This is a genomic window from Symplocastrum torsivum (assembly GCF_059505465.1).
In genome coordinates this window covers 1-57,671 of sequence record NZ_JCACKQ010000030.1, presented here as the reverse complement: position 1 = coordinate 57,671, position 57,671 = coordinate 1, and the positions used below count along the sequence as shown (strand labels likewise).

The window sequence follows — 57,671 nt, the reverse complement described above, 5'->3', positions numbered from 1 at the left end:
TTAACTCTAACCAAGCGGGTTAAAGCTAATACGGGAAAAAAATTCTGGCACACCCTGAATGCCAAGGTTAAGGCGGAAGATAGCTCCCGCTCCCGTTCCTTCAGTAGCACGGTCATCACCACCTGCTGTAGTAATGAACATCTCAGTGTAATCGGCTCCACCAAACGTAACACTAGTCACCTTCAAGGCAGGAAAGGGTATACGCAAAACTTCGGTGCCATCAGGAGCATAGCGGAAGAGATGCCCACCATCCCAACGCGCTGACCAAAGGTAGCCTTCTGCATCAATTGTTAAACCGTCGGGTACGCCCTCGCCTTCAGGGGTGGTGATGTGAACCTGCTGATTGCGGAGGGTGCCAGTATTTTGGTCGTAGTCGAACCGAGAAATTTCGCGTTGCTCTGAGTTGGTATGGTAGAACTGTTTTCTGTCCGGACTAAAGCCCATGCCGTTAGCAACGTTGATTCCTTCAAGGACTAGACTGAGGGTACCATCTGTGTCTAGGCGATATAGGCGACCCAAGCGGTCAGGAGTGGGCATTGTGCCACAGAAAACGCGCCCAACAGGGTCAGCAATGACATCATTGAAGCGGCTTTCCCGTTCCTCAGCAAGTTCAGGAATTAGGGGAGTGATTTTCCCCTCACACCAATGCTCAATTGCACCACGTTCCTTGAACAGAAGAAGTGACCCATCTTCTTGAATAGTGAAGCCGCCGATAGATTCACCAGAATAGATTTGTTCATAAGCTTTGGTTGCGGGGTCATAGCGAAACAGGCGACCTGTAAGAAGGTCTGTCCAGTAAAGCTTCTGTTCCAAGGGGTGCCAAAGCGGACCTTCAGCATTGTGGCACGAGCAATCGGCAATGATTTCGGGTGAATCCATGTAGTTAAGTAGTTGTTAGTTGTTAGTTGTTGGTTGTTCGACACCCTTGCGGCGATTTAGTCTTCTTCTTCCTTGCGTTCGTATTCTTTTAAAAGTTTTGCGACTCGTTCTTGGATGGCGATGTGTCGCGCCACACCTTCATAGGCATAGCGGTTGTAGCCGTTACGCTCAATCAGACTTTCCATGTTGTTAATTCGCTCTTGTGTGTTTGGGTGCGTTGAGAGCCATGCAAATACTGGTTCTTCGCGCTCTTCCTTATCCAGTGTCACCATCAGGTTACGCATTCCATCTGCCGCATAGCCACTGGAAACTAGGATTCTCGTACCCAGTGCGTCTGCCTGACGTTCCATATCCCGGTTGTAGTCGAGAACGATGAGATTAGCAGCAGTGCCGCCATAGGGGAAGTATGAGGTGACATTAGCTATCAAGTTGCCCTCAGTAACCAATTGAAAACCATGAGACAAAACGGCATGAGCTAACTCGTGAGCTAGTAAACCCGCGAGTTCTGCTTCAGAGCGCGTTTTTAGAATCGCACCAGCATTGATAAATACCTTACCTCCTGGCAAAGCAAAGGCGTTGAGCTTATCATCCATGACAACATAAAACTCATATTCAAAATCATCACGTCCGGCAACTGTCGCTAATTTATTTCCTACCTCCCGAACGTAAGCCAGCACCTCTTCGTCTTCTAGCATCGGCAGTTGTTTTTGCGCTCGGTTCGCTACCGACTCACCAACGGCTGATTCTCCCCGTAACATCAATACTGTAGTGTCGATCGCAGAAATCGGGCCAAAGAGATTACCTGTAAGGATGAAGCCAAGTGTTCCAGTGATAGCATTGGCGATCGCATTTCCCCTTAACTTACGACGTAGATGCGACCTGTAACGCTCTAGATTCTCCTCTGCTAAAGTGGTAAACTCCCCAGCCTGGGGATTATCCGGGTGAAGCAAAGCAAATTGTCGCGCTGTCAGCGATGCTTCCAACCACTTGTCCGCCTCACCCAACTCTCTAATCGTCGCCCTGAGTAATTCCGGCTCGTTCGGATAAAGTGTTGTAGCTCGCTCTAAAACCTGTAACGCTTCTTCCTCCCTGCCATACTCTTCAAGAGCCTGAGCGTAGCGCAAATGACCAGGGATAAATTCAGGATACTGCTCAACTAATAACCGAAGTGGGGCAAGAATTTTCGTTTCAAGCTTCTGTTCTAAACCTGCCTCAGACTGACGCCAGTACACCGAACCTGCTGGTGTTAGTTGGGCGGTATCATAAATCGGTGCAGCTTGTTCCTGTACTTCAGCTTCTGCTGTAAATGGGTCTTTGGCTTCACGATATAGCTGTTGAGCGGCTTCAATCTGTCCACTCAAATAAAGTTGATCAGCTTCGATAAGCTTCTGCTGTCGTGCGAGTTCTTCTGGGGTGAGTTCTGGTTCTTCTGCCTCAGTAGAGTCATCAGAACTAGGTGAATCAGTTGTTTCGGTGTTTTCTGTAGTCTCTGATTCAGCGGTTGAGTTCTCGGAATCCGGAGTTGTTGTGTCCGCATTTTCCGTAGTACCTGTTTGAACCTCTGTTTCAGCCGTGGAGTTTTGATTGGGAGAATCTGTTGTTTCTACATTTTCTACCGCATCCCCTTCCTCAGTTGTTGGTGCAGGTGCAGCGTCCGGAATAACAATGGTTTCTACAGTCGGTGATGAGCGATCGCTTACCGTTCTGGGTGGAGGGAGTTCTTGTGTTGTTTCCGGAATCGCAACGGTTTCCGGGTACTGTGTTGGTGTATTAGCGATGACAGAAACGGAGTCCGAAGATTTCAGGGATTCCGCTAAGACAACCGATGTCGAGGTTGGCAGCAAGATTCCCAAAGAGATTAGCAGCGAATTCCAGAGGAATTTCATGAGGAGATTTCTGGGGATTGCTTAATGAGGTTTGATTCAGGGATTTGGAACACCACAGCGAGATTGTACGGCTGTGCAGGGTGTAGCTCAGGCAAGTCTTTCAATAATTATGCAGCGCTCAATCGCTCTCGTGTTTATCTGCCTGAAGAAAGCCTTTTTAAGGCTTAATCTGCCATCACCGCGTCCACTAGCAAATCCGCTCCCAAGCGCACAGCATCCGTGCAGGGTAAGCCTGTCTCGGTTTTTACCTGCTCGATCGCGTGTTGGGCAGCGTCTGCATCTAAATGACCTGTATTGAGTGCGATCGCAACCACTTGTACAGGCGCAAACGCCCCAGCCGCACTAGCCACCATTTCATACAGTCGAATCACCTCCGGTAACGGTGGAATCGGTACATGGTCATGCTGACGGATGTGAGTTTGTCCAGCCCGATGTACCAATACCAATTGGGTTGGCTGAGTACCTCGAATCAACGGCAGGGTTGCTGTTGAACCCGGATGCAGCAGTGAACCTTGCCCTTCAACAATTAGTAAGTCGTAATCGTTACCAGAGCGCATCACCATTTGCTCGACTGCACCAGCCGCAAAGTCCACCCGTATTGCATCTAAGGGTATTCCTTCCCCGGAAATCATCACACCTGCTTGTCCTGTTGCTAGAAACTTCGAGCGTATCCCTTTACTCTGTGCCGCTCGATTCAACTCTAGACTCGCTGACATCTTGCCGACACTCATGTCAGTTCCAACGGTTAAAACACGTTTACAGCGAAGCGATCGCGCTTTTCCACTTCCTACCCCCAATCCCTCTGGTTCCTGACGAATATCCCAAATTACCTGACCCTCTTTCAGTAATCCCTGTAACTCCAAGTCAGATGCCATCGGTGTGTGCAACCCATTAATTACCGACAACCCACCAGCTACGCCTTGCTTTACCTCCTGCCACCAAGCATCTGGTAGGGTACCGCCAGAAGGAGCAATTCCAATCGCCAAGGCATCGGGTTGATAAGCGAGTGCTGAGGCTACTGAATCAACAATTGGAGCGTCACAGCGAATGCCAGTAAGTTCAGACAAGGATTCTCCAGCACACTCCTTGTCAATCACTGCCACAATTGTTGCTTGTGCATAGCGTAAAAGCGTTAGTCCCGTTTTTCCATTAGGACCACGAATGCCTTCATGGAGCAAAATCGCAAGGCGATAATTAGGGGTTAGATGCATGATGCTGCACTCCTAGTCCTGGTAACTCATTTGGCATCAAACACCCATCCTGTACTGTTGCCCCTGTAAAAGGGTCATCCACTAAGTTTAGGTGGCTGTCTAAATCGAGATAATCTGCTAGCGGCGAAAGCTGTGCTGCGGCTGTATTAGCAAGGGTACTGTCAGAATAGCAGCCGAACATTACCTGTAAACCACACGCTCTTGCTGTATGTACCATACGCATCGCCTCGGTTAGACCTCCCGATTTCATGAGTTTGATATTAATGCCATGTACGCGATCGGCTAGAGAAGGAATATCACGACTAGTGAAGCAGCTTTCATCAACAAAAATCGGTAAAGGCGATCGCTTATACAACTTTGGTAATTGTGCTTCTTGCCCTGCTGCCAGTGGCTGTTCCACATGCCTTACTCCCTGACTGGCAAGCCAATCACACATTTTTACCGCCTCATCTAGACTCCAACCCCCATTTGCATCAACACTTAACTCCGCTTGGGGCGCTTCTTCTCGAATCGCTAGCAGCATCTCCTGATCAGCCGCAATTCCCTCTGGACTGCCCAGCTTGATTTTCAGCACCCCTCCACCCGTAAAGGGCAACCAATCTCGTACTCGCTGTCTTGCCCCTTCCGGTGAATTAATCCCAACCGTTGCGGAAGTTGGCACAATCTGACGACGATTTAACCCCCACAAACGCCACAACGGCATTCCTACCCGTTTCCCTAACCAATCGTACAAGGCTAAATCAATTGCAGCCCAAGCTGCTGATGGTAACTCTGCCTCCGCCAACACCCGCTCAATCTTCTGCCGTTCCCAAGGGCTAAATTTCTCCAACATAGGGGCAATCACCTGTAGCGCCTCAAAGAGACGTTCCGTGGTTTGTCGATCTTCTCGAATGATTGAAAACGGGGATGCTTCTCCCCAACCTTCAATGCCTTCCTGTTCTACCTGCACCCACACGTTAGTTGTCTGGGAGGTTGTCCCGCGACTGATGGTTAGGGGAAATCGCTTATGTACAGTGAAGAGTTTTACGCCAATACGCATAATTTTTCTGAGTCTTGCTCTCGTTCCTTTACAAAACTTAAGTATTTTGTTACATTAATTTACATAGTTAACAATGCAAATACACCCTAGGAGAATCTTATGCGTAGCAATGGAGTTATTGTGGACGAGCAAGGCAAATTGAATAACTTTGCTGTTGAGCCAAAAATGTATGTCCAAGCCGATCCTCGTACTGGCTTTACTCCCTACGCTGAAGCCCTCAATGGACGTTTGGCAATGATTGGGTTTATTTCACTGTTAGCGTTGGAAGCGTTTAGTGGTCAGGGATTGATTGGCTTCTTGTCCAGCCTCTAGTGAAAGAAGGCTCTTATGCAGGAGGCTTTTATGAATATTGCTTGTAAGGCAAGCTTTTTAACATTTTTCAACTGGATAGTTATTTCCGCCACACTGCACTAGATGTAGCGAAAAAAATACAATACATCTTCACCAAGTTAATCGGGTGGAGCTTGAGTCAGGTTATTATTTCCCTGACTCTATTTTTATGGCAATATCTAATCGGTTAGAGGAAATGGGCATAGCCAATAACTAGTGACAACTAAAAACCAAAAACTTACAACTAACAACTAATGCAGAGATGGAAAACTATCAACTCCAAGCTTGTCTTTGACAACCCTTGGTGTCAAGTCAGGCAAGATGAGGTTGAGTTACCAAATGGCATCGTTCTTGATGATTATTTTGTCAATATTAGACCTGATATTGCGCTTGTACTAGCAGTAACGCCAAAGCGAGAAATTGTCTTTGTCCGTCAGTATCGCCACGGTGTCAGTGAAATTCTTCTAGAACTTCCTGGTGGTTCATTTAACCCACAATTAGAAGATGGCTTAACAGCGGCTCGAAGAGAATTAGAAGAAGAGACGGGTTATGTTGCTGAGCGAACAAATCTAATAGCGACTTTATACGATAATCCTGTAAAAGATACAAATAAAATTTATTTAGTTCTTGCAGAGAATGCCCAGCCTTCGGGTACACAACAACTGGATATCACAGAAGATGTTGAAATCGTATTAATACCTGTGACAGAGGTTTTAGAAAAAATTTCAACAGGAGAAATTTGTGTCTGTGGAACAATTGCTGCTTTATTTTTAGGTTTAAACCTTCTGTCTTTTGAATAAATCTTCTTTATTTACAGAGGGTAGTAAAGAGCTTGTGTTAGCACCAAAAATATAGCAACAACGCTCAAGTGGCTAAGCCACTTGAGCGCTGCTGGAGATTCTATTTCGATGGTATTGCCGATAAGTAAGCTGTCGAACATTTAACCTGCAAGCTGCTATTTAGCCTATTGATTGTAGGATGGGTATCCTACCATCCAGATTATACAAGTTAAATGTGCAGCAGCTTATTGAAAGTGGTATAGATAACCGCGCTTACAGGAAGTACATCAGCTAATATAGCGTTTTCCATGTAACTGAGGTACACCAAGCTTTTTTATATCAAGCCTTTTGATATTGAAGTTGTACCTCACCAGATCGAGAAACGCTATACCGATGTTCATCGTTCTACGTCCATCTCTCCACTAGGAAACAAGCTTTGTAAGAAAGAAACCGCGAAGTGAACGCACTACAGAAAACTAAGTACTGAGTACACGCTTATATAGGGTAGTGACAGGGGTATCGCGTCCGCTATCTCGGAAAAGCAAAAGAAATTCTTTTATCTCCATCGATTAGCGATGGTTTACAAACTCCATGTCATTGCTTATCTGCAATGACCTACTTGAGAACCAACAATACTCTTTCATCATCTATGCCCTCGTGCGGCTTAGATCAATTTCCTGGTAGTTAGGAAACTAGCAGTAAGCGGCGATATCTTCACCACATTCATCAGCTAGATAGCACAAAGCACGGAAGCGCAAGGCAACCACTTCCTCATAAAGCGGATTTAGCTTGCACATCGGCGGAATGTGAAAAAGGGTATGACCTAAGAGTTTAACGTCACGCTCAAACGGACACTGCGCCGGGATCAGTTTGCAAAGGCGGTGTGCCAATTTGGGATTGCGGACTTCAACGTTGTCAAGCCACTGCCGTAGTGGCTGAAGCAGATCTAAGGTTTTCTTCGGTTGGAGGGGATTGGCAGAAATTGGCTTCTGTGAGGACACCCTTTGGGGATGAATCCAAGCCCAGGTTGTGTGAACTAGATTGGGTGTTGTATACTCCGATACATTCATGATTACTTTCCTGTGTCCGGAAGAAGCGAACCGCATCGCTTGTAATTAACCTACAACTGCTTAGCTATCCACACCGGATAAATCCCGGTGAATTTTTTGGCGGGCTGCCAGGAGCAATTGGCACTTCCCAGTTGCCTAGAAGAGCGAAGCTTTGTTGTTATTACAGGTATGTCGGTTCTGTATGGTCTGACCCGTTAGTAAATTGATTGGGTCACTTCACTGCTGCAATCAGCAGCTGATCTTAAAACAGGATTTATCAGGTACATTTAGTCAACAGCAGGAGTAAATGGGTGAAAATGCCTATTGATGGCAACGACTATGAATGTCAGGTTTATGAAAATTTTTAAAGTTGACCTGCTTGTTGATATGTTCTCTGAAACCACAAGAATAGTGCCTGAGTAATCTCACTGAACTTTGAGTAAAGTTTGGCGTAGTGGTTCAGTAACAACACTTAACAGCATAACTGATAACGTTTGTAAACGGCATAAGTAAAAAGACTGGCTTTGACGCTGGAATGTTTCCCAATGTTAAGCCAGTCTTTTCCGAGTTAATAAGTTGTCAGCAAGGGGCATTGCCGAGACCCTACACGGTGTTGTAGTGGGTCAGTCCTATGTGGTTAGTGATTAACAGCCCTTACTCAGATTTTGATTACTGAATCAGTGTTTAGGAGGCTACCTTAGCTGTTGAGCGTCGGCGTCTACCCGTTACCTTAATGGGTGGCTCCTCCGGACTTTGCAGTAAGAAGACTAACAAGGGGCAACTCTGAAGTTCACGTCGAGCTAAACGCTGGAGGTCACGCTCAATTTGTGTTTGCAAGCCTACCCAATCAATTTCAGCTTGTTCTCCCTCAAAGGACTTAGCAAATTCTGTCCAGCGATCGCTTAATGTCCGCTCGATCGTCTTTATCACCAACTGTTGTAACAAGGACTTCTCAACTGCCGAGACAACCCCCCGTAGGTGAATTTCTGGCTTGGCAAGTAGTTTGCCCTCCCAATCCACAGCAGCGGCAACAGTCACGACACCGTCTTCTGCTAACTGCTGTCGTTCTTTGAGCACGCTGTCATGAACAACACCGCTTCTATCGACCAACTCAACTCCAGATGGAACTTTGCCAGTAACACCAATACTATCCGGCGTTACCGACACGACATCACCGTTGTTGATAATCACCGTGTTTTCCGCAGGGATACCCATGTTCTGCGCCATCTTGGCGTGCTGAACCAGCATCCGATGTTCCCCGTGAACTGGAACGAAGAATTTCGGTCGAGTCAGGGCAATCATTAGCTTCTGATCTTCTTGAGAAGCGTGACCGGAAACGTGAATTCCCTTGTCGCGACCATAGACGACATTGGCTCCTTGTATCATCAGCTTGTCGATGGTATTCACCACAGCAATGGTGTTACCAGGAATTGGGTTAGCTGAGAATACCACCGTGTCGCCCTCACGGACTTTAATTTGTCTGTGTTCTTGGTTAGCAATGCGCGTCATTGCCGCCATTGGTTCACCCTGAGAGCCTGTTGTGAGAATCAGTACCTTTTCTGGAGGTAGATTGCTAACAGCGTGTAACGGCTCAAACAAGTTGTCTGGGCACTTAATGTAACCAAGATTACGAGCATGGGCAATGACATTGAGCATCGAGCGACCAACCACCGAGACAACTCGGTTGTGTTTTTGCGCCAGTTCCAGAATCATATTCACCCGGTGAACCGATGAAGCAAATGTCGTCACCAGTAATCGTCCGGGTGCTTGAGCGAAGACGCGGTCAAGATTCGGATAAACAGAGCGTTCTGAGGGTGTATGTCCTGGAACCTCAGCGTTAGTGGAATCACTCAATAGACAGAGAACACCTTTTTCACCGTGTTCTGCCAGTCTTTGAAAATCAAAGAATTCACCATCTACTGGCGTGTGGTCAACTTTGAAGTCACCCGTATGAATCACGATACCAACTGGCGTGTGAAGAGCAATAGTAAAGCTATCAGAGATGGAGTGAGTATTGCGAATAAATTCGGCAACGAACGAAGTGCCAATTCGCACCATTTCACGAGGTTCGACGGTCTTCAATACCGTGCGATCAGCCACACCTGCTTCTTCGAGCTTGCCTTGTAGCAATGCCATAGCTAGACGTGGACCATACGTGACAGGAATGTCGAACTGCTTTAGGTGGTAGGCAATCCCACCGATATGGTCTTCGTGTCCGTGGGTGACAATCATGCCCTTGATTTTGTCACGATTATCCCGCAGATAGGTCATATCGGGAAGGACAATGTTGACGCCATGCATTTCATCGTTGGGGAAGGCAAGTCCTGCATCTATAAGGACAATTTCGTTATTGAACTCAAAAATACAGGTGTTCTTACCGATTTCATGCAGCCCGCCGAGGGGAATAATTTTTAGGGCGGGTGTGGATTCTTTATTAGTCATTTGCCTCCTTTGAGGTTGTGTTTTCATGTGAGTAAAAGTTCCCGCTTTTGTGCGGTGGGTAAGTGTTGGGTAAGTTTAAAGAAAGCGCGGCAGCGTTGGCAAAAGCATCAGCCTTCTCAGAATCATCAAAACCTTTTAAACCGATAATCATTCCGGCATTACGCAAAAAAGGAGATGATGGCTGAAACGTGTGCTTTATTGTTTTTTCTATCTCCTAGCTGTTAGCAACAATTAGAGAGTGCGAAACGGCTGGAAGAGGAATGATGTAGTAACTATCAAGAGTTATCCATAAGAAAGATTTGTTTGTTTTTTGGTGAAAAGTTTGTAGTAATATCTGGCTTATTTAAAGTAGAGAAAGCTCAATCAAAACATCCTCTAAGCTTTTTGCAAGGTCATCTGGCAGTTCCGATAACGGTAGGCGAGGTGAGCCTACTTCCCAACCTTGTCGTTTCAGCGCTGCTTTGAGAGGGATGGGATTAGCTGTGCAAAAGAGAACTTGAAATAGGGGAAAAAGTTTTAAGTGGATGTCTGTTGCTACCTTGATTTGACCAGATTGAAAGGCTTGGATCATCTGTTGAAGCTGGTTGCCGACTAGATGACTCGCAACACTGACGACACCAGTACCTCCAACAGCCAGCATCGCTAAGGTAAAGTAGTCGTCACCTGAGTAGATAGCGAACTCCGTTGGTGTCAAGCGCCGTAGTTGGCTTGCCTGGTCAAAGTTACCCGTAGATTCTTTAAGGGCAACAATGTTCGGAATATCGGCTAAGCGGGCAACGGTCTCCGGTTGGAGATTTTGACCAGTACGACCGGGAACATTGTAGAGTATCAAGGGAAAATCAGGACAGGATTTTGCGATCGCCTGAAAATGCTGATAAAGCCCTGACTGGGGTGGCTTGTTGTAATAAGGAACGACTTGTAATGAACCATCTAATCCTAGTTTAGCGGCTTTTTGCGTCGCTGTGATCGCTTCTTCGGTAGAATTCGACCCTGTGCCTGCAATTACCTTGGCTTTACCTGCCACCGCTTTTTGCACCACCTGAAATAACTGATACTCCTCATCCCAGCTTAGAGTCGGAGATTCACCCGTAGTGCCACAGACCACAAGAGTATCCGTGCCGTTATCAGCTAAATGAACCGCTAGCTGCTCTGCAACCTCATAATTCACGCTGCCATTTTCTGTAAATGGCGTGATCATTGCCGTCAGCACACGTCCAAAATTGCTCACCCTCTTTTCATTCCTCCTTGGCTTTTTTGGTATTGCTGCCGTTCTTTAGAGCCTATCCGAAAAGTCATGATGGTGACACTCAACCATTTATGTTCATCTATATGCTTCTTGGGTTTCAAGTTTACTTAAATTACTTTTCACTTAATAAGCAACCGTTGCCGTTGCCGCCATCGGTTTTAGCCAGTTTCGGGCAACTAGCAACTCGGCAATTTGCACCGCATTCAATGCAGCACCTTTACGAATCTGGTCTCCACAAAGCCAAAGTTCTAGACCGCAGGGATGAGAAAGGTCTTGACGAATCCGACCTACCAGTACTTCATCACGACCTGTTGCATCAATTGGCATTGGAAAATAATTTGCCTTCCAGTCTTCCACCAGTCGAACTCCAGGAGCATTAGCTAATATTTCTCGTGCCTCTGCTACTGGCATGGGCTGCCCAAATTCTAGGTTAATCGCTTCTGAGTGAGCACGTAGTACAGGAACCCGTACACAAGTTGTGCTGATTCTTAGCTGAGGCGCATTAAAAATTTTGCGCGTCTCATTGACCATCTTCATTTCTTCCTCACAGTACCCCTGATCATTCAGGGGTGAATTGTGGGGGAAGAGGTTAAAGGCTAAAGGATAAGGAAAGCACTCTGTAGGCGGGGTTTCACCCTTTAAAATCGCCTCCGCTTGCGCTTTGACTTCCTCCATCGCCCTCATGCCAGCACCACTAGCCGATTGGTAGGTTGCCGCAACAATTCGTTGCACTGGCTGTACCTGATGTAGGGGCCAAACCGCCATTGCCATCAAAATTGTCGTGCAATTGGGATTGGCGATAATTCCTTGATGGGTTGCTGCTGCCTCAGGATTCACCTCAGGAATGACCAGAGGCACTTTTGGGTCAAGACGAAAGGCACTGGAGTTGTCGATGACAACTGCACCCTTTTCGGCAGCTTTGGGAGCAAATGCTTTTGAGGTTGCTCCTCCAGCTGAGGCTAAGACTAAATCAACATTATCAAACGAATGGTCTGATACCGCTTCCACTGGCAGATTTTCGCCTTGGAAGGAGATTGTACGCCCAGCAGAGCGGGGTGATGCCAAAAGCTTCAAATCGGCAAGGGGGAAGTTGCGGCTATGCAGTAATTCCAATAACTCTGTACCTACTGCACCCGTTGCTCCTAAGATGGCAACACGAATTTGAAAAGACAAATTAATTTCCTCCACCAAATCAAATCAAGAGATACTTCCAACACTGGCTTGAAGAGCCGATAAAAGTTGTTAATTTTTTTTAAGCTTATTAGTTACTCTTCCGTGAGTTTGGACGTTTTGTTTGCCTGAGTACAGCGATATCCTAAAAAGACCTGAAATTCTGAGTTCTCGAAGGGTAGGGTATACGCTCTACGATCGCAAACGCTCGCCACGCGCTCCTAATGTACTATCATCAGATACGGAAACCACAAGGACAGCCAAGAGGGTTGTCTCCAAGGCGACCACAAGGGAAAAACTGCTAGATGCTTATACTTACTGGTTGCAAAACCTAGGATATCACGAGAGGCCTACATTCATCCCTCGAAATGCCCCTCTTAAATCAGGCATCTGTTGAATTATCCGTCCCGAATCATTGAAACGAAGAATCTATTTAAGTTGTCTGACACCAAAGCATCAATGAAAGTTACTCAGGAAAGACTGCCGAAGAGCCAGCTCGGTCTGGAAATTGAAATTCCCGCCGAAACGACCAAAAAAGCCTACGAAAAGGTCGTGCAAAACCTCGCCCGCTCTGCCAACATTCCTGGGTTTCGTAAAGGGAAGGTACCGCGCCAGATTTTGCTTCAGCGGATGGGTCCACAACGAATCAAGGAAGCGGCTCTCGAAGATTTAGTTCAAGATGGTCTCAAGCAAGCGATCGAGCAAGAATCGATTAAAGCGCTGGGGAACTACAAGCTAATCTCCACCTATGAAGAATTGACTAGCCAATTTCAACCGGGAGAACCGCTGACGTTCTCGGCATCGGTTGATGTTCCGCCGGAAGTTCATTTAGGTGATTACAACGGTTTAAGTGTTCAAGCCGAGGAATCCCAGCCTGACCCAGAGTCTGTTGATAAGTTCTTAGAACAGCGCCGTACTGAGCAAGCGACCCTTATCCCTGTAGAATCTCGTCCGGCACAGATGGGAGATGTAGCCGTCGTCGATTATGCCGGTCGATTAACGGGTGAAGGCGAAGAATCAACGGAAATCCAAGGAGGACAGGCAACTGATTTTCAAATTGAACTAGGGGAAGGACAGTTTATTGAGGACATCGTTAAGGGGATTGTCGGGATGAATCCCGGAGAAACAAAAGAAGTCCCTGTGTCATTTCCTGACGATTATCCGCGAGAAGATTTGGCAGGCAACTCAGGGGTTTTCAGCGTCACCCTTAAGGAACTCAAAGAAAAAGAATTGCCAGAGTTAGATGACGACTTTGCTCAAGAAGTTAGTGAAGTGGAAACAATGGCAGAGTTACGGGAATCCCTAGAAAAGCAATTTCGGGAAAAAGCCGAGGAAGAAACAGCTGCAAGTAAAGAGCAAGCGCTAGTAGAAGCACTGCTGGAGAAGGTTGAAATTGACCTTCCCGAAACAATGATTGAGCGGGAAATCGAGACGGTTTTGACACAAACAGCGATGCAGATGGAAGGCTACGGGATGGATATCCGTAAGCTATTCACGGCTGAAATGATGCCACAGCTTAAAGAGCGATCGCGTCCTGATGCAATTCTGCGACTTCGGCAGTCTTTGGCACTTCAGGAAGTTGCCAAGCGCGAATCTCTCACCGCCGAACCGGAGGAGATTGAAGCCAAAGTTAAAGAATTGCTGGAGCAGTTTGCTGGACAAAGTGTTGATCCAACGCGGGTGCGTGAAGTAGTCGAGTCGGATTTACTCAAAGAGAAAGCGATTAAATGGCTCGAAGAACACGCGACTATTGAACTGGTACCCAAAGGTTCCTTAACAACTGAAGCGGTCGAAGCATTAGAAGAAGTTAAAGAAACAGAAGCAGAAGCAACTTCCCAAGAGGAGGTTGATGCCTCTACTCAAACCATTGACGTAGAAGCAGAGTCAACCCCAGAGGAATAAGGAGTCTTGAACTAGTCTTAACACTCAGTTCAGTTTTTGTTGTTGATCGATGTAGGGGGTGAGTCGTGACTTAAAGAAGACTCACCCCACAACTTTTTCGGTAACCCGGAAAGTTAGTCCTTATGCAGTTGAGGCATAATGGTCACTAGAAGAATGGTTGGTGCCTTGAGCTAAGCTATCTTTTGGGAAGTTATCCTGTGAGTAGGCTTGTACAGCACCACTGTCAACTATGATGCCTTAACGTTTCTTTTATGCTGCAATCCCAGTCCTCTGACTACCAATTCACCAGCTTGAGTTCCCCGGAGATTTACTCCGTCATTCCCAGCAACATCGTCCCGATGGTCGTAGAGCAGTCTGGTCTGGGTGAACGGGCTTTCGATATCTACTCACGGCTTTTAAGAGAGCGTATTGTATTTTTAGGAACACCAGTAGACGATACTGTTGCTGACTCAATTGTTGCCCAACTCCTGTTTTTAGACGCTGAAGACCCAGAAAAGGATGTCCAACTGTACATCAATTCTCCAGGTGGTTCTGTGACAGCAGGTATGGCGATTTATGACACCATGCAGCAGATTCGCCCGGATATTGTTACTATATGCTTTGGTTTAGCCGCTAGCATGGGAGCGTTTCTCCTTGCAGGCGGAGCTGCTGGTAAGCGTATGGCACTACCCAGTTCTCGGATTATGATTCACCAGCCTCTTGGTGGTGCCCAAGGGCAGGCTGTTGATATTGAAATCCAAGCCAAAGAAATTCTCTACCACAAACGGACGCTGAACAATTTACTCGCTCATCACACAGGTCAACCCATCGAAAAAATCGAAGCGGATACTGAGCGCGACTTTTTCATGTCAGCGGCGGAAGCACAAAACTACGGTCTGATTGATCAGGTCATCACCAGGCAGAACCTTCCTTCATCGGAAGCTGCTGTTACTCCTATCAAGTAAGAGGCTTCTTATGTCTAAATACGACTCCCATCTAAAATGTTCGTTTTGCGGCAAGTCTCAAGAGCAGGTACGCAAGTTGATTGCCGGACCGGGAGTCTACATCTGTGATGAGTGCGTTGACCTGTGTAACGAAATTTTAGATGAGGAGTTGCTTGATTCGAGTACTCCAACACCTCAGCCAGTTCCCCCTAAAGAACCGCCTCAAAAGCGCCGGACTCGTGCTTCTGGTCTCTCGTTAACTCAGATTCCCAAGCCGAGGGAACTGAAAAAGTATCTCGATGAGCATGTGATTGGTCAGGACGAAGCTAAAAAAGTTCTCTCGGTTGCCGTTTACAATCACTACAAGCGTCTGAGTTTTGTCCAGTCGAAGAACCATAACCATGGCAAAGCAGCTACGGAGGATGGTATTGAGCTGCAAAAGTCGAACATTCTCCTGATGGGCCCTACGGGTTGTGGGAAAACGCTGCTGGCTCAAACGTTAGCGAGTGTCTTGGATGTGCCCTTTGCTGTGGCAGACGCGACAACGCTGACAGAAGCAGGATATGTCGGGGAAGATGTTGAAAATATCTTACTGCGACTGTTGCAAGTGGCAGATCTTGATGTAGAGGAAGCCCAACGAGGGATTATCTACATTGACGAAATTGACAAGATTGCCCGTAAGAGTGAAAACCCCTCAATTACAAGGGATGTTTCTGGTGAGGGCGTTCAGCAAGCCTTGCTGAAGATGTTAGAGGGGACGATCGCAAATGTACCCCCACAAGGTGGGCGTAAACATCCTTATCAAGACTGCATTCAGATTGACACAAGCAACATCCTGTTTATTTGCGGTGGCGCATTCGTTGGTCTGGATAAGGTAGTAGAGCAGCGCATTGGAAAGCGCTCTATGGGCTTTGTTCAGCCAGGGGAAGGTCAAACGAAGGAAAAGCGGGCAGCGGATGTTCTGCGGCATTTAGAACCGGATGATTTGGTCAAGTTTGGCATGATTCCGGAGTTTATCGGGCGTGTGCCGATGGTTGCGGTGGTTGACCCCCTCGACGAAGAAGCGTTGATGGAGATTTTGACGGAACCCCGTAACGCACTGGTGAAGCAGTATCAGAAACTGCTGAAGATGGACAGTGTGCAGTTGGATTTCAAGCCAGATGCAATTCGTGCGATCGCGCAAGAAGCCTATCGCCGTAAAACTGGAGCAAGAGCATTACGCGGCATAGTTGAAGAATTAATGCTGGATGTAATGTATGAGCTACCTTCTCGTAAGGATGTAACCCGTTGCACTGTTACACGGGAGATGGTAGAGAAGCGCTCAACGGCTGAATTATTGGTACATCCCTCTTCCCTACCCAAACCAGAATCAGCGTAGTTGTTGTTAGTTCTTAGTTGTTGATAGATGTGATTGCTTGAGAGTACTTAGTTTTTGAGCAATAATCACAAATACAAATAACAAATAACGAATAACAAACAACAAACAATGCCTCTAATCAACGTTCGCGGTGTCGAACATCACTACGAATGGATATGCCAATCAACAACCTCTGAACAAAAGCCAGTGATGGTTTTTGTTCATGGCTGGGGGGGTTCGTCTCGCTATTGGGAAAGTACGGCTAATGCCCTATCTGATACATTTGATTGCTTACTTTATGATTTGCGAGGATTTGGGCGATCGCGTTTACCTGAAACATCGATAGAGTTACTCTACGAAATGGAGGAGTACGCCGAAGATTTGGCGGTGTTGTTAGATGCTCTAGAACTCAAGCGAGTTTATCTCAACGCTCACTCAATGGGTGCTTCTGCGGCGGCGTTGTTCCTCAATCGCTATCCAGAACGAGTAGAACGGGCAATTTTAACCTGTAGCGGCGTTTTTGAATACGAAGAGAAATCCTTTACTGCTTTCCATAAAATTGGCGGTTATGTTGTTAAGTTTCGTCCTCGCTGGTTCTTGCACGTACCCTTTGCTGGTTCATTGTTCATGGCGCGATTTTTGCACCGTCCGTTACCTTCAGCAATCAGTCGTGCATTTTTGGAAGATTACCTTGTCGCAGATTACACAGCCGCTTTGGGAACAATGTTGACATCGGTAAGCAAATATGCTGCTGAAGTGATGCCTCAAGAGTTTGCGAGGCTTAGTGTATCGACACTTCTTATTTCTGGCGAATATGACAAGATTATCCCAGCAGAGTTGGGGCGTCGGGCAGCACAGTTGAGTGAAAAAATCGAGTATTTTGAGATTTCCGGTACGGCTCACTTCCCGATGTTAGAGAAACCAGAGATTTACCTGGAAAAGGTACGAGAGTTTTTGGGTATAGGCTCTCCAGCTACAGCTTAAGCGATCAGTAGGTCGGTATTAATATTTACTGTTGAGGCAAGGTAGACGGCAGACGGCAGACGGCAGAAGGGAAGAGGATTTTAGTCTCTTAACTTTGTTGACATACCTTCGTTTATTTGTGTCTACCTACTTCGCAATTTTCTGTCTTCCAGTGCAATAGCAGAACGCTATTTGAAAATAATAAAACCCCTAGCCTATAAAGACTGGGGGTAGTATCAGGGTGCATCTACTAAATCTTTATTCCCAAGGGTAGACGCTACTTTCCGGATAAATTTTTAACTTCCTACTGATACTGGTGCTACATAACGCTTACAGAACTCCAACACTACTGACAAATCGCTAGTTTGCTGCGGATAGTCAATAGCTGGACGAGCAATAATGATTAACGGGATACCCAATTGAGCCGCAACAATTCGCTTAATCTCTTCTCCCCCAGCTCTACCAGAAGCTTTTGTTACAACAAGGGATATGTTCCACTGCTGCCATAAGGCTTTTTCTAACTCAGCCGTTATGGGAGGACGCAAAGCAATGATTCGATTTGGGCTAAATCCTGATGCGATCGCAGTTTCGAGAGACGTTACGGCTGGTAAAATCCGGGCAAATAACGTTGCTTTGTCTTGCCAGTTTTGAAATAAAGGTAAAGCTTTATAGCCAACGGTAAGTAACACCCGTTGCTGGTAAAGGTAATCACCTGCTACAAGCGCCTCAAAGCTATTTAACGAAATCACTGGGAAGGACTCGGTTGGCTTGTCAACAGCTAAGCGCTCAAAGCGTAGATAGGGGATTTGGCGTTTAGTGGCTACCCTCATCGCCATCTTAGAAATTTCCACCGCATAAGGATGGGAAGCATCGAGGATAGCAGCAATTCGCTGTTCCTGCAAAAATTGTTCTAGCTGATCGGCATCTAAGCGCCCTACCCAAACTTGCAACACAGGAGTTTTGGGATAAAGAGTTTGAGCGGCTTGTGTTGTCACAGTTATTGTACAAGGTTGGCTCAGGGATGCGATCGCAGCCGCCAACTCAGCACTCTCAGTCGTACCACCAATCAGCCAGAGACGTTCACTAATCAACAATTATCCAGTAGTACTTAACCCTTCAAAGCTCTATTAAAGTTTTTGCGATAGGACTGATTAGTAACAATCAAAGCCGGCCACAGCAGAGACAAGCGAATCCGGTTAGGCAAACTCCGGCTGAAGTTAGTCCGCTCAAAACCCTTCCAAAACTTCCATGCACCGTAGCCATAAATCCCCAACAAAGCCAAAACAATTATTGCTTTCATCTAAATCAACTCCATGACAACTGACTAAGTTAACGCCGTCCAAGCTTTTCTTTGAGTCAATTTCCGCACGTATCAATAAAACTACCTTGCTGTAGGCGCTTCGGGTTCCTCAAAAGTGAAATCAAACATTCGCCTAGCGTGGGGGAGTCTACGGAATTGATTCCAAAGACAGGTCAAAGTAGCATTGATCCAGTTTCTAGTCTATCCATTCCATTGCCCAGTTGTGGAGGGAAAGACCTTCTAAACTCCTGAACGTCTTGGTTCTCCCCTCCTTTCTAATTCATTGATAAAACTTGCCTGTGACAAAGAAAAGCGCGATCTTCAGAGTAAGTCGCGTCTTGTGGAGGATATCGTAAGTTTTACCATCATAAGAGACTATTAAAGAAAAGCGGAATGTAAATCATTACGATATAACACCGTAGAGCGCCCAAAATAGGAGGACTTATGCGAGCAGTGCTGATGGCTGGCGGTTCGGGAACACGTCTCAGGCCGCTGACCTGTGATCTTCCCAAACCGATGGTTCCGATTCTCAATCGACCCATCGCTGAACACATTATCAACCTACTCAAGCGACATCAGATTACAGAGGTGGTAGCGACACTGCACTATCTCCCAGATGTCATGCGAGACTACTTCCAAGACGGTAGTGACTTTGGTGTACAAATGACTTACGCCGTCGAGGAAGACCAGCCTCTAGGTACTGCTGGGTGCGTAAAAAACATTGCTGAATTACTAGATGACACATTTTTAGTAATTAGTGGCGACAGTATCACCGACTTTGATCTGACCGCTGCCATTGAATTTCATAAAAGCAATAAATCAAAAGCAACATTAGTGTTGACCCGTGTTCCCAATCCTGTTGAGTTTGGCGTCGTCATCACGGATGAACAAATGCGGATTCGACGGTTCTTAGAAAAACCGTCTACGAGCGAAATTTTTTCAGATACGGTTAATACTGGAATTTACATTCTGGAACCTTCTGTCCTGGACTATCTTCCGGTCAATATGGAAAGTGACTTCTCGAAAGATTTGTTTCCCTTGTTGCTGGAAAAAGATGAGCCAATGTACGGCTATATTGCTGAAGGGTATTGGTGTGATGTTGGTCATCTGGATGCTTACCGTGAAGCGCAGTACGATGCATTACAGCAAAAGGTAAAGCTAGATTATGCTTACAAGGAGCATAAGCCGGGATTATGGATTGGTCAGAATACATTCGTTGACCCGACGGCTAGGATTCAAACTCCAGTGCTAATTGGCAGCAACTGTCGGATTGGCGCACGGGTCACGATTGAGGCAGGAACAGTCATTGGTGATAACGTCACTATCGCCACTGACGCTGACTTGAAGCGTCCAATTCTTTGGAATGGTGCCATCATTGGCGAGGAAGCTCATCTCCGTGCTTGCGTGATTTGCCGGGGTACTCGTGTAGACCGTCGCGCTCATGTGTTGGAGGGTGCTGTTGTTGGTCCTCTATCAACTGTTGGGGAAGAAGCACAAGTTAGCCCTTATGTGCGGGTTTGGCCGAGTAAGAGGATTGAATCTGGGGCAACGCTAAATATTAACTTAATTTGGGGCAATACAGCACAACGCAATCTCTTCGGTCAACGGGGTGTTCAAGGATTAGCGAACATTGATATTACCCCAGAATTTGCTGTGAAGTTGGGAGCTGCCTATGGTTCTACCTTAAAATCCGGTTCCCAAGTAGCAATATCCCGTGACCAACGGAGTATATCCCGGATGGTTTCACGGGCTTTAATTGCGGGTTTGATGTCTGTGGGTGTCAATGTCCAGAACTTGGAGGCGACAGCCATTCCGATTACTCGCATGATTATCCCAACGCTTTCTGTAGCTGGTGGAATTCATGTGCGAGTGCATCCCGATCGCCCTGATTACATTCTCATCGAAATCTTTGATGCCAAGGGAATCAATATCTCTAAAGGGCAAGAGAAGAAGATTGAAGGGGCGTATTTTAAGGAAGACTTGCGGCGATCGCAAATTCATGAAATTGGCAATGTTACTTACCCTAGCCAAGTCATGGACCTCTACAGCACAGGCTTTGAGAAGAGTTTAAATATAGAGGCAATTCGTCACAGTAGCTCCAAGGTTGTAATTGACTATGGTTACTCGGTTTCCGGTGCTATTCTCCCGATACTACTGGCAAAGTTTGGTTGTGATGCCGTTGTCCTCAATGCCAGTCTGAACCAAATGTCACTCTCGGCAGTTGAACGAGAAGGATTGCTGACTCAGTTAGGTCATGTAGTCGAGGCACTGAGAGCAAATTTTGGTGTCCAAGTATCAGCGAATGGAGAACAGCTGATTTTAGTGGATGAATCGGGAATGCCAGTACGAGGTGAGATGTTAACGGCGCTGATGGTGAGCGTAATGTTGACGGCTCATCCCAGAGGGACTGTAGTCGTACCTGTACACGCATCAAGTGCAGTGGAGCAAATTGCGCGGCGTCATGATGGTCGAGTGATTCGGACGAAAGCGAATCCTACAGCCCTGATGGAGGCAGCTCAGGCTAATCCTAATGTGGTATTGGGAGGAAGTGGGGACATGGGCTTTATTTTCCCACAACTCCATCCCGGCTTTGATGCGATGTTCTGTATCGCCAAGTTGATTGAGATGCTGACGGTGCAAGAGCGATCGCTAGCTCAAATTCGCACAGAACTGCCTCGCGTTTCCCACAAAACTTATACGGTTCGCTGCCCTTGGACGGTGAAGGGGGCATTAATGCGTTATCTCGTAGAAACCCATTCCAATGAGAATCTAGAACTGATTGATGGAGTGAAGATTGTCAACCATCTCAATGATAGTTGGGTGTTGATTTTGCCGGATGCTGGAGAGCCTCTGGTACATATCTTTGCCAATAGTGATGATAGGGAGTGGGCAGATAATACCTTGAGGAAGTATCGCAGCTACGTTCAAGAGTTTGTTGAACAAGAGGAGGGGACAGAGGCCCCCAAAGCGGAAGCTCTATTATAGAATCCGCTGTGCCTTCCGGAGCCTAAGTTACTGGCATTCAGTTGAAGATTTGTCGCACAACTGAGACGGCTCTCCTGATCGCTAGACCGACGGCTTTGGTACACTTGTTCTATCATGGATGAGGAGGACGCTGAACATTGGGCGGACTCCTTTATCCTTTTTTGCCTATTATTGGGATAAATTGCTAAGCTGTCGGCTAATAGCAACGATTGCACAGTAACAATTGCTACTGAAGTAGGCACAAGAACAGGCTGATTACTAAAAGCGCCAGGAGACTTGAACTATGAACACCTGTATCATAATGGCACAGATCATTCAAGATCCAGAACTTCGTTATACTTCTGATAATCAAACTCCCATTGCCCAGATGCTAGTTCAGTTTCCAGGACAAAGAGCAGAAGATCCTCCAGCAACTTTAAAAGTAGTAGGTTGGGGTAACTTTGCCAGTGAAATTAAAGAAAATTATTCAGTAGGCGATCGCATAATCATTGAAGGTCGCCTTAACATGAATACAATTGACCGACCAGAGGGGTTTAAGGAAAAACGTGCTGAACTCACTGCGTCTCGGATTCACAAACTAGGCGCTGACACTAGCTTTGAGCCACATGTCGCAGTACCAGCAACATCGTCTTATGAGGCTCCAGCCCCCACCTCTCCTCCAAAATCTAACAATGTTGTCGTACCAATGAGGTCACCTCGGCAATCAGCACCGATGTCCGATAGGAGTGATTTTGAAGCCGATTATGATTCTGAGCCAATGTTTGAACCCGCTACAGTAAAGACGGCTCCTGTTGGTAATGCAGATAGCCAAAAAGATTTGGATGATATTCCCTTCTAGCTATAGCTATCAGCAGTCAGCTTTCAGCGGTCAGCTTTGGGTCAAATCGGCTCTAGTTAAGGAACGCTCTTCTCCCCTTAATTTCCTAACATTCGTGGCTACTGCTATAACTGCACAGGCAACATTGCCTTAGGAAAAGAACCGAATCTTACTACCTTGCCAATCCTGCTGAGACTATTCAGTGGGAAATTTGTCTTGGGTACAACGGCAATAGAAGGGCGTGACACTTTTGCGATCGCACCTGGCTAAACTTTACATCTAGATAAGCCAGGATTGCCCCTTAATATGATTGCAAAAACTTATAAATTCAATTATTTTTATTTATAATCGTTCCTCCTACAAAAAATAGGTCGTGTTTCAACTTCTTTATCCACTGGTTCATAGCCTCCAGCCATTTCTAGTGCCTCTGTGCTTCTGCCTAACCTGGGGGTTAATCATTCTCTTCTTCTTGACAGTCTTGTCAGCCGTTCAAGAAGGTGTAGTGACTGCCAAACGCTTGCATCAAATCCCTTGCACGAATTGCCAGTTCTTCACTAACGACCATCGCCTTAAATGTACGGTGCATCCCTCCGATGCCAATACTGAGGCAGCAATTTACTGTTCAGACTATTGTTCCAGAAATAGAAATAATCAGGCGAGTGCCACTTAGGCTGTAGCCTAGCTTATGTGGTTATCAGGGCTAACAGGTTATGCTGGTTCAAAAGCTAAATGCTTGTGTAGAGTTCATTGCGGGGGATGGTACGCAACTCAGAGAGTTGTTGCACCCAGATAAGCAACCACTAGAGTTGCGTTATAGCTTGGCACACGCAACCGTCCCTGTGGGGCAAACTTCGGCACCGCACTCATTAACAACGTCTGAGGTTTACTACATCCTCACTGGCACAGGTGAGATGTATATTGATGATGAAATTCAGAAAGTGGAACCGGGAGATGCGGTGTACATCCCCCCAAATGCCAAGCAGTTTATCCGTAATTCTGGAGTAGAACCCTTAGTATTCATCTGCATTGTTGATCCAGCTTGGCGAGAGGAAGACGAGACAGTTTACCAGATGTAACTGCTGCTAAATTAGAAAGCTTAAAACAACAACAGCACTCAATCTAGACCTACCGCTTGATTTCCTCTTTTGAGCAATTTAACGCGGAGTTGCAATGAACTAACCCGTTCAATTGTATTGCTCCCAGTTTTCTAGCTGAGGAAATATCAGTTTTCCAGTTGAGCGCTGATGTTGTTGTTTAATGAGACAGATGTTAGATAAAACAGCGGTTTTTTACCTCTTTTCTTGAATGTGAACTTCGCTGTGGTTTCTGTCAGAGAAGCTTTGTAGCTTCAATTACTAATGTACCTACTCTCTCTTCTAGATACAAGCAAATGAAATGTAAGTTTACTTTTTGAGGATAACTACTATTAACATTGCAAAATAAAGTTAAGTGAGAATCGGGTGTTAGGGAATTGTTCCTAATCTAGTTTGATGGTAGATTTTTAAATAACAATACTACAAAAAAACTGAAGGCTTCTTCAACAGTAGGGATAGCGGTTACCACGATTGTGTCGCTTTCTTGAGCCGTGCCTTCATGTTTTTCCGATCGCGCTGCCGATCTGATAACCTAAAAGCGTATTAAATATTCTTGAATGAGAGTCAGCTAGTGAAGCGGCGTGAGTGGATAGAGTTACGAGAGCTTTTTGGCAAAGAGGCAGTAGACGAAGTGCTTGCCAATCAGCAACACTATGAGGAATGGGCATTTAATCACTCTAAAGAAGTCTCCAAAGCCGCTCGACTTCTATCTGAACTGAGTAACGACACTCAGGCGGCGGTGCTGTTTGTAAAGCAACTAGATGCTGCACTGAAAGGCGCTTTGATAGTTACAATGCTTCGGTATTACACAACTCGCTAAATTACTTGGTTTTCAGGGAAACGAGTTTCGGTAACGGCTGGACATTACGCTAAATCTTTCCCGTAACCATATACAGCAAGAAAAAGGGGAGTAAGAGCCACCTCTTTACCCCCCTTAGCCGCAAGACTTAGAAAACTAGAATTTCAATAATCCCTGTTACGACAGACGCAACTAGAGCGATCGCTTTTATACTCCTGCATCTCTGAACTAGAACTCAGAGCCGTGTCTTTTTATCAATAAGACAGCACTGACTGATTACATCAAGCCGATTTGTTGCAGAATGTTTTGCCCTGTAATCCACTCAGTCGCTAAACCAATCACGAAGCCTAGCATCGCCAAACGACCATTCCAGGTTTCAGCAAAAGGAGTAAAACCAAACTTAGGCTTTTGTTCTTGCATTACTGTAAATTTAGGAATCCTTCTCTGTAATAAAATTTAACCTCATTTTAAATAAAAAGCAACATTTATTTAGATTCACTTCGAGATAAATCTGGTAGTAGAAATGCGATCGCTTCCAGAACCATCGTGCTGCTGAGTAGCACCATTGAACAAGAAGAACACAGAAGTTCAGGAGTTCAGGAGAGCATTGCGCCTCCTTGCAAAAAGGCAAAGTCTCTCGCGCCACTTCCAATCTCAACAACTACCCTGGAAATAAGTCGCAATATACCAATTTTTGCCATGAAACCCTTGCGTTTCCTGACACTCCTGCTTCTCCTGAGTGCCCCTACTGCCTGTAGCTTACCTAATCGCTCAATCGTAGAACCAACCTCATCACAGGCACAACAATCTCCCTCTGAGGAATCCCCTCAAACGGCACAGCAACCCGCTGAAACACCTACCCAGCCCAAACAGCAAACTGCTGTCCCAACAAAAAACCGTGTTCGTACTCAGCCACTAACGCCTCAACCGATTCAAATTACTCTCGACAATTTACCGGAACCCTTCGCTACCAATAGCGCCTCCAAGTCACCCAACGTCATCGACATACCGCAAAACCCAACCCTGAAGGTACCAGCAGGTTTCCAAGTCAACGTCTATGCTGACGGTTTGGATGCTCCACGCTGGCTTGCCTTGACACCCAGTGGTGATGTACTGGTAACCGAAACAAGGGCAAACCGCATTCGTATCCTGCGCGACACCAACGGTGATGGCGTTGCCGATGTCAACAAAACCTTTGCTACCGCGCAAAATGGTGTAGACATTCCCTTTGGTATGACCTTTGCGGGTAACACCTTCTTTCTCGCTAATACGGGTGAAGTGCGGCGCTACCGCTATACTCCAGGTCAACAGCAACTCAATGGCGGAGGGCAAAAAATTGCTGACCTCACCCCTGGTGGATATAACCAGCACTGGACACGTAACGTAGTCGCCGCACCCGATGGCAGAAAGCTCTACGTCACGGTTGGTTCACGCTCAAATGTTGATGAAGAACCACTGCCTCGTGCCTCTGTACAGGTTATGAACCTGGATGGTTCCAACCAACAAACTTTCGCCTACGGTTTACGCAATCCAGTCGGACTGAACTTTCACCCCACTACAGGCGAACTTTATGCCACGGTTAATGAACGAGATGGTTTGGGTGATGACTTGGTACCCGATTACTTCACCCGCGTACAACAGGGGGGATTTTACGGCTGGCCCTATGCCTACCTGACACCAAATCGTATCGACCCACGTCAAGCAACCAACGGGCAAAGCAAACGTCCTGACTTGGTAGCCCAAACCACAACTCCCGATGTCCTGTTCCAAGCTCACTCAGCAGCCTTGGGATTACAGTTTTATGATGGACAAACCTTTCCTGAAAGATATCGTAATGGTGCCTTTGTAGCCTTTCGTGGCTCGTGGAACCGCGACCAAGGCACTGGTTACAAAGTCGTCTTTGTTCCCTTTGATGCCTCTGGACAGCCTCAAGGCTATTACGAAGACTTCCTGACTGGGTTTCTCCTCGATCCTTCTAGACCAACAACTTGGGGACGCCCAGTTGGGTTACTAGTACTACCTGATGGCAGCCTGTTATTGACTGAAGAAGCGAATAACCGCATTTACCGCATTCAGTATCGTGGATGATTAGTTGTTGGTGGTTGGTTGTTAGTTGTTAGACACCATGAGACAAAAGCTCACAAACGTTGGGATGAAAATTTTTCTTACGCCTTCTGCCTTCTGCCCTCTGCCTTCTGCCTTCTTTTCAACGTTCACCTTAGTCAAGGGGATAAGGGGGGGGTTAGCCTATGGTGTCTTAGGTTTTGTGTCTACCTGCTTAATTAGCCAAGGGTTTGCCACCACTGCTAATGCTGCCAATCCCAAACATCTTGAACAACTACTGAATACTAAGGCTTGTCCTAAGTGTGATTTGAGGGACGCCCAGCTTAGTGATGTTAATCTCCTGGAAGCAGACCTAAGTGGTGCGAACCTAGATGGGGCAAATCTTCGAGGAGCAAACCTCGCCGGTGCTAATCTCAGCGGTGCTAAGTTAATCGGTGTCCAGCTAACGGAAGCTAACCTTCAAGGTGCCAATTTGAGGCAGGCAAAGTTAGGGCTAAAAGAAGAGGACTCTGAGGAAATTGTTGCTGATTTGCAAGAAGCCAACCTTCAGGGGGCTAACTTATCGGCGGCTGACCTTACAGGTGCGCTGTTGACTAATGCTAACCTTGCCCAAGCCCAACTCGATTATGCAACTCTGGCAGCGGCGGACTTGAGCGAGGTTGACTTGACTGGTTCTAACCTGGCAGGTGCGAATCTCTCTGAGGCAAATTTACAAAATGCACAACTGAAGATTGCTAAACTCAGCGGGGCAAATCTGAGTTACACCTTGCTCAATGGGGCAAATCTGGATACAGCAAATGCTGATAGTGTGAACTTGAGCGGTGCTGATTTAGAGGGAGCTTCTTTAAATGAAGCTGACTTGAATGCGGCAATCCTCACTGAGGCATCACTGGTGAATGTGAGTTTAATTGCTGCTAATCTCCAGAGAGCGAATTTGAGTAGTGCTAAGCTTACCGGGGCGACGTTGAAGGGTGCGGGTCTGAACCGTGCTAATCTGAGTGCGGCAAATCTAGAGCGTGCTGATTTGACAAATGCCAAACTTGCGATCGCAAACCTCACAAATGCCCAACTCACAGCAGCTAAACTTCAGTTTGCTTACCTACACAGTGCTAATCTTACTAATGCCAACTTGACTGGTGTTGACTTACGGTCAGCTCAACTGCGTTCTGCTGACTTAACGAAGGCTATCTTGGTAGGAGCAACCCTAGAACGCGCAGGTCTTATCAGTGCCCAGTTGACGGGGGCAAACCTAACTTACTCCAACTTAACCCTGTGCGACTTAAGGGGGGCAAACTTGACGGATGCTAATCTGAGTTTTGCCAATCTAAATCAAGCGGACTTAGAGCTTGCTTCAGTGGTTAATGCCAATCTCAGTGGTGCTAATCTGAGTGAGGCAAAACTCAAAGGTGTCATTGGGCTTAACCGATAGTAGTCGCCTAGTCACTCAGTGTATGTATAAGCTGCAAGCCGTCCTATCTTGTTTGCTTCAACTTGAAAGAGTCGAAGATGCCGGATAGCGTAAGCTACAGCTAGAAGAATGGAGTGGAGTTAGGCAGTAGATAGCAACGGGGCAAAAATCTGTGAGACTATAGCCAGATATCCTCCACTGATTGTCAAGAGCGTCATCTGACACTTGAGATAATCTGCTCTATCGTGCCGTGCCAAGGTCACTTCCCTTTGCTCACAAAAAGCATCTCCATTTATGCAACTGCAAAATTCTCTGCGTCGAACTAAGATTGTTGCCACGATTGGCCCTGCCACCAGTCGCCCAGACGTTCTGAAAGCGCTGATCAAAGCAGGTGCCACTACTTTACGACTCAATTTCTCTCACGGCACTCATGAAGACCACCAGCGCAGTATTCGTCTGATACGCCAAACTGCATTTGAACTCAATCAGCCAGTTGGGATTTTACAAGACTTACAAGGACCGAAAATTCGCTTAGGCAAGTTTGAGGAAGGCCCAATTGTCCTCAATAAAGGCGATCGCTATACCTTAACAAGCGAATTCATGCTTGGTAACCAAGAAATGAGTTGCGTTACCTACGAACCACTAGCGGATGAAGTGCCAGCCGGAGCAACAATTCTTCTGGATGACGGCAAAGTCGAAATGTATGTCGAAGAAGTAGACAAAGTTAAACGTGCTTTGCACTGTCGCGTCGTCGTCGCTGGCACCCTTTCCAATAACAAAGGCGTGAACTTCCCCGGTGTCTACTTATCCATTAAGGCGATGACCGATAAAGACCGGCAGGATTTAATGTTCGGTCTGGATCAAGGAGTTGACTGGGTGGCGTTAAGCTTTGTCCGTAACCCTCAAGATGTCTTAGAAATCAAAGAACTGATTGCTAGTGCCGGGAAACAGGTCCCCGTGATTGCCAAGATCGAAAAGCACGAAGCGATCGAGCAAATGGAGGCGATTCTCTCTCTGTGTGACGGCGTGATGGTTGCCAGAGGCGACTTGGGGGTTGAACTGCCAGCCGAGGATGTCCCTATCCTGCAAAAGCGACTGATTGCCACAGCCAACCGCTTGGGAATTCCGGTCATCACCGCTACCCAGATGCTGGACAGCATGGTTCACTCACCTCGACCGACTCGTGCTGAGATATCCGATGTTGCGAATGCGATTCTCGATGGTACCGATGCCGTGATGCTATCGAATGAAACCGCTGTCGGGAAATACCCTGTTGAAGCCGTAGAGACAATGGCGCGAATTGCTGTAAGGATTGAGCGGGAACAAATCAGTCGCAAAACCGAGGACACCCGACGCTCGATTCCCAATGCGATTTCCCAGGCTGTTGGTCAAATTGCCGAGCAATTACAAGCCTCCGCGATTATGACACTAACAAAAACAGGTGCTACTGCCCGTAATGTCTCCAAGTTCCGACCCTTCACACCCATTCTGGCAATAACACCCCACGTTGATGTTGCACGACAGTTACAACTTGTATGGGGAGTCAAACCCTTATTAGTGCTAGATTTACCCTCCACAGGTCAAACCTTCCAAGCGGCAATTAACGTCGCTCAAGAAAAGCAACTTCTGGCAGAGGGGAATTTAGTGGTAATGACAGCAGGTACACTCCAAGGCGTTCCGGGGTCAACCGACTTGATTAAAGTTGAGGTTGTAACCGCTGTTCTTGGTCAAGGAATTGGTATTGGTCAAGGTTCGGTTAGTGGCCTTGCTCGTGTGGCTCATCGCGCTATGGACGTGGGAAACTTCAACCCAGGAGAAATTCTCGTCGCCTCGTCAACTAATGCTGATTATGTCGAAGCAATTCGTAAGGCATCTGGAATTATTACAGAAGACGAAAGTCTAACGAGTCATGCTGCCGTGATTGGCTTACGTCTCGGAGTGCCAGTAATTGTTGGTGTCAAGAATGCTACCCAAATCATTCGGGATGGCGCCATTTTGACACTAGATACCCATCGCGGCTTAGTTTATTCTGGTGCAATTGGCGCAAGTCCAGCAAATGGAGTGCTGATGGTTTAGCCTGTGCGGTTGAACGATTCTTTGCGCTAAATACTCCTAACTCCCCATCCCTAGATATTCTTCTATCGGGAAGGGAGTAAGTGTATTGAACCAGAACGTTCTCTCCTCCTATGGCAAAAGGCAAAAGGTTGACGGGTCTTGTTTCTGTATGAAAGCGAGAGTCAAGAGTCGCTATAGCGACTGCTATATTTTCCCTCAAGTGTGACTATGCCCATAAGCCCCCATTTCTGGCTGAAAGGGTACGACTTCCTCTTTTACCTGCATTCCTAAGTGTTCCAGCATTGTCTGCAACACATGGTCAGGAGACAACCGTACATAATTAGGAGCAACCTCTATGGGTACATGGCGATTACCCAGATGGTAAGCGGCTCGCATTAGAGCCACTGGGATCTGAGATGTCACTGTTAGCACAGGTTCCGGTTTAGCAAGAATCCGAACAACCACGTCGCCATCCTCAGATTGCAGTAAATCCCCATTATGCAAAACAGTTCCTCTGGGTAGGCGCAAATACACTTCCTTACCATCAGCTGTATCAAAACGATGGCGTGTCCGGGTACGTTCCTCAGCAGTGAGCGAGAGGGTAAAGCTAAATGCTACCTCCTCCGTTGTAGGCAACCGTTGTGTAAGAGTCAGCATTGCGACAAAAAGAACTTAGTGTTTAAGCACCCAACGATCATTGGAGGCGAACCAATTCATTTTGAATTCGTTTGAGTAACTCCGAATCTGATTGAGCAGTCACAGTAATTGCATTAAATTGCGTCATTGTCAATCCTTGAGTTTCACCAATGTCTTTGGCTCGTTCGCAGTAGTTCACGGCAATGTCTCGAACATTACCTGGTAGAGCATAAATGGTGTCAGCTTGGGTGCAGCTAAAGTTAGGAACCTGCTCCTCGTTGATGATTTGCTGGATTTCGCTGTATGCTGCTTGACGGCTTTGCTCGATCGCTAAAACGGCTTTAGCGTAGTTTTCTACTTCTTCAACGCTAACTGTTGTCACAGTGGCGATGGGGGAGGGAGTCTCTGAGGCGGAATTAGAAGAACAGCTCGATATAATCGCTGTGGCTCCAAGCAGCCAAGCCATAGACAAGATAACCCTGATTAACGACTCCCTGCGGGATAGCTGTGTGGCTGAGGTACCGTAGCTAGTGGGAAGGAATGAACGTAGACTCACTACGGCAACACTCGCACGCCTCAGTATTTGGCTGGAGCAAGTTTGGCACATTAGAGCAAAAGGGTTCTTCATAAATGCAGGTGGCACAGGAAATGTGAAATCCTTAAAAACGTGCCTCTATCTTTCGATATTGCCTTGCAAAACGTCAATAGTTGACAGGTAAAGTTCCTCTTTTTCTTTATGGCAAGAATGAAAAAAACCACTTGTCTTGCCTTTTGCTCCGGCATTAAAGACTCATGTCAATCCGACAAATCCCGCAAAAATTTTATTGTTGGAGGCGTCGTAATTCACTTTGAATCCGTGCGTGTAAACCTTGGTTTCTTTGCATGAGAGTTGTAATTTCATTGAATCGACCAGTCTTTCCTCTGGGGAAGAAATTTGCCACAATGGCTGAAGACTGGTTACAGTAGTTCAGGGCGATCGTTCGCGCTCCAGCCGGGAGCGCTGTGATGCTTGCCGGACGACCGCAAACAATGTCGGGAATGTTCCCAGAGCCAATGATCAGCTTGATTTCGCTGTAGGCTTGTTGACGCAGTGGCTCCATTGCCAAGACGGCTCGTGCATAGCGTGTGATTTCTTCTGCACTAACCTCTTGAGCATAAGCCGTTGAACTGAAGACAAAGGATTGGGAGTTTCTGGAGTACTCTGGCGTGAGTCCAGAAAGCAAACCCATTGTAGCAAGTGCCCCCACAACGAAGAATTGGGAGAAGGTTCGGTTAAGACGACGGCGAGAACAGTATAAAGTCATCATGATGATCGCGTGCGACCAAGAAACAATTAAGTAAAACCATAGAGGGCTAGTTTTTCTGAACTATTTTACGGGGCAGAAGTTCCTTGGGATGTATGAAATGGATGTTTCATGATTTGAAGTGTCAAAATTGATTTCAAACAACGAGACGACTCCTTGCCTCTAAGTGATTTATTCAGCGCCGAATCAGTACGCTACAGATTTGGCAAAGTTCTATCACCTTAGTTTGCAAGGTTGAAAGAGGTTCAGACCCCCTCTTAAGGTTAATTTCCAACTCTAGTAGCACCCGTAGTGTTGAGGTTAGTTGCTCTAGAGAAAGGAATTGAACTTCTTTGGTGAGGAAGTAAATTCGTTTAGGGTTACTGACTTGTGCGGCAGTGGCGATCGCTTTTTGATCCCGTTCCCCCTCAGTTACCATTAGCTTTACCCATAACCAAGTCCGAAATTGCCCAATCAGCGTGGCAACAATCCTCAAAGCGGGTTCGTTTTTGTTCATCAAATCCGCTACCAACTCCAAGGCTTTTGCTCCATCCCCCTGGAGAATCGCGGCTGATAGCTGTAAGCTGTTGTGAGTGTTTGAGGTGACTAGGGTAGCCACAGTTTTCTCATCTAAGACTTTGGCTGAATCACCTGTATAAAGTCGCAATTTTTCCAATTCGTTGTACAGTTGTCGGGTATCATTCCCAACCGACTGTGCCAAAAGTTCAGCCGCAGCACCTGTTAGTTTGACACCAACCTCTTGAGAACAGGAGCGTACCTGCTGAACTAACTGTTCTGTCTTCCAAGGCGGGATAAGAGAAAACTCTCGGATGTGGCTGTACTTTTGCAGCAGCTTTGTCGATTTGAGGCGTCCATCCGGTCGATTGGACGTTGTTAGTAACAAAACAGACTCTTGTGGAATCGCTGGTAGAGTAAGCTCTAGTTCTGCCAGTAAATCCTCTGAACAGTGCTGGCACAGGGTTGTCTCGACTAACCAAACTAAACGCCCACCCATACCAAAAGGCGGAGTCATTGCTTGATTCAGCCCTTGGATAATGGCATCAGGCTGATCAGGAGAAATTTTGTCATAGTTGAAACTAACCCAACTGGGGTCAAGGACGCTTTTACGCAATTCGTTTACAGCTTGTGTCAGGGCAAAGTCATCTTCTCCCCAGTAGAGGTAAATTGTCATAATAAACACCCACGGTTTGCGAGGGGATCTAGATTGGACGAGACTTATCAAACTTATTTAAATCGAGTGGCACGGTTGGTGCTACCAGCAACCTATCAATCCCAGTTGCAGCACATCCAGGAGTCACCTAAGTTTAAGCATCTCCCGGATGGCACCAGCGAGGCAGCGCCTTTTCCGGGCTACACGGTGGTGACACCCCCTTGGGAAGAAGACTCAGAAAATGAAGCATTTTACGTCCAGTTGCAGGAACTCCAACAACTACTGTTACAGCAACTAGACACAGGCTTACTGGTACCCGTACCTCCTGCTAGCTTTCATTTAACCTTAGCGGACTTGGTTTGGGACAGTGCCTACCGTGAACGCAAAGCGGAAAATCCTCAGTATGACGAGCAACTCCATGAACGTGTCCAAGACAGTTTTCAGAAGTATCAGCACTCAGTTGCCACAGGGAATTCCCTTGGCTGGCAGCTTTTAGGTTTAATGGTAAGACCTCGCGCCGTCGCGGTGTGTTTGATACCGAATAACGAAGACTCCTACAAGCGACTGTCAGAACTTCGCCGAGCGATTTATCAAAATCGGAGTCTCATTGGCTTGGGTGTTGAACAGCAGTATCACTTCACAGCGCACGTTACGCTGGGATATTTTGGCGAGATTTCACCAGAACTGGAACGCGATCGCCTTAGTGATACGCTAACGAAATTGAATCAACAAGCTTTACCCGATGAAGTCATTCCCCTGAATGTTCAACGGGCAGAGTTACGAAAGTTTGAAGATATGATGCGCTACTCTCGTGAGCCTGATTGGCCCGTAGTGGAGTTTTAAATTTCAACTTACACGTTGCTGGTTGTATCTTCATGCGATTGCCAATCCACCCAATTATGGAGCAGAGTTTTGCGGTGATTGACCGAGAAATCGGTGAACACCACTTCAGTCCAACTGAGTACAGCATTGTCCGACGAGTGATTCATAGCACGGCGGACTTTGAATTTACTCAGTTGGTTCACTTTAGTCAGGGTGCGAAGGACGCTACCACGTCCCACTGTGCGATCGCATCGGGTATTAAAGCTCTCCAGCAACGAGTACCAATTATCACAGATGTGGGGATGGTGAAGCAGGGGGTAGTCGGAATGGTAGAAAAAACCTTCAATAACCCCCTAATTGCTGCTGTAGAACTTGCCCCAGTCGCACTGCCAGGAAAAACCCGCACAGAAACTGGCTTATTGCAGTGCTTTGAGAAATTTCCTAATGCGATTTTTGTCATTGGCAATGCCCCTACCGCCTTGCTAGCGCTGTGTAGCCAGTTGTCAACAGCACCGATTCAACCGTCGCTAGTGATTGGTGCGCCTGTTGGGTTTATCTCCGTTTTAGAGTCAAAGGCTGCCCTGGCACAGACACCAGTGCCTCAAATTCGCGTTGAGGGGCGCAAAGGAGGTTCTGCTGTTGCTGCTGCAATTCTTAACGCGCTTTTGGTTTTAGCTTGGGAAGCAGTGGATTAAGCGGTCAGCTATCAGCTATCAGCGGTCAGCTTTTAGATTTTCCAGATCGGGTAGGAAGTTGAAGAATTTTAGAGAGCTAAAAGTTTGGCACAATAGTCGTCAATTAACCCTTAACATCTATCAAGTCACAGCTCGGTTTCCCCAACAGGAACTTTATGGGTTTACCAGTCAGATTCGACGTGCCTCGGCATCAATTCCAGCTAATATTGCGGAAGGATGTGGTCGAGGCAGTGATGCTGACTTGGCTCGATTCTTACAAATAGCAATGGGGTCAGCCAGTGAACTGGAGTATCACTTGCTGCTGGCTTGTGACCTTAATTTTATAGAAAGCTCACACTACCAACAGCTTAATAGTGATGTCACTGAAATCAAACGAATGCTGGCTTCGTTCATCCAAAAGCTGAAAGCTGAGCGCTGATAGCTAGAAATGACACCCGTATATGTAGTGGGAATTGGGTTGGATGGTGAAGCCGGACTGACGGATGCCGTGCGGCAGTTAGTGGGCCAGGCAACGTTGTTGGTAGGAAGCGATCGCCATTTGAGCTACTTCCCAAACCATCCTGCTTCACGCTTGGTACTGGGAGATTTATCTCAGGCAATTCGGGAAATTCGCAACCAGTTAGTGGCGGATGAACCGAATAGCTGCATTGTGGTGTTGGTTAGTGGTGATCCACTCTTTTTTGGCTTAGGACGCTTATTACTGGAGGAGTTACCACGGGAGCAATTGACGTTTCATCCTCATCTGAGTTCGGTTCAGCTAGCTTTTCATCGCGTAAAAGTTCCTTGGCAGGATGCTCAGGTTATTAGTGCCCACGGACGCTCTCTAGAGCAGTTGACTGTTGCCCTACAGCAGGGTGTGGAGAAGATTGCCGTACTGACAGATGGAACAAATACGCCAAGTGCGATCGCACGTCTGTTTCTCGCTCTAGATTTAGCCAGTAGCTACGAGTTCTGGGTTTGTGAAAACCTGGGAGGTGCCGATGAGATGGTGCAGCAAGTTGCGGTGGATATGTTACTGCACGAAAGGTTTGCACCGCTGAATGTCGTTCTATTACTGCGTCAGTCTGAGCCAGCTCAAGCATTGTTGGATGTTGACTCTCTACCCCTACTGGGATTACCCGATCAGACATTTGCTAGCTTTAGCGATCGCCCTGGTTTGATGACGAAGCGTGAGGTACGGATTCTTATCCTGGGAGAACTTGCGCTGCATCCAAGGCAAATTATTTGGGATATTGGTGCAGGAACAGGTTCTGTTTCCATTGAGATTGCCCGCTTGTGTAGCACATCTCAGGTGTATGCGATTGAGAAAACTGCGATCGGTAGTGCCTTAATTGAACAGAACTGCCAACGCCTTCATGTTAAAAACGTCGTTTCAATCCACGGTACAGCACCAGAAATTTTGAATCACCTACCAGCACCAAACCGCATCTTTATTGGGGGTAGCGGTGGTAACTTAACTGCCATTCTTGATAACTGTGAGGCTCGGCTCACTAGCGGGGGTATTGTGGTACTCGCTCTAGCAACCCTGGAACATCTTAATACAGCTCTCGGCTGGCTAAAGTTACACCGTTGGGATTACCACTTGCTACAAGTTCAGCTCTCGCGTTCTGTACCTGTAGGACAACTAACTCGTTTTACTCCTCTCAATCCCGTAACGATTTTAACGGTGACGCGATCGCATTGAGAGACATCTTCTTTCACTAGCTGATCGCTCGATAATGAAATTACTTGAGTAATGTTATGGAGAGGTTGTGATGTCTATTGAGCTACTCAGACGGCGCTTCACGATAAAGCAGTATCACCAAATGGCTGAAGCAGGTATCCTCACAGAGGATGACCGAGTGGAACTGATTCGAGGAGAGATTGTCGAGATGACCCCAATTGGCAGACGTCATGCAGCGTGTGTTGACCGTCTCAATGAAATGTTTATTCTGCGTCTGGCACAGGCAACAATAGTTCGAGTTCAAAACCCAGTTGAATTAGATGACAACTCTGAACCTCAACCAGATTTGGTATTGCTGCGACGACGCGCAGATTTTTACGAGGCAGGACATCCCCAAGCAGAAGATATCTTGCTGTTAGTGGAAGTTGCAGACACGACTGTCGAAGCGGATCGGGATGTGAAAATTCTTCTCTATGCGAATAGTGGCATTGCTGAAGTCTGGCTAGTTGATATCAACGCGCAATGCTTGGAAGTTTACCGACAACCTTCTGAGAATGGTTACCAAATTATTCACAAGTATTATCGAGGTCAAACTGTCACTATACAGGCTTTTCCTGAGGTTAGTTTTACTGTAGATGAAGTGATGGGCTAAGGCGATCGCATCTCTCTATTTTTGCTCCTATGTCAGGGTAATTGACTTGGAACTTGAGCCTAATAATTGCAACTCCAATTCTATGAAAACTTTAGCCAGTCTCCTCAACAAGAAGCCGGAGCAGTTGCCGTTGCCCTCAATCAAGCCCAAAAGTAGCTGCGGGATTTGACCACTGAAGAGCTTGAGGAATTCCTTGATCAACTTAAGCCTCAACTTGATCGCGTTCTGGCTCAACTAAGACCAGGACAACGTTTGATATTTCAAAGTTAAGTCAGTGCCATTCCAGTTAAGAACGCACCGACGTGCGCCCCTACAAGAAATTTGGGTATTAGACCTCTCGATCCTGACCGTATTTCTCCCGAATGTGTGTATTGAAGTATTGACCGACCGATGGGGCTATCTTTAGCGCCTGATACACGTTCTCAGGTACGTCATGGTACTTGTAGACGCTGCCACTATTGAACTCAACTCGTAAGGTTTGAGTTTTCTCGTCATAGTCGAAAGATTTAATCACATTGCTGGTATTCTTCAGCAGAGGGAAAGCGATGACATCCCGGATACTGGCACTATCGGTTAACAGCATCACCAAGCGATCAATACCGATGCCTTCCCCACCAGTAGGGGGCATCCCGTACTCCAGCGCTGTCAGAAAGTCTTCATCAACGCCCTGTGCTTCCAAGTCCCCTGCTGCCTTCCTTGCTGCCTGCGCTTCTAAGCGATCGCGTTGGTCAATTGGATCAGTCAACTCTGTAAAGGCATTTGCTGTCTCCCGCCCAACGATAAATAGCTCAAAGCGTTCCACTAGCCCTGGTTTTTCTCGATGCAGCTTTGAAAGGGGAGAAATTTCAACCGGATAATCTAGAACAAAAGTAGGTTGAATCAGCGTTTCCTCACACTTTTGCTCGAAGCATTCGTTGAGTAGCTTCCCAATTGATTGGCACTCGTCCACATCCTGAATGCCGACTTGTTGAGCCGCTGTTTTTGCTTCTTCAAGGGTTTGGAACTGAGTAAAATCTAAACCCGTCTTCTCCTGCACTAACTCATGCATCGTCACTCTGCGCCAAGGTGGTGTTAGGTCAATCACCTCACCTTGATAGGTTATTTGCAGCGTCCCCAAGACTTCTTGAGCAACGGTGGTAATGATTTCCTCCGTTAGCCGTATCATGTCGTTGTAATCGGCATAAGCTTGATAGAACTCAACCGAAGTGAATTCAGGATTGTGGCGGGTAGAAATGCCTTCATTACGGAAGATACGCCCTAGCTCAAATACCTTTTCAAATCCCCCTACAATAAGTCGCTTCAGAGGTAACTCTGTAGCAATCCGTAGGTACAACTCCATATCTAAGGTGTTGTGATAGGTGATGAAGGGACGAGCATCTGCACCACCCGCTTCACTCTGAAGCACGGGTGTCTCAATTTCGATAAAGCCTTGGTCTTCTAGGTAGCGCCGAATCACAGCGATAATTTTGGCACGGCGTCGGAAGGTTTCCCGGACATCAGGGTTAACAATCAAGTCAACATAGCGCTGACGATAGCGCTTTTCTGTGTCAGTCAAACCATGCCACTTGTCTGGTAAGGGCAACAGCGACTTGGTTAGGATGGTGTAGCGGCTGACATAGACCGAGAGTTCGCCTTTTTCCGTCCGTCGAATTGTTCCCTTGGCGCCGATGATGTCCCCAATATCTGTTAGCTGCTTGAGGTGGTTAAAGGCATCTGGCACATCTGCCATTGTTTCGGTGATGCGCTTCTTATCTAAGTAGAGCTGAATCGTGCCAGTTTCGTCTTGTAGAGCGAAGAATGCTAGCTTTCCAAAGACTCGACGCGCCAAAATACGACCCGCGATCGCTACTTCAAAATCAGCTTCTTCTCCATCGGACAAGTCAGCAAATTTCTCTTGGAGTTCTGCTGCGTGGTGAGTAGACTCCCAGTGGTAGGCATAGGGATTTTGCCCCAAAGCTTTGAGCTGTTCAACCTTCTCCAAGCGCATTGCCCGGATTTTTTCTAGATTTGACTGATCTTGCGGTTCTTCTTGTGGGGAAGCGGGAGAGGACATAGTAGGCGAATAACTAGAAGCTTGAATTGTAGGATACTAAGCGCATCCTTATCTTGACACTCACCGTAGCTTTAGCTCGGTGATTCTTGGGCTGATCGTGCGGTTAGTTACTTCCCGTCTTACCGAGCATTCTTGTTCCTTGCAGAACACTCCTCAAGCTTAAATTTCCGTGTGTCCCACGGTATTTGTGGCGAGTCTTTCCCAATGAACCAAGCCGCCTCAAGCTCCACACTTGGCACAAATTTCAATTCTCTTCTCTCGTCAAAGGGGGGTCAGACGAACTTGAACATCCTTTTAGGTGAGAGCAACCTAGTTATTGTTGTTATTTTATCACACAAGGCGCTTAAAAGCGCTCACTAGTTTTCATCCGTGAGCTAAAGCTGCACGGCTTTCAACTGCGTCAATAGTATAGTAATGGTAGCGTTCTGTGTGCCAGTGATTGGCTTCAATTGTGTGGAGTTCCGGATTGCTGTTGCTCGCTGACAAGAACGCGATCGCTTTTTAGTTAATCGTCTGGGCGATCGCATTTCGCCTGTAGTTAAGATGAGCCGTAAAATCCTGGTATCTATTGCTCAGTTCTGTAGATTTGGCGGAGTTCATCTAGTGTACTGACTGTTTTGATGGCTTCTCTTTCCGCTTGTCTCGGTTCTTACCTATTCCTCACTCCAATACCTGCAAAAGTTGTTTAATCTTATCGCCCTGTCGTTGCATGAACTTCTCTGGGAAGCTTAATTCAACGGCAATTTTCCGAGTAGTAGAGTGACCGTTGTCTGAAGCAGGTGACAGTTCTATGGCTACGATTTGAGCCAAAAAGCGCTTTGGTAGCGGACTGTTTTTTTCCTTACTCAATAGCAAACCTACAAGGGGTTTGTCTTGTTGCATCCGCTCTAAGTCTTCTTCTCGAAGCATATTGCCAGAAGCGATGACATTGTTATCTAACTCCAGCCGTATACTTCTAGTCCCCAGTTCAGTAACTTCCCCAGGTAAAAAGTTTCCCTCGAAATATAACTGAGCTGCGGCTTGCACACGCTTGCGTACCTTCGTTCCAGTATCTGGTTGGAACTCGCGCAAGGAACGAATCAAACTACTAGCAAGGAATCTAAAGGAAGCAAGGGGGCGGTCTACATTATCACGCTTTTGGGAATACCACTCATTGACATCGGAATAGATTACCAAAGCTAGAGCATCAAGTTGGCTACGAGTCAGATTGACAAAATCAATTGCTAAATAGGTTTGAGTTTCTTTCGTGGGTTTCCCCCGGATAATTCGCCCATTTAGAAACGCCCGCGCTCCAAAATCGCCCACTAGCTCGACTTCTACTTCATCCGGTAAGTTAGGGTAGGTATCCAGAGCAATCAGAACCCCTGTTTCAGAGATATTGATGGTTTTACCAACCCAACTCTTATCAATGCTGTGAACTATAGCCGTTAGGTGTCGCTGTAAGCGGTGTGTCTGGCGCAGTTGCGGTTGCTCAAAAGCCACCACCAAAGAAGCAACCAGCAGAATTAAGTTAAAGATGCACCACATTGCGTTGACTAGAACTGCCTCAGTATCCTCTGGGCGTAGAATGAGCCAAAAGGGGACAGCAATTAGAGAACCAACGACGAGTGCAGCGACTACCAACAGACCCCGCACCGATTCCCAGTCGAAGTAGCGCTTCGTTACCGTTAGCCCTTTATCCGTAACGTTAAAGGAACCCAATTTAGGGTTAATCAGCGCCATGAAGGTGACATATCCGGCTTGGAACGCCATCACAAACTCAAAAACCTCGTTCCAGAAGGAAAACCGAACTCCCTTGTAAGTGATGTAGTTGGTATTCAGAGCAAGGAGAATATGGGGGAGAGCATAGGCTAAGGTTTCAGAACCCAAACCTTGGATGGGGTTAATGCCAAATAGTAGGAATGCCGTGGGTGCGATCGCATACATCAACCGAGGAAAGCCATAGAAAAAGTGCGAAGTCGCACTAAAATAACAAAGGCGCTGCGCTAAGGTCAGATTCAGCTTGCGGTTGAACATTGGATTTTCCAACCGCAGAATTTGAGCCATCCCCCGTGCCCAGCGAACTTGCTGACCGACATAGGAGGAAAACTTCTCAGGCGCAAGCCCTGCTACCATAATTTTGTCGTAGTAGACTGACTCATACCCCAGAGAATGCAGGCGAAATGCTGTATGACAATCTTCTGTAACTGTTTCTGTCGCGATACCCCCAACCTGAAGCGCATACTCTTTGCGAATCACAGCCGCTGAACCGCAGAAAAAAGCAGCATTCCAGAAGTCGTTACCTTTTTGCAGTACCTTGTAAAAAAGTTCATTACCCACCGGAACTTTACCCTTAGTAAGCAAGTTACGCTCGAAAGGGTCAGGGTTATAGAACCAGTGGGGCGTTTGCACAAACGCGACTTTTGGGTCGAAGAAAAAGCCCACCGTATGCTGGAGAAACTGCCGCGTTGGGATGTGGTCGCAGTCGAGGATAAGGACTAAATCACCATCAGTACGGCGAAAAGCAGTGTTGATATTACCCGCCTTAGCGTGTTCATTACTGTCCCGCGTTAGGAGTGTGCCGCCAATGTCTTGGCAAACTTGGCGTAACTCTTCCCGACGGGCTTGAAAGGTTTCTCTTCGCGGGTCACCTTCCTTATATCGTTCTGGGCGACCATCATCGAGTATGTAAACACGTTTTTTATCGGCTGGGTAGTCAGTCGCGACAGCAGCCAATGCCGTCTTGCGAACAATTTCAACGTCTTCGTTGTAGGTCGGGATATAGATATCGACCTTAAACCATTGGTCTTGAGGAAAATTGGCAAGATCAACGGGTTCGCGGTCTTTGAGTTTCAGGGTTTGAAAGTAGGCAAGTATCAGCGTCAAGATTGCATATAGTTCTGCCCCGAATAACAGCACACAAAATAATCCGTTGAGCCAGCTATTAAAATTCAGGGTGTACGTCGTGCGGTAGTACAGGTAGCGTAGTGTTGTTACGATACTGAGCCACACCAAAAACAAGTGGAGGTACTCACTGGTTTTCTGGTCGGACTGTTGAGACTCAATTTGCACAATGCTTTGACCGACCCCCACAAGAAACAAGGCAACAAGACCCTGCTGCCAAACTTTCAGTGGCGTAACAATCAAAGGAACGGATAGCAACAGCAGTAGCAACGCGATCAATTTCAACTGGTTCCATCCTAGGCGTGCCAACGCTCGATCAAAAAACCGAGGTAGACGTTCGACGAGCCAGACGGTTAACAAAGCACGAGGCTGCGGCCGCCGCATCAACCGAGTTCTGAATGAGGAAAATGCCATTTCAACAAGAGGGGTTGGGGACTAAGGATTGGACCCGTTTGACTACGTCTTATCAGTAATACGCTTGTCAGTGATGCGCTTGAGATACAGTTGACTAATGCCATAAAGCAAGAGTGCTATTCCTACAACAGCGATAGGGAGTATGAACCAGTGTTCTTGAATGAAGCGAGATGCCTTACTGAGCAGAGTCGCATTCTCTATGCGGCTGGTTGAAGGAGCATCTTCCAGAAACTTAAGCTTGTAGGCATCAGGGTCATAACTAGAGGGATTTTCTTGGTTGCTGCTAATTAGTACCGTATCCTCTCGAAGTTGGAAGAACCAGGGGTCTTTGTTGATGACTTGCCGCACCTGATCTAAACCACTCTCCCTCTGAGCAGTGAGAGCCAATAATACGCGATCGCGGTTTGCCGGAGAGACTATTTGCTTAATCAGGCCTTCCGAATCCGGCCAAGTGTTGATGCTGCCTTGACTCCACTGACGTGACAGGGCACTACCTAAGCGAAAGCCACCCGATTCAAACACTTCGGGAAAAGGGAAATTTTCCCGAATCCCAATTCCGACAAGATGATGGCTCTTGCGGATATCGGGAGGCAGTGTACTGGCCGTATAAACCGCTAGCTGAACTGAATCTGCTCGACTCAGCCGTCCCAAGCGTTCACTAATGGCAAGTAGCGTCAGCAAATCCGCATCCGAGGGAGGGTCTGGTACAACAACTGCTGTACTTGACAAATCCTGAGGAGCTGTAAATGGATAACCCGATCGCAACAGTTTTAGATCTGGCAGTTGTACAAAGGTATCTCGGTTGAGATTGAAGCTAGTGTCTGAGTGCAGGGTACCCGTTAGTTGTTGGTCAGTTACCCTACCGCATTTCGCGGGTTCTCTAGGATTAAGCCGGAACGCGACTCTGAGTTTGGAGTTGGGCTGAATCAACTCGGCAGGCAAATCCACCTTTAGGCTTTCTCGATTCCCTCCTTTGTCGGAATTTAACCGTGCCCCGCCGATGAAAACATCATCCAGTAATACTTCTACCGCAGAAGTTCTCGGATTCACCTGCGGTCCGTAGCTGTAACGCAGGGTCATCGAACTCCCCCGCTTAAATCGGTCATCCGGTAAAGCCCGAAAATCGATCTCAATCGGCGGTGCCCCAGAACCTCGAACCGTGACATCTTTAAATGGCTCACCGTTAACTTGAGTTTTGATGTCGCTGAGGGCAAAAGAATTCTTGTCTGGTAAGTAACGGGGCCACTGACGAGGCGGAGGTGCTGACACTTCCTTAAGGTCGGAGACTAAGATTGCCTGACCTGTGCCAATTTTACTGGGGTCTGGTTGTACCAAAAACTGTGCTGCCTTAGCAACACCGACTGGTCCATTTCCGGTAGCGACTAAAACAGGGACACTACCGTCTTGAGCTGTCGCCAGCATCAGTACGCCAACATCATCAGGTAAAGGACTCTTATTGCCATCCAGAATCTGGTTACCTGCAATGCTATAGGGTAGATCCAAATCCTCTAAACCGGGCTGATCTTCCGGAGTACCAATAATCACCAATCGCTCGTTTGCCTCTACTTGGTCAATATCTTCAACCAAACGAGTTTCAATCGGGCGAAAATCAGCGAGTCTACCTAATGCGGATTGAAGACGGGGCGCGGCAGTTAACCAGGCTTCACCGAGCTTCGGCAGCAGGTAAGCGATGCGATTCGGCTCCAAACTGAGTTCGTCAAAGAATGGATAAGGATAGCCACTAAAACTTAAGGGAACAGCTTGAGACTGGTATCCCAACACCAACTTTGAATCAGGCAGAATCTCAGTCCAAAGGGTCGGGTCGCTTGGGTCACTGCATTGGGGGTCGGTATTTTGCTGGACGACAACGGAGAGGTCATTGTAGTCCTGAATCACACCGGGCGGGATATTGAACGCCACGCTTCCCACCTCTGCCTCTTTGCGGTTCAGCGGTACACTGCCTACACTGCGATCGTTAACTCGCACGGTTAGGTTGGAGCGATTGGCAAGCAAGGAGGGTGAGTGCTGGAAGCGGATCAGTGCCTTAGCCGATTGCATTTTCCAGCCATGGGGACGGGTAAAGCCAAGCCGCGCTTCGGAATAGATACCCTGTAAACGGAAGCGATTGCCTACAACAGGAGAGCGATTAAACTCCAAGACATATTGACCTGTTGGGAGTGTCTCGGCGGTAGAAGTGTCTTCACTTGGACTATCTTCTACTGTCTCTTGTACAGGCTCACGGCGACGGGTGGGAGCTGGTTCGTCTGCTATAGGTGGAGGGGCAGAGCGGGGTGCAGGGCGTGGGGCAACATTTTGCCGTTGTTGTGGTGCTGATTGCCGCTGTTGTGGTGCTGGTGCAGGAGACGTTCGCCTTTGAGCGGGGGGGACAGCTTGCCGTTGGGGTGAGGACGGACTTTGCTGTTTGGGAGGGGAAGCGGGTCGAGGCTTGTAGACAGGGGGTTTAGCTGGAGAACTGGGTAAGGCGTAGTCGCGGATAAATTGGTCTTCCTGTTCTTTGAGATTACCATCGCTTTGAGCAGTGACCAGGGTTGTTGTTATCCCCAGTGTTAAGACCACTACACCACAAAATAGGAACAGCCACAGGAGTAGACTTGCGATCGCAGAGCGAGGACTTCGTTGTCTGCGATTGGCAGTAGTCGTTGTGGGTTGAGAGTGAGGAAACAAGCGTTTCATGGAAGTAAGTTTCACCTTGGTCGCGAGGCGGTCAGTATTTTTATCAATTAACTTTAGTGATGCTAAATATCCCTGAGGACTTTTCTATTAGGGTTGTAGGAGTTGAGAGGGAATTGCGGTGGGAGGCAACAGCCCTAGTCCAGCCAGGTTCTGGATGTAGTAAGCGGATTCATCATCCCAAATCCCTTGGTTATATCGAGGTAAAAGTTTCTGCTCTAACAGTTGCCCAGCCATATCTGGGTCAATTAACTGGAGGGCGGGATATAGCATCGCGTATTGAGAAGTTGCCTCGTAATTTACTGTCGGTTTCCCCTGAAGATTAATTCGTGCTGGAATCCGCGATGAAGATCGCAGTTGCGTTTGGAGATGCTTCGTGGCAGTGCGTAGGTAACGCTCTGCTTCAGGTGACTGGAACAAAGCGGCATCCCAAGCAACCCGCCACCAAACGCGGTAGGCATCGAAACTGTAGACACTCTGAAGTTGGCTAGAGCTTGGGATTGGCTGGAATTTCCCCGTTTTGGTATCGAGTGCGATCCAATCGCTTGGCAAGCCTACGGTAGAAACCTGAGAAGACTTTTCGAGAACCTCATAGCTACTGTCTACTAAACTCAACCAATCATGGTTGGGGTCAACCTGAGCAAACAGGCGAAAAGCATAAGGCGCAAGGTAAGACGGGTTAAGGTATAGGGTAGAGGGCGAGGGGACAAAGGCTTCTACAGGCCCAGGTAAGAGATAACGCTTGCCTTTTGGCTCGGCTATCGTGGAAAATTTCCACAAATCATTGAGTTTGGTGCGTGCTAGCTCTAGGTATTCTGGACGATTCCAGCGACGTGAGGCAAGGATGAGAGCTGTAACGGCATCAATGTCGGCATCGCTGGCAAAATTTTTGTCAATGGGTCCCCATTTACCCGCTTGATTCTTTCCCCACTTCCAAGCCCAAAGTTGGTCAATGGGTTCGCCTTTTGCTCCAATGCGCTTGAGGTTTTTTTCTGCCCAGTCTAAGGTAAGGGCAAAGGTAGTAGGGTCATCGAGGATTACTGCCCGCAGCATGGCGTAGGCTTGTCCTTCAGAGGTTGAGCGATCGCTAGCTTCAAAGTCAATCACTCGCCCGTCTTCTTGAATAAATTTGTCTCGGTAAATCAACCAACTTTCTTCGAGCAGTTCCCGGTTAGCGGTCGATTCGGGTAGGGATGGGGAACTGGCGACAGGCGATGCACTTGTCTGGGGTGATGCTTCTGGTGCTTGGGAGGAATCTGTTTGGGGCGGTGGTGTAGAGGATATGGAAATACAGCCAGCTAGACCCAATAAAATTGTGACGGTGGTAAGGTTCTTGAGAAACCACCGAGGCTTTTTGGCAGAAGCCGTCAATCTTAGTACCCGAACTAAAACCAGCATTTTCACAATCATCTGGGCTTGCAAGTTAAAAACGTTCCCAGGGGGGTTGAAATCCTCGTCGTCGCAGGAAGTCTTCTTGGATTTGCTGCCTTTGGCGAGATAAATCGCTGTTAGAAGCCCCCCTCTCAATTTGTTCGAGTTGCAGTTGTTCGACTGCTGTAAGCGCCTCTAGCTGTAAGTCTTTAGCCCTACTTAAGCTAATCAGTGACTGGCGCACTGTCAAGTCATTAGGCTTAATAGCGATCGCTTGAGAATAAAGATTGGTAGCATCATCAAAACGTCGTTGTTGAAACCGAATCCCGCCTAAAGCTGATAGCGCCTCAATGTTACTCGGTTGAGCTGCCAAAATCGCTTCATAAGCAAGGCTTGCAAATTCTAAATCGTTAATAGATTGAGCTAATTGTCCTTGTAAAAAATAGCTACCGATATTGTAAGGGTCACGAGCCACTAACTGAGCTACCCGTGCCCTCGCTTGCTCTGGAGAGCGCTTGGCTAGCACCTGAATGGCTCGCACCTGTACGGGGATGTTATTCGGATCAAATTGAAGCAGGGCATTGTATAAAGGTTCCCGTCGTGCGTCTGCTGGTAGAGTGCCAACTAAGGCAAAAAGTTCTGGTGGCGCAACGGTGGGCGGTTGTGTCTGTAGCCAATAATTCAAAACAGCCTCTGCTTGTGACTCGTCTATTAGCTTAGCCTCATAAGCCAGTGTTGTCCGGGCAAGCTGAAGTGTTAAATCTTGAGGATTACGAGCTACCAATTGGTCAAAAATCGCCAGCGCTTCAACAGGTCGATTTTGTTGTAAGCGAACACCTGAAAGTCCTTGCAGAGCTGCATTCAAAATATCACTATCCGCTAAGTTGCTAGCAATCAACCCTTGGTAGCGTTGGGCGCTGGCTTCCAAGTTTCCTTCACGGCGCTCAATTTCTGCTGCTAGCAATTGTGGTGCTAAATCCCTTGCCCCAACGCTAGTTGCAGCATAAGCGGCTAAAGCAGTTCTTGCGCCAATTAGGTCATTTCCTTCGATTAATAGCTGAGCAGTTCTGAAGTTCAGAAACGGTACATTGACACCTGATGCAAGCAGATTTTGATAAATCGGGAGAAATTCCGCTCCTGGTGGGTCAATTCCTGCCAAAGCTTGCGCGATCGCATTCTGCTGGATTGGGTCGGTCGGTAGAGGCCCAAGGGCACTCGCAAGACGTATTCTCAAGTCAGCCTGAGAAATCAAACCTAGTTCACTTTCCAGCGCCAGTTGTTTAACCACCAGACTGCGGTCATCCGGTTGCAGGGCGCTTAGTTGTCGGTACAGTTGTAGAGCGGTTTGTTGTCCCTGAGGTAGTCCACTCAAAACATCAGCAACTTCACGCAGCAAACTTGGCTCAGGGTTGGGAGTTTGCTCTAATGCCTGAAGGTAAAGATTACCGACTTGCTCTTGCAGGCTAGAGTTGTTGCTCTGAGTCCGAATTTCATTAAGTGATCGCGCTAATGGCAAGATCGCATCTGGGTTACCTTGTAATGGCTCTAATACTACCAAGGCTTGAGTCACCTGTTGATTTGCTAGATAGCTTAAAGAGAGTGCTGCACGAGTTTGGATTGCCAAGTCATCTAATGTTTTTGAGGTTCTAAGCTGCGCCTCTAGAACCTGCACCGCCTGAGCAGGATTGCCTGTTTCGCGTAAGGCACGGGCATAAGCAATTACAGAATACTCTGTAATTGCTTTTCCGGTGGCTTGGTAGCGGTTAAAGAGTTCGAGTCCCTGTTGAGGATTGCCGCTATTGGTATATGCTTCTGCGGCTCCCACCAGCACTTCTGGCGTTGGATTTGCTTGCAGCGCAATTTGATAATCCGCCAGCGCTTCGGCAAACCGTTGCTGATAACTGTATAGTTGTCCTCGTAGCCCACGAGCTTCCGCATCATTGGGATTCAAGTTCAGCAGTGTCGTTAGTGCTTCAATCCCCGTTAGTTGCCACTCTGAGCGATAGCTACCGAGTAGACCAACCGCCCTTAGCGCAAGCTCATTGTTAGGGTCTTGAGCTAGTACATCTTGATAAGCTTGCCATGCTTGGGGAATCAGCCCTTGTCGCCTGTACGCGATCGCTAAACCTAACTTGGCTTCTAACAATTGAGGATACTGTCGGCGGGCTTGCTCAAAAAGTGCGATCGCGTCTTGGACTCGCCCCTGCCTCAGGAGTGTGAACGCTTGTTGTACAGCCGCAGGTACAGTCTGAGCCTGCACAACGGAAATACTTGTCAGAATTGGCACACTCACCAATAGCCCTGCTACTCCTAACCAAATCACCATCCCTCCACTCAGAGATTTGAGGCGATGTTTATTAACTCTGCCACTCAGTTGACTCATGGAGTTACTCGCCTCCAGGAGTTACATCGAACTCTGTTTTAACTCGGAAACCCCCATAGGTATCGGAAAAGCCATCGCGTTGTTGAAGCGTGAAACCGAGCCGAATGTTAGGTAAAAATCGAAAATCGTAGAATAGCTCCAATACATCGGGTATCTCATCCCCCCGATCACGCCGTAGTTGGTCGTTTGACAAACTTCGACCATAGGCAAGTCCTAGTCTGTCATTCTCGGAAAACACATCCGAGAAACTAATTCCGAGGCTATAAGTATCCCCTCCCTGATCCAATTCCCGATTTTCGTAGCGACCATAACGGCCAAATACTCCCATGCTCAGTTCGGGAACAAACACCTCTGCATTGACACCATAGGACTCTTCGCGATCGGATGGCAGGAGTCCAAAGTTATCAGTATCCCGATTATTTTGGAAAATTTCTCGGAAGCCATCATCTGAACCCGCATCCCGATCTGTGGCATAAGTCCCACGAATAATCGCATTGCCGTAGCGGATACCAATTTCTCCAGCAAATGCATCTAGGGCGAAATCACCAAGATTCTGAGCGGAAGAGAAGACAGCAGCTTTCGCTTCAATGTTATCCGTTATCGTCCAGTTGACTAAACCACCAAGGCGAGAAGAAATCCCAGTTGTACTCAAAGCGGGGTTAGTCTGAAACACTTGATTAAAGAAATGCGTTGCCCCATCCTTAGCAAAGCTATTGCGATCAAAATAGGACGTTAAATCCAACTGACCAACCACGAATCGTAGATTGGGTAAATCCGCAATAGGAGCCGTAGCAAAATAAAGCTCATTAATATTCAATCCCTGATTGGGAGAGTCAGCCAAGGTATTTTCCTCACTCGTCAGATCAAGCGTTGCCCCAAATAGTGCTTGAGGACTAAGAGGATAAAGCCCGGAAAGGCGTGCCCGTGCTGAGGATTCGTCACCTTGGTTGATATAAAGTCCCTGTAGCTGTAAAGAAGGAGAAGTCAAAGCCGTACTACGAAGCTCTGGCGGTTGCCCAGTCGTAGGCACCGCACCTAATTCTGTTCTGGGAGGGGAAGCTGGCGGGATGATATTCGGGTTGGGTGTTGGGAGTTGAGGTACTGTTTGTGGGTAATTTTGTGGGTAATAGGGAGATTGACCTAACGTAGGATTGTAGTTACTCCCAGCAACAGGATTGGCAGGAAGTGGCGCTGGGAGTTGAGGTACTGTTTGTGGATAGTAAGGATACTGCCCTAGCGCCGGATTGTAGTTACTCCCCACCATCGGATTCGGGGGCAGTTGGGGGGGGGTTTGTGGATAGTAAGGATACTGTCCTAACGCCGGATTATAGTTACTCCCCACCATCGGATATGGAGGCAGTTGGGGGGGGGTTTGTGGATAGTAAGGATACTGTCCTAACGCCGGATTGTAGTTACTCCCCACCATCGGATATGGAGGCAGTTGGGGGGGGGTTTGTGGATAGTAAGGATACTGCCCTAACGCCGGACTGTAGTTACTCCCTACCATCGCATTCGGAGGCAGTTGGGGAGGTGTTTGTGGGTAGTAGGGATACTGTCCTAGCGCCGGATTGTAATTACTCCCCACCATCGGATTCGGAGGCAGTTGAGGGGCGGTTTGTGGATAGTAGGGGTACTGCCCTAACGCCGGATTGTAGTTACTCCCTACCATCGGATTCGGAGGCAGTTGAGGGGCGGTTTGTGGATAGTAGGGGTATTGCCCTAACGCCGGATTATAGTTATTTCCTCCTGCTGGAAGCGCCGTTGCTGGCACGGGTACTAAGAGTACAGTTTGTGGATAGTAGGGGTATTGCCCTAACGCGGGATTGTAGCCATTCCCTCCTGCCGGAAGGGCCGTTGCTGGTACGGGTACTAAAAGTACCGTTTGTGGGTAGTAAGGGTACTGTCCTAACGCGGGATTGTAGTTATTCCCTCCTGCTGGATACACCATTGTTGGTGCTGGTACCGGATTTGGAGGTTGTGGGAAGTAAGGTAGCTGCCCCAGTTTTGTATTGGAGCTATCAGAACCTACAGGAATGGGAGTAGCTGGAACTGGTAAAGGCGGTAAAATTTGTTGTGAGTACGGTAGTTGCGCCAACACTGAATTGGAGCTATTAGAAGTTACTCCTTGTGTCACAGAGGTTACGGCATTGCTACAAGTTTGGCTGGGACTACAGCCACTTTCATGGGTTAGCGTCAATTGCCCGAAATCTTGCTCTGTGTTGTCCCTAGTTTTCCCTAGTACCGATGAAGTCGGTAGTTGCTCGGTTGCAGTTCCCCTTTCAGTAGTGTTAGACCCACTGACTGATAGCTCAGTTTCTGGGGAATGCGATCGCTTTTGAGCGTCTAGAGTGGCACTAGGTATGGCAGAAACTGTTAACGTTTCCAGTTGTTGGGGCGCTACGGCATTAACCTTGACTGGCACTTGCTGAATGAATGTGTTCTCTGGGACTAAATCAGTTGCAGGTTGTTCAACAGTCTCCACCCCAGCACTAGAATTGCTCGTTGGTTTAACGGCAACTGCTGAGCCTTTGACTTCAGAACGCAAAGCCGTAGCTTTAAGATTCTCTTGGCTACAGGATGTCCTCAAATGAGTTGGTAAAGAGGCTTGACTCTGCGCCAAACATATCGGCTGTTGCTCAGCGGGATTTGCTTGAGCGGGTTTAATGCTACTCACTCCCAACCCTAAAAAGGTTACGAGTGAACTAGCGCCAAGCAAGTTAATCCATAGCTGTGTACTCAAGGCGTTAAATCGGGGATAATCAGCACTCATTAGTTCATTGCCCAGCTTGTTTGGCTGATAAATCTTTTCCCGCCATGCTGAAGCAAAGCAATTGATAGTTGCAGCTCATAGTACCTCTGTTTAATTGCTGTTGAATTACTCGATTTTGAACACCTCTTAAGACAGGTATAGGCGCTCGTCTGTTGGTATTGATTTAACAACACTACTGTATACAGCTAAAACAGAAATGTCTCTATAATCTGGAGTTTAAAGGATAAAAATTTATCGGATGCCATGAACATAAGTAACACAGCAAAGAAGTTATGACAATTTGCCTGTCTAACTGTGCACCCTGTAGCTTAAACTCTTGCCCTATTTTCTAAAGAAGGCAAGGTAATAACTTTTTACCCAGTAGTTGGATTCCAGCAGCTCACTTAAGAATCTGGTGTAAAGATACTTACAAGTATCTTTTTCATCATTTAAAAAAGCTTGGCTACCACAATACCCTCGCACTACTGTATCAAAAGCGAGTCAGAAAGCCTCTACCCAGAGAAAGAGAAATCTTCCTAACTTTACTCACTTAGATGAGCTAGCCGTGGCAATCAATACGACGGCTACTCTCCTAATTCAAGCTTCTGGAGAGAGCCGAAGGTTATTGGTTTTTAGTGTATTAGCAACTTTCTACAAGCGCTTAGCTAGAGATAACTCTCTTGAGCTATAGCGTTGGTTACATTCTCTAAAGGGAAAAGGAAGACTTTCAACGATTGCGAGAAAGTTACCCTAAAAGGCTTACAGGCTGCGATCGCACACTTGCGTAGACGCTTTGGATGAGCTAGTAAAACCCTGATGAAGTGAATGAGGATAAGTCTGTCGAGCAACCACTAGAAAGACATATCAATTCTCAATGTACAGACCAAGACTGAACAGCTTGTGGTCCTGCTACATTAGCAGACACACCTACTTTTGTCTTTTCAGATCCAGCTTCTTGAGAATTTGCGGCTCGTGGTGTTGCAGCGAGAGCTGTTTGTAAAGATGCCATCTGAGCCATGATTTTTTGGAGTTGAATGTGGAGTTCTTCAACTTCCTCTGGCACAATAGCGATCGCAGAGTTGGAGGCTTGAGCGACAGCTTTTGTCCGAGTATGACCTAGGACAGTCTGAACTGAGGGAAACTTCGCTAAGGCTTCATGCACTGTCTTGCTTGGTTTTGCAACTGGTGAAGTTTCAACGCTTTGCGTTGTCATCACCGACGGTTCAACCACCATAAAAGCTTCAGTGCTTGCTGCTGTCTTGGACTCTTGTTGTAGAGCCACTTCCTCATCCAAAAAGGCACTCAACCCAGACGCTTCCAGCCGAGATTCTGAGTGCTTAAGCGCTTCTAATAACTCTTCCTTCTCCTTGAGGTGTTTCGCTAAACCCTCTAGTTCTGCCTCGACTTGAGACGATTTGCGGCTAGATTGCCGCCAACCGGTGACAGCAACACTGGCGATTCCAGTCCCCAAACTCAAAGCACTTGCTAAACCTAAGTAAGGAGTTGCAACATCCCTTAGTTGACCAGAAAATACTGGCTCCTCTTGCAGTTGAATAGTTACTGGCTGTGAGCCAAATACAGCTAAGGGTAAAGTCAGTACAGAAAAGACTGCTGCCGAAAGCACTACTGGTGCAAGGACGAATTTCTTCAGGGGAGATGTAGTCATGAGTGATAGTTTCCTTGTACAAATGCCAGTGTTAGTCGTAAAAACTCAAGGATTGTCGAAATTTAATCCTTTCTATTTACTTGATGCTGCTCGCACTTTCTACTTGTCAGTAGAGCGTGCAGTAGCGTGCCCCTACTCCTACCATGTTTACTTTAGTTTCTGTCGCCGTAAATTTTGTAAAGCCTTGATGAAGACTCCGTAATTTCACGTAAAGTATTAGTGAACCGCCATTTTAAGTGAAATCCCCATACCAAAACTCGCTTTTATGTATCCAAATTTACAAAAAAGCATAAACTGACTCTAGGTATGGAAAGGTTTCATCGTTGATAGCCTGATAGGTTAGAGTTATCAAAAATTTGCAAAGCTTCAGTTCACCCTTGTTAGTCGTTAACAGTAGGTGAGAGAGCCTCATTATTAATCGGTGTAAACTTATACCAGCCTTGCTTAAGCAGCAATGGCTTGTTCAGGCGGCAAAAAATGTAATTGCCTGTGCTACCCGACGATAAGGGTTAGAAAAGTGTTTCTTGAAAGTTGCATTTGGATACCTTACTTAACGATCAAGAAAAGTTCAAAAGTAAGGGGCTTGTATAACTGCTACCCTGCCTTCCTTGTGAAGTAACATCTTTGATAGCAACACGGTAGCCGTGGGAAACCAGTGCCATACCATAAGTTTGGTGACTGGAGGATGTCACGCACAAAGATAGATGCCTTCGACTAAGAGCAGACAGCTACAATCAGCTTGCGTCGAGACAAGGCTCACCTCTGTTTCGGAAAGCAACTCCTACAGTAATAGCTATGAAATTTGTATCTGACCCGCCAATCTCGGTAAAAATTCGCAAGATGAAGCAGCGGGTGCGGTGGGAAGATCCAATAATTGTCGATCGCTCAATCGATCAAACTCAGCTATTTATTGACGATGGAGTCTCCGATAGCCAAGAGTTCTCATTTTTAGTTATTGGTGATAGTGGTTCTGGCCCCCATCCCGACCAGAACCCCCAACGACAAATTACCGAACTAATGCTAGAGCACTATGATACTAGCCGTTTCATCTTGCACACAGGTGATGTTATCTATCAAGTTGGCTCAAGTGAATATTACTTAAGAAACTTCATCGCTCCCTATCGAGAGTTTCTGGTAGGCGGCGAATCGCCTGAAAAAATTCCCTATGACCAAATGGTTTTCAACAAGCCATTTCTACCTGTACCCGGTAATCACGATTACTATGATCTGCCATTTGTCTATGGAGTTTTAGCACAAAGTACCTGGCTTTTGCGCCACCTGCTCCGGTCAAAATTGGATTTAGGTGTTGGTTGGCATGGCTCTAAGCAAGGCAGAGCCTATGCGAAGGCGTTCCTCGACTATCTCAAGGGGTTCAATACCAACGAAGAATTAGAGCGTCATCTAGACAGCCATTACACTGCCGAAACCGATATGGGTCGCTGCTTACGTTACGAGGCTGGGCGCTTCACCCGATTACCCAACCGCTATTACACCTTCCGATATGGCGGGATTGACTTCTTCGCCCTCGACTCAAATACCTTCAACGCACCTGCACCCCTGCCGACAACTAAAGAGGGAGAAGCCATCCGTCGTCAGTTGGAACAGCGCCGAGATGAAATAGAACGCTCAAAACAGGAAATTCTTGACGCTTCAGCCCGTCTCAATCCAGATCAACCTGACGAAGCGGAAATTCTCGATGACAATCGAGCCAAGTTAGAGCAACTTGAAGAAGTACAACTTGACATTGAGAAACAACTGACAACCGACAAAACGATTGTCACGGACTTTGAACAACTGGATTGGCTAAAAAGAAGGCTAATTGAATCCTGGAACACAACCGAGGTTCGTGGACGAGTTGTTTATTTCCACCATCCTCCCTATGTCACCGAAGCAACAAAATGGAACCAAGCGCAAACTCTACAGATTCGCTACAACCTCCGTAAAGTACTCAATACTGTTTCTGAGGCGGTTGGGGGATTAACAGAGGGTCGTCCAATTGTTGATTTGGTTCTTGCTGGTCACGCGCACTGTCTAGAACATCTTTGCACAGCTGACACTGGACATGCTGACTCTCATATCCATTGGATTGTTTGCGGTGGTAGTGGTCACAGCCTCCGCCGCCAACGGGTTGAAGGTTCGGAATTGATGGAAACATTTAGGGATAGTGAAGGCAGTCACACACGTCTAGTCGCGCGTTCACAGCTTTACGTCGGTCGCCATAGTCAGGGCAAAAAGAAGCGGCGTCCCTACTCCTTTTTACGGATTGATGTTCAAGCAGGTGACCCTCCCAAGTTCGTTGTCCGACCATTTATCACGGAGCGAGTTGGGCGAGAGTGGAGTAGTAGCCACCTTGAACCGTTTGTGATTTGAAGTTTCGGACGAATATATAGCAGAAAGCTATCAGCTTTTTTGTTTTTCCGACGCTGTAGAAATAACCTACCAGTAAATACTCTTTCCCAGATCCCCCTCATGAACGGAACTGGTGGAGAACTTTCGTCGCGAAGGTTTATAGCTTTTTAGATAGAGTGAAGTAAATACTATCCAACAGGATGACCCTGCTAGAGGAGGCTGCAACCATTCTAAAAAGCGAAACTATAGTCAAGATACATTCAAGAGGTTTAACCCAATGGTTTGGTTTATATTGATATTTCTGTTAGTTTTAGCAATTTCTGCTACCCCACTTTTAGGCAGTTTCAATGTACCTTGGTCTCTGGAACTGATGATCGGACTATTTGCGGCTTTCTTTGTTACGAGTTGGATAATTCTCATTTTCTATCCTCTATTGCCGTAAACTGTGCAGTTCTTTGCATAAGTCTCTTCTGTCAAGGGCTAATCCCCAGTTAAGAAAGGCTATTTCCTTACCTGAATCACTTGAAGACTGCCACCAGCAGGAAGTGCGTGGGTTAACACCTCAAATCCCACGTCCTTAAGTAACTCAACCAAATCTGTTTCTAATAGCTGCCAGGAAGTTTCCGTCTCAAACAACCACAAAAACAGGGTTAATCCAGGCCAAAATAGGAAGTTCGTCGGCTTGTGAAAATCTACTAGCGCGAACACCCCACCTGGCTTGAGTACTCGATAAACTTCCTTGAGGATTTGCTGCAACTCAGAAGGCTTCATTTCGTGCATTGCGACACTGGTATGCACTAAATCAAATTGATTATCTGGAAATGGCATCTCTTGAGCCAGCGCTTCTACATACTGGGCTTTGGCGACATTCCGCCGTGCCCGTTCCAGTGACACTAGAGCCATATCCAAGCCTGTGACATCCTGGGAATAATACACTAGATATTTTGTGGCTTGACCACTGCCACAACAAAGGTCTAAAACCTTCGTTTCTGAAGTGATCGTTAATCCTTGCAAAGGTAGCTTGTGAAATCGTGCTTCTCCTCCCACACTAAGGGCAGCGAGTCGGGAAATCGTATCATAGAACCATTGATATTGATAGCTCCAAGTTCTTAAAATTGATGCCACTGCTCACTCCCTGGTAAAGATGTGTATTTCTTATTGCGAACTTAAACCATAAAAAGAATATATTGTTAAAATCAGTAACAAATATGAAAACTCTGGGAAACTATCATAATTATGGGTCGTGTAGGGGTATTATTACTTAATTTAGGTGGGCCAGATGAACCAGAGGATGTTCGTCCTTTTCTCTTCAACTTATTTTCTGACCCTGAAATTATTCGTCTGCCATTTTCCTGGCTGCAAAGCCCCCTCGCCTGGTTGATTTCAACGTTACGTGCGAAAAAGTCGCAAGAGAACTACCGACAAATTGGTGGTGGTTCACCATTAAGGCATATTACAGAAGCGCAAGCGCAAGCCCTCCAGGAACATCTACAGCAACAAGGGCAAGATGCCAACGTTTATGTGGGAATGCGTTACTGGCATCCTTTTACAGAAGAAGCGATCGCACGGATTAAGCGCGATGTCGTAGAACGGTTAGTAATCCTTCCCCTTTATCCCCAGTTTTCCATCAGCACCAGTGGTTCTAGCTTCCGTCTTTTAGAGAAACTTTGGCAAGAAGACCCAGCACTCAGACAGATTGAATATACTGTTATTCCCTCTTGGTATCAGCAACCCGGCTATTTGCAAGCAATGGCGCAGTTAATTGCCCAAGAACTTGACCAGTTTGCCAATCCTGATGCGGTTCACATCTTCTTTAGTGCTCATGGTGTTCCTGTCAGTTATGTCACAGAAGCGGGCGACCCCTACCAACAAGAAATTGAAGACTGTACTGCCCTAATCATGCAGACTCTCAACCGCCCAAACCCCCATACGCTGGCTTATCAAAGTCGAGTGGGTCCAGTTGAGTGGCTAAAACCCTACACAGAAGACGCTCTTCAAGAACTAGGTGCCCAAGGTGTTGAAGATTTGTTGGTGGTACCCATTAGCTTTGTTTCTGAACACATCGAAACACTCCAGGAAATTGATATTGAATATCGAGAACTGGCAGAAGAAGCAGGTATTCAAAACTTCCAGCGTGTACCAGCACTGAATACACATCCTGTCTTTATTGATTCCCTGGCGACTTTGGTTGTTGAAGCCCTGGAAGCTCCCAGCCGCATGTTTTCAGAGGTTATACGTCCGGATAAGAAGGTTAAGATGTATCCCCAAGAGCGTTGGGAATGGGGGATGACGACAACCGCTGAAGTTTGGAATGGTCGTCTAGCAATGATTGGCTTTTTGGCTTTAGTGTTAGAGCTAATTAGCGGTCAAGGACCGCTTCACTTCGTTGGCTTATTGTAAATAGAGAATTATTACTCAGTTTCTAGAACCGTTTTCCCTATAGAACCCATTTGAGATCTTTGAGGACAAGCTAAGATCACAGAGAAATGCAC

The 57,671-nt window shown here is 46.9% G+C and carries 45 protein-coding genes; 21 read left to right on the top strand and 24 right to left on the bottom strand.

Annotated elements, in window-relative coordinates; translation table 11 throughout:
* Positions 1-6: 6 nt before the first annotated feature.
* The 4 genes from AC5JL3_RS10250 to AC5JL3_RS10235 form a co-directional block, all read right to left on the bottom strand.
* Positions 7-879 carry an SMP-30/gluconolactonase/LRE family protein gene (locus AC5JL3_RS10250; RefSeq protein WP_496074394.1) on the bottom strand — a complete coding sequence of 291 codons (873 nt, stop codon included), beginning with the start codon at positions 877-879 and terminating at the stop codon, positions 7-9.
* A 56-nt stretch (positions 880-935) separates the two neighbouring features.
* Positions 936-2,765, bottom strand: a complete 1,830-nt coding sequence (locus AC5JL3_RS10245) for a M48 family metallopeptidase (RefSeq protein ID WP_496074393.1) — start codon at positions 2,763-2,765, stop codon at positions 936-938.
* Between the two features lie 164 nt (positions 2,766-2,929).
* Positions 2,930-3,976: an N-acetyltransferase DgcN family protein gene (locus tag AC5JL3_RS10240; protein WP_496074392.1), complete on the bottom strand. Its 1,047-nt coding sequence runs from the start codon at positions 3,974-3,976 to the stop codon at positions 2,930-2,932.
* The gene (locus AC5JL3_RS10235; protein WP_496074391.1) at positions 3,960-5,015 is read right to left on the bottom strand and encodes a dipeptide epimerase; all 1,056 of its coding nucleotides are present in this window, start codon (positions 5,013-5,015) and stop codon (positions 3,960-3,962) included. Before AC5JL3_RS10235 ends, AC5JL3_RS10240 begins: the two co-directional genes overlap by 17 nt.
* A 99-nt stretch (positions 5,016-5,114) precedes the next feature.
* Here AC5JL3_RS10235 and AC5JL3_RS10230 point away from each other — a divergent pair, with 99 nt between their 5' ends.
* Together AC5JL3_RS10230 and AC5JL3_RS10225 are read left to right on the top strand one after the other, a co-directional pair.
* Entirely contained in the window at positions 5,115-5,327 is a 213-nt protein-coding gene (locus tag AC5JL3_RS10230; RefSeq protein WP_496074390.1) for a high light inducible protein, read from the top strand.
* 272 nt (positions 5,328-5,599) lie between these two features.
* Positions 5,600-6,145, top strand: a complete 546-nt coding sequence (locus tag AC5JL3_RS10225) for an NUDIX hydrolase (protein ID WP_496074389.1) — start codon at positions 5,600-5,602, stop codon at positions 6,143-6,145.
* A 671-nt stretch (positions 6,146-6,816) separates the two neighbouring features.
* On the opposite strand, the gene AC5JL3_RS10220 is transcribed toward AC5JL3_RS10225, so the two are convergent.
* The 4 genes from AC5JL3_RS10220 to AC5JL3_RS10205 form a co-directional block, all read right to left on the bottom strand.
* Positions 6,817-7,194, bottom strand: coding sequence for a Mo-dependent nitrogenase C-terminal domain-containing protein (locus AC5JL3_RS10220; protein WP_496074388.1), 378 nt, complete (start codon positions 7,192-7,194; stop codon positions 6,817-6,819).
* A gap of 663 nt (positions 7,195-7,857) precedes the next feature.
* Positions 7,858-9,615 carry a ribonuclease J gene (locus AC5JL3_RS10215; RefSeq protein WP_496074387.1) on the bottom strand — a complete coding sequence of 586 codons (1,758 nt, stop codon included), beginning with the start codon at positions 9,613-9,615 and terminating at the stop codon, positions 7,858-7,860.
* Positions 9,616-9,958: 343 nt separating this feature from the next.
* Positions 9,959-10,843: a 4-hydroxy-tetrahydrodipicolinate synthase gene (gene dapA / locus AC5JL3_RS10210; RefSeq protein WP_496074386.1), complete on the bottom strand. Its 885-nt coding sequence runs from the start codon at positions 10,841-10,843 to the stop codon at positions 9,959-9,961.
* A 141-nt stretch (positions 10,844-10,984) separates the two neighbouring features.
* Positions 10,985-12,034 carry an aspartate-semialdehyde dehydrogenase gene (locus AC5JL3_RS10205; protein WP_496074385.1) on the bottom strand — a complete coding sequence of 350 codons (1,050 nt, stop codon included), beginning with the start codon at positions 12,032-12,034 and terminating at the stop codon, positions 10,985-10,987.
* A gap of 456 nt (positions 12,035-12,490) precedes the next feature.
* On the opposite strand from AC5JL3_RS10205, the gene tig reads away from it, so the two are divergent.
* The 4 genes from tig (at position 12,491) to AC5JL3_RS10185 (ending at position 17,197) form a co-directional block, all read left to right on the top strand.
* On the top strand, positions 12,491-13,933 hold the full coding sequence (tig, locus tag AC5JL3_RS10200; protein WP_496074384.1) for a trigger factor: 1,443 nt from the start codon (positions 12,491-12,493) through the stop codon (positions 13,931-13,933).
* A gap of 251 nt (positions 13,934-14,184) precedes the next feature.
* Positions 14,185-14,877 (top strand): ATP-dependent Clp endopeptidase proteolytic subunit ClpP, encoded by a 693-nt coding sequence (clpP, locus tag AC5JL3_RS10195; protein ID WP_496074383.1) that lies wholly within the window; start codon positions 14,185-14,187, stop codon positions 14,875-14,877.
* Positions 14,878-14,887: 10 nt separating this feature from the next.
* A complete protein-coding gene (clpX, locus tag AC5JL3_RS10190) occupies positions 14,888-16,234 on the top strand; it encodes an ATP-dependent protease ATP-binding subunit ClpX (protein ID WP_496074382.1) in 1,347 nt (448 codons plus the stop codon).
* A 108-nt stretch (positions 16,235-16,342) separates the two neighbouring features.
* Positions 16,343-17,197: an alpha/beta fold hydrolase gene (locus AC5JL3_RS10185; protein WP_496074381.1), complete on the top strand. Its 855-nt coding sequence runs from the start codon at positions 16,343-16,345 to the stop codon at positions 17,195-17,197.
* 275 nt (positions 17,198-17,472) lie between these two features.
* On the opposite strand, the gene AC5JL3_RS10180 is transcribed toward AC5JL3_RS10185, so the two are convergent.
* Positions 17,473-18,267 carry a cobalt-precorrin-6A reductase gene (locus AC5JL3_RS10180; protein WP_496074380.1) on the bottom strand — a complete coding sequence of 265 codons (795 nt, stop codon included), beginning with the start codon at positions 18,265-18,267 and terminating at the stop codon, positions 17,473-17,475.
* Between the two features lie 17 nt (positions 18,268-18,284).
* Positions 18,285-18,476: a hypothetical protein gene (locus AC5JL3_RS10175; protein ID WP_496074379.1), complete on the bottom strand. Its 192-nt coding sequence runs from the start codon at positions 18,474-18,476 to the stop codon at positions 18,285-18,287.
* A 444-nt stretch (positions 18,477-18,920) separates the two neighbouring features.
* Here AC5JL3_RS10175 and AC5JL3_RS10170 point away from each other — a divergent pair, with 444 nt between their 5' ends.
* The 5 genes from AC5JL3_RS10170 (at position 18,921) to AC5JL3_RS10150 (ending at position 24,192) form a co-directional block, all read left to right on the top strand.
* Positions 18,921-21,461 (top strand): sugar phosphate nucleotidyltransferase, encoded by a 2,541-nt coding sequence (locus tag AC5JL3_RS10170; protein WP_496074378.1) that lies wholly within the window; start codon positions 18,921-18,923, stop codon positions 21,459-21,461.
* A 283-nt stretch (positions 21,462-21,744) separates the two neighbouring features.
* Complete coding sequence (locus AC5JL3_RS10165; RefSeq protein WP_496074377.1) at positions 21,745-22,299, top strand: single-stranded DNA-binding protein; 555 nt, start codon at positions 21,745-21,747, stop codon at positions 22,297-22,299.
* 352 nt (positions 22,300-22,651) lie between these two features.
* Positions 22,652-22,948, top strand: coding sequence for a hypothetical protein (locus tag AC5JL3_RS10160; RefSeq protein ID WP_496074376.1), 297 nt, complete (start codon positions 22,652-22,654; stop codon positions 22,946-22,948).
* 40 nt (positions 22,949-22,988) lie between these two features.
* Positions 22,989-23,354: a cupin domain-containing protein gene (locus AC5JL3_RS10155; protein ID WP_192219223.1), complete on the top strand. Its 366-nt coding sequence runs from the start codon at positions 22,989-22,991 to the stop codon at positions 23,352-23,354.
* 571 nt (positions 23,355-23,925) lie between these two features.
* The gene (locus AC5JL3_RS10150; RefSeq protein WP_192219224.1) at positions 23,926-24,192 is read left to right on the top strand and encodes a hypothetical protein; all 267 of its coding nucleotides are present in this window, start codon (positions 23,926-23,928) and stop codon (positions 24,190-24,192) included.
* A 255-nt stretch (positions 24,193-24,447) separates the two neighbouring features.
* Here AC5JL3_RS10150 and AC5JL3_RS10145 read toward each other — a convergent pair whose 3' ends face one another.
* A complete protein-coding gene (locus AC5JL3_RS10145; RefSeq protein WP_496074398.1) occupies positions 24,448-24,609 on the bottom strand; it encodes a chlorophyll A-B binding protein in 162 nt (53 codons plus the stop codon).
* Positions 24,610-24,870: 261 nt separating this feature from the next.
* On the opposite strand from AC5JL3_RS10145, the gene AC5JL3_RS10140 reads away from it, so the two are divergent.
* From AC5JL3_RS10140 to pyk, 3 genes are all read left to right on the top strand, one after another.
* On the top strand, positions 24,871-26,259 hold the full coding sequence (locus tag AC5JL3_RS10140) for a PQQ-dependent sugar dehydrogenase (protein ID WP_496074375.1): 1,389 nt from the start codon (positions 24,871-24,873) through the stop codon (positions 26,257-26,259).
* Between the two features lie 64 nt (positions 26,260-26,323).
* The gene (locus AC5JL3_RS10135) at positions 26,324-27,664 is read left to right on the top strand and encodes a pentapeptide repeat-containing protein (protein ID WP_496074374.1); all 1,341 of its coding nucleotides are present in this window, start codon (positions 26,324-26,326) and stop codon (positions 27,662-27,664) included.
* A 273-nt stretch (positions 27,665-27,937) separates the two neighbouring features.
* Positions 27,938-29,719 carry a pyruvate kinase gene (gene pyk, locus AC5JL3_RS10130; protein WP_496074373.1) on the top strand — a complete coding sequence of 594 codons (1,782 nt, stop codon included), beginning with the start codon at positions 27,938-27,940 and terminating at the stop codon, positions 29,717-29,719.
* 195 nt (positions 29,720-29,914) lie between these two features.
* On the opposite strand, the gene ureE is transcribed toward pyk, so the two are convergent.
* The 4 genes from ureE to holA form a co-directional block, all read right to left on the bottom strand.
* Positions 29,915-30,355, bottom strand: coding sequence for an urease accessory protein UreE (ureE, locus tag AC5JL3_RS10125; RefSeq protein WP_496074372.1), 441 nt, complete (start codon positions 30,353-30,355; stop codon positions 29,915-29,917).
* 37 nt (positions 30,356-30,392) lie between these two features.
* Entirely contained in the window at positions 30,393-30,800 is a 408-nt protein-coding gene (locus tag AC5JL3_RS10120) for a DUF4168 domain-containing protein (RefSeq protein ID WP_496074371.1), read from the bottom strand.
* A 355-nt stretch (positions 30,801-31,155) separates the two neighbouring features.
* Positions 31,156-31,641, bottom strand: coding sequence for a DUF4168 domain-containing protein (locus AC5JL3_RS10115; protein WP_496074370.1), 486 nt, complete (start codon positions 31,639-31,641; stop codon positions 31,156-31,158).
* Positions 31,642-31,813: 172 nt separating this feature from the next.
* Positions 31,814-32,809, bottom strand: coding sequence for a DNA polymerase III subunit delta (gene holA, locus AC5JL3_RS10110; protein WP_496074369.1), 996 nt, complete (start codon positions 32,807-32,809; stop codon positions 31,814-31,816).
* A 33-nt stretch (positions 32,810-32,842) separates the two neighbouring features.
* Here holA and AC5JL3_RS10105 point away from each other — a divergent pair, with 33 nt between their 5' ends.
* The 5 genes from AC5JL3_RS10105 (at position 32,843) to AC5JL3_RS10085 (ending at position 36,620) form a co-directional block, all read left to right on the top strand.
* The gene (locus AC5JL3_RS10105; RefSeq protein WP_496074368.1) at positions 32,843-33,631 is read left to right on the top strand and encodes a DUF1868 domain-containing protein; all 789 of its coding nucleotides are present in this window, start codon (positions 32,843-32,845) and stop codon (positions 33,629-33,631) included.
* A 32-nt stretch (positions 33,632-33,663) separates the two neighbouring features.
* The gene (locus AC5JL3_RS10100; RefSeq protein ID WP_192219234.1) at positions 33,664-34,305 is read left to right on the top strand and encodes a cobalt-precorrin-8X methylmutase; all 642 of its coding nucleotides are present in this window, start codon (positions 33,664-33,666) and stop codon (positions 34,303-34,305) included.
* Positions 34,306-34,363: 58 nt separating this feature from the next.
* The gene (locus AC5JL3_RS10095; protein WP_496074367.1) at positions 34,364-34,723 is read left to right on the top strand and encodes a four helix bundle protein; all 360 of its coding nucleotides are present in this window, start codon (positions 34,364-34,366) and stop codon (positions 34,721-34,723) included.
* Between the two features lie 9 nt (positions 34,724-34,732).
* On the top strand, positions 34,733-35,989 hold the full coding sequence (cbiE, locus tag AC5JL3_RS10090) for a precorrin-6y C5,15-methyltransferase (decarboxylating) subunit CbiE (protein WP_496074366.1): 1,257 nt from the start codon (positions 34,733-34,735) through the stop codon (positions 35,987-35,989).
* Positions 35,990-36,059: 70 nt separating this feature from the next.
* Entirely contained in the window at positions 36,060-36,620 is a 561-nt protein-coding gene (locus AC5JL3_RS10085; protein WP_192219237.1) for a Uma2 family endonuclease, read from the top strand.
* Positions 36,621-36,948: 328 nt separating this feature from the next.
* Here AC5JL3_RS10085 and lysS read toward each other — a convergent pair whose 3' ends face one another.
* The 8 genes from lysS to AC5JL3_RS10045 all read right to left on the bottom strand — a co-directional run bounded on the left by lysS (position 36,949) and on the right by AC5JL3_RS10045 (position 52,830).
* Positions 36,949-38,673: a lysine--tRNA ligase gene (gene lysS, locus AC5JL3_RS10080; RefSeq protein ID WP_496074365.1), complete on the bottom strand. Its 1,725-nt coding sequence runs from the start codon at positions 38,671-38,673 to the stop codon at positions 36,949-36,951.
* Between the two features lie 374 nt (positions 38,674-39,047).
* Positions 39,048-39,200: a hypothetical protein gene (locus AC5JL3_RS10075; protein WP_496074364.1), complete on the bottom strand. Its 153-nt coding sequence runs from the start codon at positions 39,198-39,200 to the stop codon at positions 39,048-39,050.
* Between the two features lie 133 nt (positions 39,201-39,333).
* Complete coding sequence (bcsA, locus tag AC5JL3_RS10070; RefSeq protein WP_496074363.1) at positions 39,334-41,940, bottom strand: UDP-forming cellulose synthase catalytic subunit; 2,607 nt, start codon at positions 41,938-41,940, stop codon at positions 39,334-39,336.
* Positions 41,941-42,012: 72 nt separating this feature from the next.
* Positions 42,013-44,664, bottom strand: a complete 2,652-nt coding sequence (locus tag AC5JL3_RS10065) for a cellulose biosynthesis cyclic di-GMP-binding regulatory protein BcsB (protein WP_496074362.1) — start codon at positions 44,662-44,664, stop codon at positions 42,013-42,015.
* Positions 44,665-44,751: 87 nt separating this feature from the next.
* Complete coding sequence (locus AC5JL3_RS10060) at positions 44,752-46,071, bottom strand: family 8 glycosyl hydrolase (RefSeq protein WP_496074361.1); 1,320 nt, start codon at positions 46,069-46,071, stop codon at positions 44,752-44,754.
* A 13-nt stretch (positions 46,072-46,084) separates the two neighbouring features.
* On the bottom strand, positions 46,085-48,415 hold the full coding sequence (locus tag AC5JL3_RS10055; protein ID WP_496074360.1) for a tetratricopeptide repeat protein: 2,331 nt from the start codon (positions 48,413-48,415) through the stop codon (positions 46,085-46,087).
* A 4-nt stretch (positions 48,416-48,419) separates the two neighbouring features.
* Positions 48,420-51,185, bottom strand: a complete 2,766-nt coding sequence (locus AC5JL3_RS10050) for a hypothetical protein (protein WP_496074359.1) — start codon at positions 51,183-51,185, stop codon at positions 48,420-48,422.
* Positions 51,186-52,035: 850 nt separating this feature from the next.
* Positions 52,036-52,830, bottom strand: coding sequence for a hypothetical protein (locus AC5JL3_RS10045; RefSeq protein WP_496074358.1), 795 nt, complete (start codon positions 52,828-52,830; stop codon positions 52,036-52,038).
* A gap of 795 nt (positions 52,831-53,625) precedes the next feature.
* On the opposite strand from AC5JL3_RS10045, the gene AC5JL3_RS10040 reads away from it, so the two are divergent.
* The gene (locus AC5JL3_RS10040) at positions 53,626-55,200 is read left to right on the top strand and encodes a metallophosphoesterase family protein (RefSeq protein ID WP_496074357.1); all 1,575 of its coding nucleotides are present in this window, start codon (positions 53,626-53,628) and stop codon (positions 55,198-55,200) included.
* A 480-nt stretch (positions 55,201-55,680) separates the two neighbouring features.
* On the opposite strand, the gene AC5JL3_RS10035 is transcribed toward AC5JL3_RS10040, so the two are convergent.
* Positions 55,681-56,304 (bottom strand): class I SAM-dependent methyltransferase, encoded by a 624-nt coding sequence (locus AC5JL3_RS10035; protein WP_496074356.1) that lies wholly within the window; start codon positions 56,302-56,304, stop codon positions 55,681-55,683.
* Between the two features lie 111 nt (positions 56,305-56,415).
* Here AC5JL3_RS10035 and hemH point away from each other — a divergent pair, with 111 nt between their 5' ends.
* Positions 56,416-57,579 (top strand): ferrochelatase, encoded by a 1,164-nt coding sequence (gene hemH, locus AC5JL3_RS10030; RefSeq protein WP_192219245.1) that lies wholly within the window; start codon positions 56,416-56,418, stop codon positions 57,577-57,579.
* Positions 57,580-57,671: the final 92 nt, after the last annotated feature.

Bases quoted from the DNA above. Each gene is read 5' to 3' on its own strand.
- AC5JL3_RS10250 (WP_496074394.1), bottom strand. From the start codon at position 879: ATGGATTCACCCGAAATCATTGCCGATTGCTCGTGCCACAATGCTGAA.
- AC5JL3_RS10245 (WP_496074393.1), bottom strand. From the start codon at position 2,765: ATGAAATTCCTCTGGAATTCGCTGCTAATCTCTTTGGGAATCTTGCTG.
- AC5JL3_RS10240 (WP_496074392.1), bottom strand. From the start codon at position 3,976: ATGCATCTAACCCCTAATTATCGCCTTGCGATTTTGCTCCATGAAGGC.
- AC5JL3_RS10235 (WP_496074391.1), bottom strand. From the start codon at position 5,015: ATGCGTATTGGCGTAAAACTCTTCACTGTACATAAGCGATTTCCCCTA.
- AC5JL3_RS10230 (WP_496074390.1), top strand. From the start codon at position 5,115: ATGCGTAGCAATGGAGTTATTGTGGACGAGCAAGGCAAATTGAATAAC.
- AC5JL3_RS10225 (WP_496074389.1), top strand. From the start codon at position 5,600: ATGCAGAGATGGAAAACTATCAACTCCAAGCTTGTCTTTGACAACCCT.
- AC5JL3_RS10220 (WP_496074388.1), bottom strand. From the start codon at position 7,194: ATGAATGTATCGGAGTATACAACACCCAATCTAGTTCACACAACCTGG.
- AC5JL3_RS10215 (WP_496074387.1), bottom strand. From the start codon at position 9,615: ATGACTAATAAAGAATCCACACCCGCCCTAAAAATTATTCCCCTCGGC.
- tig (WP_496074384.1), top strand. From the start codon at position 12,491: ATGAAAGTTACTCAGGAAAGACTGCCGAAGAGCCAGCTCGGTCTGGAA.
- clpP (WP_496074383.1), top strand. From the start codon at position 14,185: ATGCTGCAATCCCAGTCCTCTGACTACCAATTCACCAGCTTGAGTTCC.
- clpX (WP_496074382.1), top strand. From the start codon at position 14,888: ATGTCTAAATACGACTCCCATCTAAAATGTTCGTTTTGCGGCAAGTCT.
- AC5JL3_RS10185 (WP_496074381.1), top strand. From the start codon at position 16,343: ATGCCTCTAATCAACGTTCGCGGTGTCGAACATCACTACGAATGGATA.
- AC5JL3_RS10175 (WP_496074379.1), bottom strand. From the start codon at position 18,476: ATGAAAGCAATAATTGTTTTGGCTTTGTTGGGGATTTATGGCTACGGT.
- AC5JL3_RS10170 (WP_496074378.1), top strand. From the start codon at position 18,921: ATGCGAGCAGTGCTGATGGCTGGCGGTTCGGGAACACGTCTCAGGCCG.
- AC5JL3_RS10165 (WP_496074377.1), top strand. From the start codon at position 21,745: ATGAACACCTGTATCATAATGGCACAGATCATTCAAGATCCAGAACTT.
- AC5JL3_RS10155 (WP_192219223.1), top strand. From the start codon at position 22,989: ATGCTGGTTCAAAAGCTAAATGCTTGTGTAGAGTTCATTGCGGGGGAT.
- AC5JL3_RS10140 (WP_496074375.1), top strand. From the start codon at position 24,871: ATGAAACCCTTGCGTTTCCTGACACTCCTGCTTCTCCTGAGTGCCCCT.
- AC5JL3_RS10135 (WP_496074374.1), top strand. From the start codon at position 26,324: ATGAAAATTTTTCTTACGCCTTCTGCCTTCTGCCCTCTGCCTTCTGCC.
- pyk (WP_496074373.1), top strand. From the start codon at position 27,938: ATGCAACTGCAAAATTCTCTGCGTCGAACTAAGATTGTTGCCACGATT.
- ureE (WP_496074372.1), bottom strand. From the start codon at position 30,355: ATGCTGACTCTTACACAACGGTTGCCTACAACGGAGGAGGTAGCATTT.
- AC5JL3_RS10120 (WP_496074371.1), bottom strand. From the start codon at position 30,800: ATGGCTTGGCTGCTTGGAGCCACAGCGATTATATCGAGCTGTTCTTCT.
- AC5JL3_RS10115 (WP_496074370.1), bottom strand. From the start codon at position 31,641: ATGATGACTTTATACTGTTCTCGCCGTCGTCTTAACCGAACCTTCTCC.
- holA (WP_496074369.1), bottom strand. From the start codon at position 32,809: ATGACAATTTACCTCTACTGGGGAGAAGATGACTTTGCCCTGACACAA.
- AC5JL3_RS10100 (WP_192219234.1), top strand. From the start codon at position 33,664: ATGCGATTGCCAATCCACCCAATTATGGAGCAGAGTTTTGCGGTGATT.
- cbiE (WP_496074366.1), top strand. From the start codon at position 34,733: ATGACACCCGTATATGTAGTGGGAATTGGGTTGGATGGTGAAGCCGGA.
- AC5JL3_RS10085 (WP_192219237.1), top strand. From the start codon at position 36,060: ATGTCTATTGAGCTACTCAGACGGCGCTTCACGATAAAGCAGTATCAC.
- lysS (WP_496074365.1), bottom strand. From the start codon at position 38,673: ATGTCCTCTCCCGCTTCCCCACAAGAAGAACCGCAAGATCAGTCAAAT.
- AC5JL3_RS10075 (WP_496074364.1), bottom strand. From the start codon at position 39,200: ATGCGATCGCCCAGACGATTAACTAAAAAGCGATCGCGTTCTTGTCAG.
- bcsA (WP_496074363.1), bottom strand. From the start codon at position 41,940: ATGCGGCGGCCGCAGCCTCGTGCTTTGTTAACCGTCTGGCTCGTCGAA.
- AC5JL3_RS10065 (WP_496074362.1), bottom strand. From the start codon at position 44,664: ATGAAACGCTTGTTTCCTCACTCTCAACCCACAACGACTACTGCCAAT.
- AC5JL3_RS10060 (WP_496074361.1), bottom strand. From the start codon at position 46,071: ATGATTGTGAAAATGCTGGTTTTAGTTCGGGTACTAAGATTGACGGCT.
- AC5JL3_RS10055 (WP_496074360.1), bottom strand. From the start codon at position 48,415: ATGAGTCAACTGAGTGGCAGAGTTAATAAACATCGCCTCAAATCTCTG.
- AC5JL3_RS10050 (WP_496074359.1), bottom strand. From the start codon at position 51,185: ATGAGTGCTGATTATCCCCGATTTAACGCCTTGAGTACACAGCTATGG.
- AC5JL3_RS10045 (WP_496074358.1), bottom strand. From the start codon at position 52,830: ATGACTACATCTCCCCTGAAGAAATTCGTCCTTGCACCAGTAGTGCTT.
- AC5JL3_RS10040 (WP_496074357.1), top strand. From the start codon at position 53,626: ATGAAATTTGTATCTGACCCGCCAATCTCGGTAAAAATTCGCAAGATG.
- hemH (WP_192219245.1), top strand. From the start codon at position 56,416: ATGGGTCGTGTAGGGGTATTATTACTTAATTTAGGTGGGCCAGATGAA.